Source organism: Acinetobacter sp. Res13-Abat-PEC15-P4-01 (assembly GCF_015676285.1).
Taxonomy (GTDB): domain Bacteria; phylum Pseudomonadota; class Gammaproteobacteria; order Pseudomonadales; family Moraxellaceae; genus Acinetobacter; species Acinetobacter nematophilus.
Window position 1 is genome coordinate 115,343 of record NZ_JADAIN010000046.1, and the last position, 49,606, is coordinate 164,948.

Annotated in this window: 42 protein-coding genes (1 of these 42 only partly in view); 26 read left to right on the forward strand and 16 right to left on the reverse strand. The window is 38.5% G+C overall.

Features of this window, described 5'->3' with window-relative positions; genetic code table 11:
- Positions 1–1,709, forward strand: the 3' portion of a protein-coding gene (locus IMO47_RS16500; RefSeq protein WP_196076119.1) for a TonB-dependent receptor. 481 nt of this gene lie to the left of the window's left edge; 1,709 of the gene's 2,190 nt are visible here — the last part of the coding sequence; its start codon lies beyond the left edge, outside the window; it ends in the stop codon at positions 1,707–1,709.
- Positions 1,710–1,852: 143 nt separating this feature from the next.
- On the opposite strand, the gene ruvB is transcribed toward IMO47_RS16500, so the two are convergent.
- Genes ruvB through IMO47_RS16520 form a run of 4 tightly spaced genes read right to left on the reverse strand, consistent with a single transcriptional unit; the run spans position 1,853 to position 5,502 of the window.
- A complete protein-coding gene (ruvB, locus tag IMO47_RS16505) occupies positions 1,853–2,854 on the reverse strand; it encodes a Holliday junction branch migration DNA helicase RuvB (RefSeq protein WP_196076120.1) in 1,002 nt (333 codons plus the stop codon).
- Positions 2,855–2,871: 17 nt separating this feature from the next.
- Positions 2,872–3,474, reverse strand: a complete 603-nt coding sequence (gene ruvA / locus IMO47_RS16510; RefSeq protein ID WP_196076121.1) for a Holliday junction branch migration protein RuvA — start codon at positions 3,472–3,474, stop codon at positions 2,872–2,874.
- A gap of 22 nt (positions 3,475–3,496) precedes the next feature.
- Entirely contained in the window at positions 3,497–4,162 is a 666-nt protein-coding gene (locus IMO47_RS16515; protein WP_196076122.1) for a hypothetical protein, read from the reverse strand.
- Positions 4,162–5,502 (reverse strand): deoxyguanosinetriphosphate triphosphohydrolase, encoded by a 1,341-nt coding sequence (locus IMO47_RS16520; RefSeq protein WP_196076123.1) that lies wholly within the window; start codon positions 5,500–5,502, stop codon positions 4,162–4,164. The genes IMO47_RS16515 and IMO47_RS16520 overlap by 1 nt, the downstream gene beginning before the upstream one ends.
- 209 nt (positions 5,503–5,711) lie before the next feature.
- Between IMO47_RS16520 and IMO47_RS16525 the strand changes: the two genes are divergently transcribed.
- From IMO47_RS16525 to IMO47_RS16545, 6 genes are all read left to right on the forward strand, one after another.
- On the forward strand, positions 5,712–6,797 hold the full coding sequence (locus IMO47_RS16525; RefSeq protein ID WP_196076124.1) for a hypothetical protein: 1,086 nt from the start codon (positions 5,712–5,714) through the stop codon (positions 6,795–6,797).
- On the forward strand, positions 6,794–7,531 hold the full coding sequence (locus IMO47_RS16530; protein WP_196076125.1) for a hypothetical protein: 738 nt from the start codon (positions 6,794–6,796) through the stop codon (positions 7,529–7,531). The genes IMO47_RS16525 and IMO47_RS16530 overlap by 4 nt, the downstream gene beginning before the upstream one ends.
- 185 nt (positions 7,532–7,716) lie before the next feature.
- Positions 7,717–11,550 carry a phosphoribosylformylglycinamidine synthase gene (purL, locus tag IMO47_RS16535; protein ID WP_196076145.1) on the forward strand — a complete coding sequence of 1,278 codons (3,834 nt, stop codon included), beginning with the start codon at positions 7,717–7,719 and terminating at the stop codon, positions 11,548–11,550.
- Between the two features lie 703 nt (positions 11,551–12,253).
- Entirely contained in the window at positions 12,254–12,379 is a 126-nt protein-coding gene (locus IMO47_RS19910) for a KGW motif small protein (protein ID WP_265092641.1), read from the forward strand.
- Between the two features lie 248 nt (positions 12,380–12,627).
- A complete protein-coding gene (locus IMO47_RS16540) occupies positions 12,628–13,140 on the forward strand; it encodes a hypothetical protein (RefSeq protein WP_196076126.1) in 513 nt (170 codons plus the stop codon).
- 4 nt (positions 13,141–13,144) lie between these two features.
- Positions 13,145–13,552, forward strand: a complete 408-nt coding sequence (locus IMO47_RS16545) for a hypothetical protein (RefSeq protein ID WP_196076127.1) — start codon at positions 13,145–13,147, stop codon at positions 13,550–13,552.
- Between the two features lie 20 nt (positions 13,553–13,572).
- Here IMO47_RS16545 and IMO47_RS16550 read toward each other — a convergent pair whose 3' ends face one another.
- From IMO47_RS16550 to IMO47_RS16590, 9 genes are all read right to left on the reverse strand, one after another.
- On the reverse strand, positions 13,573–15,216 hold the full coding sequence (locus tag IMO47_RS16550) for a glycosyltransferase family 39 protein (protein ID WP_196076128.1): 1,644 nt from the start codon (positions 15,214–15,216) through the stop codon (positions 13,573–13,575).
- Positions 15,217–15,221: 5 nt separating this feature from the next.
- Positions 15,222–15,617, reverse strand: a complete 396-nt coding sequence (locus IMO47_RS16555; RefSeq protein ID WP_196076129.1) for a GtrA family protein — start codon at positions 15,615–15,617, stop codon at positions 15,222–15,224.
- Between the two features lie 2 nt (positions 15,618–15,619).
- Entirely contained in the window at positions 15,620–16,597 is a 978-nt protein-coding gene (locus IMO47_RS16560) for a glycosyltransferase family 2 protein (protein WP_196076130.1), read from the reverse strand.
- The gene (locus tag IMO47_RS16565; protein WP_196076131.1) at positions 16,594–17,403 is read right to left on the reverse strand and encodes a ChbG/HpnK family deacetylase; all 810 of its coding nucleotides are present in this window, start codon (positions 17,401–17,403) and stop codon (positions 16,594–16,596) included. The genes IMO47_RS16560 and IMO47_RS16565 overlap by 4 nt, the downstream gene beginning before the upstream one ends.
- Before the next feature lie 320 nt (positions 17,404–17,723).
- Positions 17,724–19,013 carry a glutamate/aspartate:proton symporter GltP gene (gene gltP, locus IMO47_RS16570; protein ID WP_058967429.1) on the reverse strand — a complete coding sequence of 430 codons (1,290 nt, stop codon included), beginning with the start codon at positions 19,011–19,013 and terminating at the stop codon, positions 17,724–17,726.
- 270 nt (positions 19,014–19,283) lie between these two features.
- Positions 19,284–20,399 (reverse strand): ABC transporter permease, encoded by a 1,116-nt coding sequence (locus IMO47_RS16575; protein ID WP_196076132.1) that lies wholly within the window; start codon positions 20,397–20,399, stop codon positions 19,284–19,286.
- Entirely contained in the window at positions 20,392–21,525 is a 1,134-nt protein-coding gene (locus IMO47_RS16580) for an ABC transporter permease (protein ID WP_196076133.1), read from the reverse strand. Before IMO47_RS16580 ends, IMO47_RS16575 begins: the two co-directional genes overlap by 8 nt.
- Before the next feature lie 2 nt (positions 21,526–21,527).
- A complete protein-coding gene (locus IMO47_RS16585; RefSeq protein ID WP_227552276.1) occupies positions 21,528–22,760 on the reverse strand; it encodes an efflux RND transporter periplasmic adaptor subunit in 1,233 nt (410 codons plus the stop codon).
- Between the two features lie 13 nt (positions 22,761–22,773).
- The gene (locus tag IMO47_RS16590; protein ID WP_196076134.1) at positions 22,774–24,279 is read right to left on the reverse strand and encodes a TolC family protein; all 1,506 of its coding nucleotides are present in this window, start codon (positions 24,277–24,279) and stop codon (positions 22,774–22,776) included.
- A gap of 185 nt (positions 24,280–24,464) precedes the next feature.
- Here IMO47_RS16590 and IMO47_RS16595 point away from each other — a divergent pair, with 185 nt between their 5' ends.
- From IMO47_RS16595 to serC, 3 genes are all read left to right on the forward strand, one after another.
- A complete protein-coding gene (locus IMO47_RS16595; RefSeq protein ID WP_196076135.1) occupies positions 24,465–24,875 on the forward strand; it encodes an SRPBCC domain-containing protein in 411 nt (136 codons plus the stop codon).
- A 62-nt stretch (positions 24,876–24,937) separates the two neighbouring features.
- Positions 24,938–25,429 (forward strand): GNAT family N-acetyltransferase, encoded by a 492-nt coding sequence (locus IMO47_RS16600; protein ID WP_196076136.1) that lies wholly within the window; start codon positions 24,938–24,940, stop codon positions 25,427–25,429.
- Between the two features lie 145 nt (positions 25,430–25,574).
- On the forward strand, positions 25,575–26,654 hold the full coding sequence (gene serC / locus IMO47_RS16605; RefSeq protein ID WP_196076137.1) for a 3-phosphoserine/phosphohydroxythreonine transaminase: 1,080 nt from the start codon (positions 25,575–25,577) through the stop codon (positions 26,652–26,654).
- A gap of 867 nt (positions 26,655–27,521) precedes the next feature.
- Here serC and IMO47_RS16610 read toward each other — a convergent pair.
- The gene (locus IMO47_RS16610; protein ID WP_196076147.1) at positions 27,522–28,451 is read right to left on the reverse strand and encodes a hypothetical protein; all 930 of its coding nucleotides are present in this window, start codon (positions 28,449–28,451) and stop codon (positions 27,522–27,524) included.
- Between the two features lie 239 nt (positions 28,452–28,690).
- Here IMO47_RS16610 and IMO47_RS16615 point away from each other — a divergent pair, with 239 nt between their 5' ends.
- The 7 genes from IMO47_RS16615 (at position 28,691) to IMO47_RS16645 (ending at position 36,992) form a co-directional block, all read left to right on the forward strand.
- On the forward strand, positions 28,691–29,191 hold the full coding sequence (locus tag IMO47_RS16615; RefSeq protein ID WP_196076148.1) for a YaiI/YqxD family protein: 501 nt from the start codon (positions 28,691–28,693) through the stop codon (positions 29,189–29,191).
- A gap of 100 nt (positions 29,192–29,291) precedes the next feature.
- Positions 29,292–30,200 (forward strand): EamA family transporter, encoded by a 909-nt coding sequence (locus IMO47_RS16620; protein ID WP_196076138.1) that lies wholly within the window; start codon positions 29,292–29,294, stop codon positions 30,198–30,200.
- Positions 30,201–30,637: 437 nt separating this feature from the next.
- Entirely contained in the window at positions 30,638–32,029 is a 1,392-nt protein-coding gene (locus IMO47_RS16625) for an LLM class flavin-dependent oxidoreductase (protein ID WP_196076139.1), read from the forward strand.
- Between the two features lie 335 nt (positions 32,030–32,364).
- On the forward strand, positions 32,365–33,615 hold the full coding sequence (locus IMO47_RS16630) for an SfnB family sulfur acquisition oxidoreductase (protein WP_196076140.1): 1,251 nt from the start codon (positions 32,365–32,367) through the stop codon (positions 33,613–33,615).
- A gap of 32 nt (positions 33,616–33,647) precedes the next feature.
- A complete protein-coding gene (locus IMO47_RS16635) occupies positions 33,648–34,904 on the forward strand; it encodes an acyl-CoA dehydrogenase family protein (protein WP_196076141.1) in 1,257 nt (418 codons plus the stop codon).
- Between the two features lie 172 nt (positions 34,905–35,076).
- Positions 35,077–35,904, forward strand: a complete 828-nt coding sequence (locus tag IMO47_RS16640; protein WP_196076142.1) for an NAD(P)-dependent oxidoreductase — start codon at positions 35,077–35,079, stop codon at positions 35,902–35,904.
- Between the two features lie 137 nt (positions 35,905–36,041).
- Complete coding sequence (locus IMO47_RS16645; RefSeq protein WP_196076143.1) at positions 36,042–36,992, forward strand: LysR substrate-binding domain-containing protein; 951 nt, start codon at positions 36,042–36,044, stop codon at positions 36,990–36,992.
- A gap of 55 nt (positions 36,993–37,047) precedes the next feature.
- On the opposite strand, the gene IMO47_RS16650 is transcribed toward IMO47_RS16645, so the two are convergent.
- The gene (locus IMO47_RS16650; protein ID WP_196076144.1) at positions 37,048–37,668 is read right to left on the reverse strand and encodes a TetR/AcrR family transcriptional regulator; all 621 of its coding nucleotides are present in this window, start codon (positions 37,666–37,668) and stop codon (positions 37,048–37,050) included.
- A gap of 493 nt (positions 37,669–38,161) precedes the next feature.
- Here IMO47_RS16650 and IMO47_RS16655 point away from each other — a divergent pair, with 493 nt between their 5' ends.
- From IMO47_RS16655 to IMO47_RS16665, 3 genes are all read left to right on the forward strand, one after another.
- On the forward strand, positions 38,162–39,943 hold the full coding sequence (locus IMO47_RS16655) for an acyl-CoA dehydrogenase C-terminal domain-containing protein (RefSeq protein WP_196076930.1): 1,782 nt from the start codon (positions 38,162–38,164) through the stop codon (positions 39,941–39,943).
- A gap of 82 nt (positions 39,944–40,025) precedes the next feature.
- Positions 40,026–41,201 carry a thiolase family protein gene (locus tag IMO47_RS16660; RefSeq protein ID WP_196076931.1) on the forward strand — a complete coding sequence of 392 codons (1,176 nt, stop codon included), beginning with the start codon at positions 40,026–40,028 and terminating at the stop codon, positions 41,199–41,201.
- 103 nt (positions 41,202–41,304) lie between these two features.
- Entirely contained in the window at positions 41,305–42,804 is a 1,500-nt protein-coding gene (locus IMO47_RS16665) for a succinate CoA transferase (RefSeq protein WP_196076929.1), read from the forward strand.
- A 66-nt stretch (positions 42,805–42,870) separates the two neighbouring features.
- On the opposite strand, the gene cysS is transcribed toward IMO47_RS16665, so the two are convergent.
- On the reverse strand, positions 42,871–44,292 hold the full coding sequence (cysS, locus tag IMO47_RS16670) for a cysteine--tRNA ligase (RefSeq protein ID WP_196076928.1): 1,422 nt from the start codon (positions 44,290–44,292) through the stop codon (positions 42,871–42,873).
- A 196-nt stretch (positions 44,293–44,488) separates the two neighbouring features.
- Between cysS and IMO47_RS16675 the strand changes: the two genes are divergently transcribed.
- From IMO47_RS16675 to IMO47_RS16700, 6 genes are all read left to right on the forward strand, one after another.
- Positions 44,489–45,481 carry a KpsF/GutQ family sugar-phosphate isomerase gene (locus IMO47_RS16675; RefSeq protein ID WP_196076927.1) on the forward strand — a complete coding sequence of 331 codons (993 nt, stop codon included), beginning with the start codon at positions 44,489–44,491 and terminating at the stop codon, positions 45,479–45,481.
- Between the two features lie 3 nt (positions 45,482–45,484).
- Positions 45,485–46,024: an HAD-IIIA family hydrolase gene (locus IMO47_RS16680; protein ID WP_196076926.1), complete on the forward strand. Its 540-nt coding sequence runs from the start codon at positions 45,485–45,487 to the stop codon at positions 46,022–46,024.
- A 39-nt stretch (positions 46,025–46,063) separates the two neighbouring features.
- Positions 46,064–46,609 carry an LPS export ABC transporter periplasmic protein LptC gene (lptC, locus tag IMO47_RS16685; RefSeq protein ID WP_196076925.1) on the forward strand — a complete coding sequence of 182 codons (546 nt, stop codon included), beginning with the start codon at positions 46,064–46,066 and terminating at the stop codon, positions 46,607–46,609.
- Positions 46,596–47,162 (forward strand): lipopolysaccharide transport periplasmic protein LptA, encoded by a 567-nt coding sequence (lptA, locus tag IMO47_RS16690; RefSeq protein ID WP_196076924.1) that lies wholly within the window; start codon positions 46,596–46,598, stop codon positions 47,160–47,162. Before lptC ends, lptA begins: the two co-directional genes overlap by 14 nt.
- Positions 47,162–47,905, forward strand: coding sequence for an LPS export ABC transporter ATP-binding protein (lptB, locus tag IMO47_RS16695; RefSeq protein ID WP_004824561.1), 744 nt, complete (start codon positions 47,162–47,164; stop codon positions 47,903–47,905). The genes lptA and lptB overlap by 1 nt, the downstream gene beginning before the upstream one ends.
- A 574-nt stretch (positions 47,906–48,479) precedes the next feature.
- Positions 48,480–49,606 (forward strand): Ig-like domain-containing protein (locus IMO47_RS16700; protein WP_196076377.1); only part of this gene is annotated, 1,127 nt, incomplete at its 3' end.

Sequence of the window (49,606 nt, forward strand, 5' to 3'; positions counted from 1 at the left end):
GTGTTGTCAATATCATCACTAAAAAAGTATCCAATGAATGGACAGGTAGTACCACCATAGAAGCGACCTTGCAGCCCAATAGTTCTAGATTTGGTAATCAACGGGCAATAGATTCTTTTATTATGGGACCAATTATCAAAGATCTGCTCGGGATACAACTTAGGGGGCGTAAAGCAGAGCGTAATCAGTCAAATGTAGGTTATCTCGACCAGAATGATAATGCTGTTGAGCTGTCTATGGGGAACAATCCAACCAAATCCGATATTGACACGGTTGGTGCCCGTTTGACATTGACGCCCACCCAGCAACATGATCTCTCTTTAGAATATGAAAAAACAGAGCAGTGGTATGACAATAGTAAAGCGCAATTGGGAACGCTTGGTGCAAATGGTGGATATGATAGAGCGCAAGAATATAATCGAGATCGAATAGTATTTGCCCACACATGGCGTACGGATATAGGAACGTTGGACTCAAGCATCAGTAATACACAAACAGAAACCATAGGTCGTCTTATTCCATCTCGTGCTCAAGCGGGGGCTAATGTGATTAGTCCTCGACTATTGGAAAGTAAAGATACGATTTTTGATACAAAATTTGCCAGCCAATATTTTGATGGACATAACATTACTTTAGGTGGGCAATGGTGGGATGCAAGCATCAAAGACGGATTGAGGGTAAATAAAGATGTTTCCTTTCAACAAATCGGTGTATTTGCAGAAGATACTTGGGCGTTCACACCAAGTTTGGCGCTAACGACAGGTTTACGTTTTGACAATCATGATACCTTTGGTTCTTTTTGGACACCTAGAGCGTACTTGGTATGGAATGCAAATGATAATTGGACGCTCAAAGGTGGCTATAGTGAGGGATACAAAGCGCCTCGTCTAGAGCGCCTAACTCGGGGAATTTATAATGTGGGAGGACAAGGGCGAATTCCGCTTTTTGGCAATCCTGATCTGAAACCTGAAACAAGTCGTAACCTCGAGTTCGGTACTTATTTTACTAATGCTTCCAATTTTGATGCCAATATCACAGCATTTTATAGTCAGGTGAAAGACAAAATCGTGACCGGTTCGATTGAGAAAACTTGTGATGCTAAGAATACTGCGGGAAAAAAATCCTGTGAAGATTACATGGCAAGTGTGGGTACACCATGGCTAATGCAATCTGTCGATACAGGTTCTCGTGCTTGGAGCGTTAGACGTCCAATCAATGCGCAGAAAGCTGAAATCTATGGTGTCGAAACAGGTTTAAATTGGGAATTTGTACCAAATTGGAAATTGGGTTTGAACTATACATGGACTGAAACAGAAATCCAGGATAAAGCATTGGGTAATCCGCCTCTAAACGATACACCTAAACATATAGTCAATACATCATTAAAATGGCAAGCCGACGATAGAATTCAATTGTGGGCGAGAGGCGAGTATCGAAGTGAACGTGCACGTTATACATCCACTTACGATAATTTAACGGCGACTGAAAAAGGGGTATATGATGCCTTGGGTGACTATAAAGCCTATGCTTTGATGCATGTGGGATCTAATTTTAATATAAATGATAAAGTTGATATTGGCGTTGGCTTATATAATGTATTTGATAAAAACTTTGTTGATTATCAAAATGTAGGTTCTCTTTATTATAACCGATATAGAAATACCCAAGAAGGTCGTCGTGTTCAATTAAGTACTACCTTTAAATTTTAAGGATGAGCCTATATCAAGGCTTTATCCTGACAGGTTTTGATATTTGGTGGTAAAGATTTAGATTTTTCAAATATTTTTTAATTGATCAGAAGACTTTTTGAATGACGCAAAGGATCGGGAATATTTAATATTCCCGAGATGACTTACTTGGATTCGGGAGGAGTCATACCAAATTGTAAATAAGCTTGATTGGTCGCAATACGTCCACGTGCTGTACGCATGGCATAACCTTGCTGGATCAAATAAGGTTCAATGACATCTTCTAAAGTACCCGAATCTTCTGCCATTGCAGCGGCTAAAGCTTCAACACCTGCTGGGCCACCATCAAAGCGCTCAAGTAGCATCGACAAATAGCGACGATCTAGTGTGTCCAGTCCATCTTTATCGACATTCAGCATATCCAAGGCGCGTTGTGCCATTTCCTGAGTTACTTCGCCTGTTCCCTTGACTTGTGCATAATCTCGCACACGTCGCAGTAACCGGTTGGCGATACGTGGTGTACCACGAGAACGACGTGCGACTTCAATAGCTCCTTCTGAAGTCATCGGTACATCCATCAAATGTGCTGAACGAGCGACAATGTGGGTCAAATCTTCAACTGAATAGAATTCAAGACGTTGCACAATACCAAAACGGTCACGTAATGGAGAGGTGAGTAAACCTGCACGAGTTGTTGCTGCAACCAAGGTAAACGGGGGTAAATCCAGTTTAATCGAACGCGCAGCAGGACCCTCACCAATCATAATATCAAGTTGATAGTCTTCCATGGCTGGATAAAGAATTTCTTCAATCACAGGTGAAAGTCGATGAATTTCATCAATAAACAGTACATCACCTTCTTCGAGATTGGTCAGCATGGCTGCCAAATCACCGGCACGCTCTAAAACAGGACCAGATGTAGACTTGAGGTTCCCCCCCATTTCACGTGCGATGATATTGGCCAAAGTGGTTTTACCTAGACCAGGTGGACCAAAAATCAAAGTATGATCTAGTGCTTCACCACGGCCACGTGCTGCACCAATAAAGATTTCCATCTGCTCACGGACAACGGGTTGTCCGATATAGTCATCCAATGATGTTGGACGTATGGCGCGATCAAAATGATCTTCAGGTTTTTCAGTCCCACTGATTAAACGGTCTTGCATGAGTAATTTGATCTGTCTTATTTATTCATGGATTTGAGTGCGGCACGGATAATATCGCTCGCTTCAGTGTAGTCTGCTTTCACGGCATTAATCAGTTTTTGCGCTTCTAAAGGTTTATAGCCTAAAGATTGTAATGCAGCTTCAGCTTCAGCAACAGCAGAATTACCGGTAAATTGTATTTGAGGTGAAGTTGAATTACTTGCTGTTGTACCTGTAGAAAATGCTTTAAAGCGATCTCTCAGTTCAATCATCAAGCGTTCCGCTGTTTTGGTCCCTACACCGGGAACTTTGACCAATGTTTTGACATCACCATTTTCAACAGTATGCACCAGCATTTCTACGCTGAGGGTAGACAAAACACCTAAAGCCATCTTAGGTCCAACGCCATTTACCTTGAGTAAGGTACGGAAAATGGTTTTTTCTTGCGCATTTGAAAAACCATATAACAATTGAGCATCTTCACGTACAGCTAGATGTGTCCATAAAGTGACTTGTTGTCCTTTCTGCAGTTGGCAAAATGTTGAAAGCGGGGTGTCGATTTCATAGCCAACACCATTAACATTCAAAAGTACAGTGGGTGCTTCTAAGGCTAGGACTTCACCGATAAGACATCCGATCATTGCATGGGTTCACTTATTTTGTTCATGGTTGAATAGTAGATGCCATTTGCTCTAAACGCAAAATTGCTTTGAGAATTTCTTTACGATTTCGCGCAGATTTTATCCAAGCAGGCAGACGGGAAAAATAACTGGAATTTCCTGTGCTTTGTGTTCTTTCACGTAGATCCGCTTGAACAAAGGACTTGAGTACCTGTAAATGCTCAGGATTATGTATGTACAGATTGCCAAGACGGGTATGAGCGGTTAAATACAGTTTAAGTCCAAATTGTGTATGCTCAAGTCGATTTGCGTTGGCATAGTCAATATCTTGTGATTTTACGCTGAGCTGTGAGGTCTTATTACACACAGGGCAAGTTGCTTCAACATGCGTCACCGGATTTTTAAGATGACGTATCCTGTGGTTTACACTCAGTTGAGTTCCGCCACAGAAATGGCAGCGCTCAGTGACATAAACATAGTAATGACCATTAAATTCTTTATTGTACTGGCTGGCATGACTATCTAAATGGCGATTGCATTGATTACATGTAAATACAAAATGCGAAGTGCAATCACAACTGAGTGCTGTTTGATCTAACTTTTGATAACGGATTATTCCTGGAGCTTGGCAGTCAGGACAATGCACCCATTGATCGGCAAAAATAAACTGAGATTTATAAACTCCATCATCTACATAGCGTGATGTCATCAGAAAAATCCAACCTTATTACCTTGAAGTTCTTGCGCCAAGTTATACGCCTGGTGATCTGAGAACTTACTGACAATATCGAGAACCTGCATAATATTGTCATAATGATTGTCACTAAAGCGAGCACCAAAACGTTCTAATATCGACATCAAACGTCCATCTTTAAAACTTAAGGTTTTATGTGGGGTGGTTAATGGGATAAACGCATCTAAGATATGCTGTAAACTTTGATGTGCAATAATTTCCAATCCTGACTTTTGTGGATGTTCAAAGATCTTTTCACGGGCAAGATTTTTGGCACGATCTATCCCCAGTTCAATATCTTCAGAACAGTATTGCAATAGCGAGCCTTTGAGCTGTCCTGATAGAATTTGAAAATGTTGCTTTGCAAAAGCAGTCGTCACTTCTTCAACCAAACGCTTCATTACACGACCACGTAATGCAGCAATTTTTTGTTGCCAAGTGGTATAGGGCATGTTCAATTCAGCCGGTACACCAAAATCCCCCAATAAATCAAGGAAAATAGGTTCAACCTCTTCATAAGCAAGCATGTTGAGAATAATCCCATCCTCTAGATCAATTAAGGCATAGCAGATATCATCTGCTGCTTCTAATAAATAGGTCAAAGGATGGCGGCACCAACGATATTCACCCAACTGAAGCAAGCCAAGTTGATCAGCAATTTGTTTGAGGATCTCTTTCTCAGCTTGATAACAGCCGAATTTTGCACGCTTGCTTGCAGGCGTATCACCTTGAGATTCTATGGTTTGTGATAGCCAGGGATACTTGAGGTAAGCTCCTAACGTTGCGTAAGTTAGGCGCATTCCCCCATCATGAGGATGGTAGTCAATTTTAGTCAATAAACGTAGACCTTGTGCATTGCCTTCAAACTGACGGACATCTGCTTGTTGCTCAGTGCTCAAGTCCTGTAAAAAATCGGTATGCGCGGCATCATCAAACCATTCACGAATGGCATATTCACCCGCATGTCCAAAAGGTGGATTACCAATATCATGTGCTAAACATGCTGCTTGTATGATTGCACCCACATCGGCAGGAGAAATCCAGATGGGAAGTTCTTTTTGAATTTTTTCGGCTGCAAGCATACCCAATGAACGACCTATACATGAGACTTCAAGCGAGTGAGTCAGTCGCGTATGGATACCGTCATGTTGAGTCAGGGGATGGACTTGCGTTTTTCGATTCAGTTGTCTAAAACTTTGTGAAAATATGATGCGGTCATAATCTTTATGAAAAGGGCTTCGTGCCTGTTCTGTACTTTGCTTCTTACTTCCTAAACGAACAGTTGAGAGAAGTTCTAACCAACGCATTTGAGTCATTTATCATTTATCATTTTTTCGTTAAGGGTATGATGCCAAATTTATTGAGCATGTACCAGAGTCGTGCGACATAAGTTGTCTGAGTAATGATTTATTTTTGATATCATCACAATTACAGAGAGCAAATCAATTGATCTTTGGTTTAGAGTTTTCACCAATAAATGTTAGAGTTTCGCATTATAAATGATAAAGAATAGGCTTGATATTCAATGAGTTTAAAAGATCAATTTGTTAGTTTTGTGCTTATTTTATGTTTACCAATAATTGATACTCATGGTGAAGATTATCCTGTTATTGATCCTGCAAAAGAAATTTCTATTACCGAAAATGCATTAGGATTACGTTCTTTTGAAGAGCGTACAATCATTGATTATACGTTTTATCCTCATAAGCAGACTGGGCAAAATCAGGTGTTTAACGCAGATGAGATGAAGCAGATAGAGTTAGAAAATTTTGAGCTCCAGAATATAGTTAAAACTTTGTATCCATTTGATATTGTACAAATGAATGATTCACAATTTTCACATTCAAATACAAAGTTATGGACCGCTGTTGAATACAAATACTATGAAAAATGTAATTGTGATGAGGGTAAAAAACTCATAGAGAAAAATATCGTCGTTTTCCCCCATAAAGTTATTGAATTCAAAAATATAAAAAAGGAAAAGCGTTTTTTACTTCCAGTCGAAATATTTAAAATGCATGGTGCTGGGCGAGAAATACGTATTACCGATCCTAAATTGGAACTTTATCTATTTAAGCAATTAGAAACTGAAAAATATCAATTGGTTACTCGAACACCAATCAATTATGAAGGCATCGATTCTTATGAAGGCTTTGAAATTTCCCTAAGTCAATTGAGTATACCTGAAATTGCTTCAAATATTAGGTTAATTGGCGCAGATCGAAAGGGAAGTTTTTTCAGATTATATGCTATAACAAATAATGGAGCTGAGTACTCAGATTGGTACGTCTTAAGTTTGAAAGAGGATGAGTTTCTACGAAGCTATCTAGTCTCAAATGCGAGTGAAGACACAACAGAAATGTTTTATACACCTAAAGCGCACAAGTTTGATTCAAAACTTTCTTTTATACCGGTAAAAGGTCAGTCATATTATCCAATACAGATCAAATATAAAGGTAATAAATTTATTTTTTCCAACTATAAATTGGAAGATAAAGACCAGATAAACAGAGTGGAATTTGATCCAAACTTAGGGATTTATAACTATGATTCGCCGACTATGCAACGTATGTTGTCAGAGCAACGCAAAATAATGAAGGGTATTCAGTGAATAATAAATTGATATTGCTATTCATGATTTTTTTGTCAGGATGTAACCCAACTGATAAAAACTTAAGCAGCCAAAATAAACAAATCGAAACCCAGAAAAAAACGGAAGTGAGTAAATTTGAAATTGAAGAAAGCATTCCTGCAACGCCTGAACCCGTAGATCAGGCTTTAGCAACTTTTGCGTTTCAGAAAAGCTCAGATGGTCATCTCATCAATAACTGTATTTGGACAGATGATCCAGATGCGCAAGGGAAAGTGTATTGGAGCATCATACCGAGCAGTATGTTGAATGGAAAATCTAAATTTACTGCCGAGGATATTACGCCAAGCAAAGTAAAAATCGGACAGCCAATCAAGAACTGTACTGAAGGCTATCAAAATGAAAAAGCAAAATATGCCTATGCGATAGATCACAGTGGTGATTTAGTCAATACGATTGCCCTCAAATTAGACAGGATGACAGAAACGGCAGACCACCTTTATACAATTGATTTGAATAAAAACGCGCATCCTGAAAAAATCTATGTGTGCTACAACATGGAAAGTTTAGATGTATTTTTTATAGATTCTGTACCTAAAAATCCCGATTTAGGACATGTAAATGTTGAATTGTCCTATGCAATTGATGGAGAAATTGAACCAGATATTTCATGCGGAAAAGTTTTTTATCAAAAAAGTGGAATCATCGCAAAAGAAGATCCCAAAACAGGCGAGTCTACTTATCGTGCTCAATAATTCAATTGTTACGAATCATGTTTAAACACGAAAGTCAAAGTAAATCGAATGTTTAAAAGCAAGATTTCAGCATTTTTTAAGTTGGATATGACTAGCTGAAATCTTGCTTTCACAGTAGAATATGCGCTCTCTTCAAGTCACATTGAGGTAGGTTGCCAAAGCCTGCCCGTGGAGCCAAAAACAGCATGTTTATCGTTGCCGGTGCACCTGCACACTCTTCTTTTAAGCAAACACAACTATTAACACGCCTTGCGTCAATCAGTTCTGTTCAATCAATAGAAAGCCAATGGGTTTACCTTTTCGACCAAGCGCTCAACGAGCAACAACAGCAATCTGCTTTACAGCTTTTAAACGATGGTGCATCGTTTGAATTACATCAGGCAACCAGTGATGAAGTACAGATTTTAGTCACGCCACGTGTCGGTACAATTTCACCGTGGTCGTCTAAGGCAACCGATATTTTTGCCAACTGTAATACGCCTGTACACCGCTTAGAACGCGGTGTTTTGTTTACTTTAAAGGGTATTTCTGAAGTATCCGAAGAAGTGAAACAAGTTTTACATGACCGTATGACAGAAAGCGTTTTCAATAAAATTGATGATGCATCCGCTTTGTTCTCAGAAACTGCACCTAAGCCGTTGAACTCAATTGATATCTTAGGTCAAGGTAAAGACGCACTTGTTAAAGCGAACTCTGAATTTGGTTTTGCCTTGTCAGATGAAGAAATCGATTATTTAACAGCTGCATTTAATAAATTGGGTCGTAATCCGCACGACATCGAGTTGATGATGTTTGCTCAAGCAAACTCAGAACACTGCCGCCACAAAATTTTTGGTTCTGAATGGACAATCGATGGTGAAAAACAACCATTGTCATTGTTCCAAATGATTAAAAATACCTATAAAGAATCTCCGACAGATGTGTTGTCTGCATATAAAGATAATGCATCGGTGATTGTTGGTTTTGATACACAACGTTTTTATCCTAAAAAAGATGAAGCAACTGGACACTACGTCTATAAATATAAAAGCCAAGCTGCCCACATTTTAATGAAGGTTGAAACCCATAACCATCCAACTGCAATCGCACCATTTGCGGGTGCGGCAACGGGTTCAGGTGGTGAAATTCGTGATGAAGGTGCCACAGGTCGTGGCGGTAAGCCAAAAGCGGGATTGACAGGCTTTACGGTGTCCAACCTGAATATTCCGGGTTTTGAACAACCTTGGGAAGAGAATTACGGTAAACCATCGCGTATGGCTTCACCACTTCAGATTATGATTGAAGGTCCATTGGGCGGTGCAGCATTCAATAATGAATTTGGTCGTCCTGCACTTAATGGTTACTTCCGTACGTTTGAACAAAACGTAAATGGTGAAGTAAAAGGTTTCCACAAACCGATCATGATCGCAGGCGGTTACGGCAACATCCGTCCCGATCACGTTGAAAAAGATGCGATTCAACCCGGAGATCTACTGATTGTCCTGGGTGGTCCTGCGATGCTGATCGGCTTAGGCGGTGGTGCAGCATCTTCCGTAGACAGTGGTAAATTGGGTGAAAACCTAGACTTTGCTTCGGTTCAACGTGAAAACCCGGAAATGGAACGCCGCTGTCAAGAAGTGATTGATGCGTGTTGGAGAATGGAAGATTTCAACCCAATCGTATCTGTACATGATGTTGGTGCAGGCGGTATTTCCAATGCAATGCCTGAATTGGTTAACGATCATGAGTTGGGTGCAATTCTCGATCTTCGCAAGATTCCATCACTAGAACCTGGCATGTCGCCAATGGAAATCTGGTCAAATGAAGCACAAGAACGTTATGTGTTGGCAATCAAACCAGAATCATTGGAATTGTTTGAATCTATCTGTGCACGTGAACGTTGCCCATTTGCAGTATTGGGTGAGGCGACGGAAGCACGTCAATTGACCGTAAATGATCCATTGTTTGACAACAAAGCTGTGGATATGCCAATGCAAGTCATGCTTGGTGGTACACCGCGTATGAGTCGCTCATATGAAACGATTGAACGTACAGGCAATGCATTTGATGCTGCCCAAGTTGATCTGAAAGATGCAATTTTCCGTGTATTGAAAAATCCAACGGTTGCTTCTAAATCATTCCTGATTACGATTGGTGACCGCTCGATTACAGGTATGGTTGCGCGTGATCAAATGGTGGGGCGTTGGCAAGTACCTGTTGCTGATGCAGCAGTAACAACGACCAGTTTGCAGGGTTATACAGGCGAAGCAATGGCAATGGGGGAACGTCCGCCAGTGGCATTACTGAATCCTGCCGCTTCTGCACGTTTAGCAGTTGCTGAAGCAATCAGCAATATCATGTGCGCCAATATAGAGCAAATCAGTGATATTAAGTTATCAGCAAACTGGATGGCGGCGGCAGGTCAAAAAGGTGAAGATCAGGCATTATTCGAAGGTGTAAAAGCCATTGGTATGGAAATGTGTCCTGCCTTGGGTATTGCGATCCCTGTCGGTAAAGACTCGCTGTCTATGCGTACTACATGGAATGACCAAGGCGAAGATAAATCGGTTACTTCACCAATGTCGGGGGTGATCACTGCATTTGCACCGGTTTTAGATGTACGTAAAACATTGACGCCTGAATTGAAAAATGAAGATTCAGTTTTAGTACGTATTGATTTATCTAAAGGTCAGTTCCGTTTGGGTGGTTCTATTCTTGCTCAGGTGTATAAGGCAATTGGTTCAGTAACACCAGATGTCGATAGTTTTGATGATTTCAAAGCTTTCTTTGCTTTAGTGCAAGATTGGAATAATCGTGGTTTGATCAAGGCTTATCATGACATTGGCGATGGCGGTCTTTTGGCAACTGTGGCAGAAATGATGTTCGCTTCACGCTTAGGCGTGGCACTTGAAAACCAAACGAATGAAAGCTTGTTTGCAGAAGAAATCGGTGCAGTATTGCAAATTGCACAAGCAGATTGGGAAAGCTTGGTTGATGAGGTTGCCGCATCAAGCTTAAAAGATGCGATCAGTGTTGTGGGTACAGTAAACAGTTCTGATCAACTTGCTGTCAATGGTTTGCTGCTTGATCGTGCTGAATTACAGCAGGCTTGGACTGAGGTTTCTCATCAGATTCAGCGCCTGCGTGATAATGTGGAAACTGCTGACTCTGAGTTTGCATTGATTGGTGACCGTGAACATAAAGGTTTGATTGCTTTACCAACCTTTGATTTAAATGAACCTGTTGAAGCGCCTTATATTAACGAACGTCGTCCAAACATGATGATTTTGCGTGAACAGGGTGTCAACGGACATGTGGAAATGGCTGCTGCCTTTGATAAAGTTGGCTTCAATACTGTTGATGTCCACATGAGTGATTTACTTTCCGGTCGTGTTGATTTAGATGACTTCGAAGGCTTGGTTGCCTGTGGTGGCTTCTCTTATGGTGACGTTTTAGGTGCAGGTGGCGGATGGGCTAAATCTGTATTGTTCAATGCTAAGCTACGTGATCAATTTGAAAAATTCTTTAATCGTGACAATACCTTCTCTGTGGGTATTTGTAATGGTTGTCAAATGTTGGCACAACTTGCACCACTGATCCCTGGTGCAGACAATTGGCCACGTTTCCGTCGCAATACTTCAGAAGTATTTGAAGCACGTGTGGTGAATGTAAAAGTTGAAAAATCTCCATCTATTCTTTTAGAAGGCATGGACGGTTCAATTTTACCAATCGCTGTTGCGCATGGTGAAGGTCGTGCAGAAACTTCTGCTGAAAACTTTGCTGCGTTAAATGCAGATAATCAAGTGATTTTACGTTATGTCGATAGCTTGGGTAATGCGACTCAACAGTATCCACTCAATCCGAATGGTTCTCCTGAGGCGATTTCTGGCGTCACCTCAAAAGATGGTCGTGCAACGATTATGATGCCGCATCCTGAACGTAATTTCCGTGCAATTCAGCACTCTTGGAAGCCTGATGAGTGGACGGAAGATGGTGCATGGTTACGTATGTTCCGTAATGCACGTAAGTTTATTGGTTAATTAGAGCTAGACCATCATAAATTAAAAAAGCCCCTTAAGGGGCTTTTTTAATTTATGATGGTTGAAAATGTTGAATACGTACTAAAAATGAAAAAAAAGATGATTAGATGTAGCAGGAATTATTTTGGATAAGTTTAGCAATCGCTAGCAGCATTATTAAAAGTTTTGGGGTAGGCATAATGGATTAAATACATATTCAATATTTAAATCCTTCAAGTTTTGCTTTTAATTTATTGAGTCAGCGTTATGACCTAAAAGGTCAATGCTGGGAAAAGTTCATTAAAGTTATTGTAAATACCCAAAGCATTATTTTCAGTATTGAACATAAAGTTCAGTGCGATTTAGACACAGCCATGATTCACCAGACTTTGATTGTGATCAACGTTTAAAGCCTGCGACTGGATATGGAGATGATCATTATCTTCAAGTTGAATTCACAGAGCAAAAAGATCAGCTTTTTTCCGAATCGGATGGCTATTGTTTTACTCCTATTGAATAGATTCAACACACAAAGATGTTTGACTGATTTCTACACTAACATAGAAAGTTCTATCAGAAGGTATCGAATTAATATAAATGTTTGAATTGGGAAATTGTTACATTTCTAGGGTTGGTTTATTTCTTGCTTGTTATAAATTGTCTATTAAAAGACCATGTTTTATCCCAAAGCTGTGCCATCGTGTAGCAACAATGAGGTGACAAAATGATAAGAACAGTGAACTACTCAACAGCAGAAAAGGTTATCCTTCGTCAAAAAGGATGGAAATGGTTTAGTGCAGTTTTAATTCTGCAAATACTGATTATTTTGAGCGCCTATTTTATTGCTTAAACAACAGGGTTTATTTCATCCGATTGCAAAAGCCACTATATTGTGGTTTTTGCCTATAGAAAATCCATTTATAATAGATATAAAGATGGTAAAGTATATGCGACTTTTAAAGAATATGATGATTTATAAAGCCAATCTTATTTCAAAAATCATTTAAAGCTATACGGTGAATCAGCATATTATTTTAAATATCAGACAAGATTGACTTGCTGACAAAATAATGAGAGGAAATAAAATAGGATTTCAATGTGATAAGAATATTTTTTGCTATTTCTGTATGTTTGGGGACTCAAATTACTCATGCTAAAGACTTTCAGATTGCATCATTAATCGATATTAAAGCACTAAATTGTGATCAACTTTTTCAAAAGCCAGAAAGCAAAATTGCAATATTATTGCGTGATTTTAACGCAAAAGGGTCAAGGCAGATCAAACTCAACAAATCAAAACAAATCATGACGATTGGAGGGAATACATATTCGGGAATACAAGGTCACCAATATCATAGAACAGCATATCTAGAACAAGATGATTTAGCCGTAGATAGTGATGTTTTTGGCGTACGGCTGATTAAAATTGCAGTACAAAAACATCAATTGGCCAATACTCAGTCCAAAGGTTATTATTTTGTGTTTCGGGGGGAACCAACCACAGTACTCTATCATTTACGCAAGGTTGTGGGAGATGATTGGAATATTGAAAATACTTTAGATGAAACACCACAGGGGAACTCAAAATTAAGCTGTGGTTATACAAGGTAAATGAATGTCTAGATTTATATTGTTAATTCCCATAGTGATTTCACTTGGCGCGTGTTATCCGGTATATAAAACTCAAAAAACCCAACTGACTGTGAATGTTGTCAATGAACAGGGACTCGCTATTGCTGATGCAAAAGTGGTCTTAGTGACCACTGTACATCCTGCAAAAATAGAGGATCAATTTGATGAAAAGTTTAGTAATCAATTCGGAGCAGTAAACTTCGAAAAGCAAGCGCAATGGAAAGTTGAGAGCCTAATGATTCATGGTGTGCAGTTCTATGACTGGTATTTATGTGTTGCCAAAGATGGTTATATCACCCAAGAATTTATTAAGATTGGTTCTGACTCTAAAATTAAAATAACATTGCCCAAAGGAAACAATCCATCAAGATCGTTTCCTTATGTGTGTTAATTGATTATAGAAAATCGCAATTAATTTATGATAAAAATATCAAAGTTACGGCTGTGTAGAACATGATATTGATTTTGAAGAAGATCTAATTTTAAATCTCCGGATTTTGCAAAAACGACCAATTTTTGCTTAGATTTTATTGCTTGGTTAAATTGTGAAAATTCCCACAGATACTGAGCTTTATTGGCTTCAAAAAGTAGACCATCTTTAAGTTCAAGCGATGAGCTATCCGTATTTACACTTGCCCAATCTTTTACAACATAAACAGGATTCTTAAGATTCAATAAGAAGGGAACATCATAGAAATAATTATCATAAAAAACGATAGGAATATCCTTTGGAATATCTTGAACAAAACTAACCTGATTTGAGTTGGATCGAATATCAAAGAACTGTACGCTGCTACTTGCCATACTGCATAGCACCATCATACACGCAACGATAAAAGTAAAAAAATCAATTTTATGCTTTTTAAATAATAGAATTAAGATCATACAGAGAATCATCACAATTCCTGCAACTGCGAAAATTTGATTTTTCTCGGCCGCGTAAAAGCCAATATCTCGATGCATGGTAAACGGGGCAACGACTAAGCCACTTGCCAATACCAACAGTAAGGTTGGAAGTGCATAAACTTGGAACTTGCTCAATTGATTTTCTTCAATGATTCGATTTGTCATAAGTGCGAAAATCATCGTAAATGGTGCAATTGAGGGTAAAATATAACCTGCAAGTTTCGATGGCGGAATAGAAAAGAACAATAAAACAGACAACCCCCACCAGATGAGTAAACTAAAAATAGGGTGGGTTGTTTGTGCACGAATGGCGTTGCTCGAAAATTTGAAGCCATTCGCGAGTATGATGGGTAAAAAATTTACAAAAAGTATGGCAACGTAAAAGTACCAACCTTGTTTATTATTAAATTCGCCAGAGTTAAACCGACTAAATTGTTGCTCAATAAAAAAATAGTGTAAAAAGTTTGGATAATGTTGTTGAACTATGAATACCCAAGGTAAAGCAATTAGCATAAATAACAAGAGACCAAACGGATTTAAAACTGATGGAATTTTTTTCCATTGTCCTATGTAAATCATCCAAGGAAGAATAACCATTCCAGGAATCAGAACCCCAATCAATCCTTTACTTAAAAAGGCACATGCACATGCAAAATAACCTAGGAATAAAATATTTCTTTTACCACTGAGAATGAAATCTGCAAAACAGAATACGGTTAAACTAATCCAAGATGCGACTAATATGTCATGATTAATGTATTCAGCACAGCCATAAAATAATAACCCGGTTGCTAAAATAGCAGTCGAAATCTGGGCAATTCTTTCATTTATATGTTTCTTAGTAAAAACAAACAAACTGACCAACATGAGAATGCCTGCAAATGCAGGAACTACACGAGCAACCCATACATGTGAACCAAATATTTCCATTAAACTTGCAGTTAACCAGTGTAGTAAAGGGGGTTTATGCATAAATGGAATACCATTTAACCGTGGTACTGTCCAATCACCACTTACATACATCCAGCGGCTAATATCCCCATAACGTCCTTCATCTGGCACAGACATTGGGCGAATAAAAGCTGAGATAAATAACCAAAGTGATAAGCCAATCAGCAAAGTTTTAGATGAGCGAAAAATAGGTTTCATGGAGCTTATCCTGAAAATTTAAAAGCAAAAAACTTACTTAAAAAGAATGTAAAAATTGCTGTCATTACAATAGTCAAAATGATAAGAGCTGATAAATTCTCAGCAGGGAAAAAATACTGGGTCGTGAGTAGGAATGCTTCGTTAAAAATAAAACCTAAACAAGCAACAAGTAGAAATTTGGGTAATACATGCCTATGTCGAGTTTTGTGGGCATTGAAAGTAAAAATACGGTGCCCAAAGTAACTCACCCAAAATGCAATGCTGAACGCCATTAAATTGTCTAATGCAAGTGTTATCGAAGTGAGGTGTACAAGCAGCATGAATATCAAATAATGTGTAAATGCTGCAGCACCACCAACGATACAAAACTTTGAAAAGGCATACATATTTGAATTAAACATGTTTAAAAGATTTTATTTTTATTTGAAGGGGTGTAATGAATGGACTTTGTATTGGAGTATTTATTCGAAACAATATAACGTGGGCGATCTTTTGTTTCCGTATAAATTCGGCTGATATATTCACCCAGTATTCCAATAAATAATAATTGAATACCGCCCAATAAGCTGATTTCAACAATTAATGTTGCCCAACCTGGTACTTTTATACCTTCGGCTAAAGTCTCAAAAATAATATAGACGCCGTAGGAAACCGAACAAAGTGCCAACAAAGCACCAAATGCGATACATGCTCTCAATGGAAGATTGGAAAATCCTGTAAGCCCTGAAAGAGCAAGGTTAAATAAAGCCTTGAAGTTAAAGCTTGATTGACCATTTTTTCGTTCTAACTCAGAGAAGTGAATACCAATTGATTTAAAACCGACCCATGCATATAAACCTTTCATATAACGGTTTTTCTCGGGAAGTGTTTTGATTGCTTCTACGACTTTTTCATCCAATAAGCGGAAATCGCCTGCATTTTCAGGAATAACGACTTCTGAACTTAAATTGAGAATTCTATAATAAACATATGTAAATAAACGTTTTAACCCCGACTCAGTATTTCTATTACGAATTCCATAAACCATGTCATAACCATTTTTCCAAAGATTGATCATAGTAGGAATAGCATCAAGAGGATGCTGGAAATCGGCATCGATCATTAAGGTTAGATTCCCTGTTGTGTGATCTAAGCCTGCACTTAAAGCAGCTTCTTTACCAAAATTTCGTGACAGTTCTAAAATTTTAAGTGGATACCGATCCAACATGCTTTCAAGCACAGTCATGGTATTATCTTTGCTGCCATCATCAATCACGATGATTTCAAAGGAAACTTTTTGTTGTTCCAGTGTTGCTGCAAGCGCTGGAATAAATGTTTTTAAATTTTCTGCCTCATTATATGCAGGCACAACACATGAAATAAACGGTTCTAATCTACTCATAGCATTTGGCCTATTGGTTGGAATTCAATATTGAAAGTTTTACAATCCCGGAAAAATTGTTCGGAGTTGAGATATTGGTACTCATAAATACGAGCATCTTGAATTTCATCAAATTTTTTGGGTTGAGCAGAAGCTGGGTGGCACATGATCAATAATCCATTTTGTGCGGATTTTAGCCATTCATAATTCAGTACAGCATAATTTTCATTCTTAAAATCATAAATTCCAGCAAAATAAGCATTGGTTTTGAAATGATTTTTTTGACTTAGTTTTAGTGTTTTTTTAGCGCCGAGATATTCCAGTATTTTGCTTTTCCATTGATATTCTTGAACAGAGATTGTGTGATCTAGATTGCGGATCCATCCGTTAAAGTTATTTTCTTTTAATATGTCCATTAAAACTTCACGAATTACAGGAAATTGGTGGACATGTTGGTGTCCATCTACAAAATTTGGCTGAGTCCCAATCGCTTCTACAAAAAGTTCCCATTGTTGAGTAATACTTGCTCTTATTTTTTCTTTATTTAAAGTTCTTGACCATGCCCTTAGCATGAGTTGATTAAGTGGATAATAAAGGAAGTTGCTATGGTCAAAATGATGGGTAAAGTTAAGATGTAGGCCAATTTCTATTGGATGATTTATCTCAGCTTTCAGGGTCCGTAATTTATTTGCTTGTGTATGCCAAATTGGTGATTGCGTCATACATGATGTTGCTTGTAGGGCATTTTTTCTCAGAAGTACACATACGGCATGACTGATTTCATCATTCAATGCAAAATCATCAGCACAATAACAAATCATTTTCATGTGCAGTACTTCCAATTGGTTCTAGTGATTGAAAATCAAACAAAATCATATTCCCCATGTCCTTGGACATATTGGACTGCTACTATTAAAAAAATGACTTAAAATAACCTGAATTGGAACTTAAAACGTTTTAAGAAAGAAAAGCTTAATGAACTGCCATAAGCTAAGATTATGAATTTTATAGAAATATTAAAATAATTATTTATTTGCAGTTGAGGCAAGTCTATGCATTTATTTTGTAAATAAATTTACCGCTTAAATTGTGATAACAATAGAATATAAAAAAACCACCCGAAGGTGGTTTTTCTGATCTTAAAAAATTAATGTGTGGCATCAAAATTATAAGATTTTTGTTTTTCGGTATCGAATTTGCCTTCCCATTTACTGATCACAAGAACAGCAAGTGCGTTACCAATTACATTTAATACTGTACGTGCCATATCTAAGATACGGTCGATACCCGCAATAAATGCCAAACCTTCTAGAGGTATACCCACACTGCCCAGAGTTGCCAATAGAACTACAAAAGACACACCTGGAACACCTGCGATCCCTTTAGAGGTAATCATCAGTGTAAGCACTAAAACAATTTGTTGGGTGATGGTTAAATCAATACCATAAAGCTGAGCAATAAAAATTGCCGCGATACTTTGGTAAAGCGTAGAGCCATCCAGGTTAAATGAATAACCAATCGGTACAACGAAACTGGTGATTGATTTAGGCGCACCATAAGCTTCCATTTTTTCCATCATACGTGGTAAAACGGTTTCAGAGCTTGCGGTTGAGTAGGCAAGAATCAATTCATCTTTTAAGATTTTGATAATTGTCCAGATACTGAAACCACAGAATTTAGCCACAAAACCAAGCACGATAAAGATAAAGAACAGAATTGCTGCATAAACCAATACTGCCAGTTTAATAAGCGGCAGTAACGAACTGAATCCAAAGTTTGCGACAGTAGCAGCGATCAAGCCGAAAACACCAAATGGTGCAAACATCATGATCATATGCGTTACTTTAAACATGGTTTCAGAAACAGCTTTTAATACATCGATCAAAGGCTGTTTGGTTTCTTTTGATAATGATCCGAGACCAATACCAAAAATCACTGCAAAGAAGATGATTGGCAACATATGCCCATCGCTCATTGCAGCAAAGATATTCGGTGGAATAAGTGAAAGAACGGTATTCACTAAACCATGAGCTTCATGACTGACTTCCTGTGTCGTTTCTTTATATTGAGAAATATCAGAAGTTGTCAGTGTAGACATATCAATGCCTGCGCCTGGCTGGAATACATTCGCAGCAACTAAGCCCACAATGATGGCAACGGTCGTAATAATCTCAAAGTAAATAATGGTTTTTAAGCCTAATTTACCGACACTTTTACTGTCACCTGCATTGGCAATCCCTAAAATCAGCATGGAAAGCACAAGTGGAATTACAATCATTTTGATCAGATTAATGAAAATCTTACCTAATGGTTGTAGAAAGTTTGCAACGATGTCATTACGAAGTTCAGGAGAGTTGTGCAGGAATGCACCAACAAGGATACCTAAGAAGAGCGCAATAACAATTTGCCAAGCTAGGCTAATTCTCATTTTCTTCATACTGAGCCCTTAAAATTCAGATTTTGGCGAAAAGAAAACTCTATCAAAAAAATGAAAAAAAAATCCCGCTAAAGTATGTGGGTACTTTAGGGTGGGAGATTCTGAACATTCAGAGTATTTTGAAAATGGTGTATTCTGCCGCTATTTGATGCTGTAATACTAATATTTTTATTCAAAATACGTTTAATTGATTAAAAATAATTCAGTTTGATTAAATTATTCGATGTGATTGTGAAATTTTATTAATTATATGAATTATATTTTACATATTCATTCTATTTGTTTATGTATTTTGCTGAGTCGGATATAAGCCCATATCATCAAAATTCCAAACAGAAATCCAAGATAGATCAGTTTGGGAACAACAATATGAGTGGGTACGCCCATTTGGTTGAGCTGGATAAATAAATTGATGCCTTGTGTTGATGGTAAAATATGAGCAAATGCCTGCATCCAATATGGCATTGCCTGTAATGGCCAAGCAGCACCCGATAATAGAAATAAGGGAATTGATGTAAAAACAATAACATGTCCAGCGCGTTCTGAAATATCCAGATAACTTGCTAGAACCATCGCCATTGCAATCACACAGCTGATAAATATAGGTACTGCAAAGAGCATTCCCCAAAAATTTCCACCTCGTGGATAATCATTCAACCAATAGGTAAAACCAAATAAATAATAACAACCCAAACAGCCAATGGTTAAAGCGGCTAAATAAATCGCTAAAAACTCAGGCAGTGTGGCACGCCAGTGTTGTTCACGATAACCAGCAAGCAGCATACATAAACCTAAAACTATGGTTTGATGGATAATTAAAGGTGCGATTGCCGGGAAAATATAACTGCCATATCCAGATAAAGTATTAAAAAGTGGAATTTGATGAACAGGAACTGGAGGTTGAAAGTGCGAAATTTTGCCAAATTTTTCTGCGTATTCTGCAATTGTATTTTCAATTGAAGTCGCCAGGCCTAAACCAATTTGTTTGGTTTTAAGGAAATAAGCACTACTTAAATATAAACCTATGCCACCTTCTTCGCCCCGTACAACGCTATTGGACAAGTTCTCAGGCAATAATAAAATGCCATCCGCTTTCTGTTGTTGAAGCATTTGTTTGGCGTGTTCGAAATTACCTGTAATTTCTGTAACTGCAACATTGGGACTTTTCGAAACTTGAATAATAATCTCATGACTTAAAAAACTTTGCTCTTCATCTACAATAATGATGGGTAAGTTTTCTGCGGTCTGGGCTTTATAGGCAGTAGGATAAAAGAAACTATAAAAAAATACTGAAAGAACCATGGTGGTCAATATGGATGAATTTTTCGCAATATTCTTAAAAGTGGCAATATAATGTTGAGCAAGTGCTTTTAAAAAATTAATCATACTGTGCTCCTTGATTAACTTTTTTGAGTAACAAAGTCGATATTACAGCATAAAATAGGCAGTATATGGCAAGAATCGCGAATGGAATCATTGAGATAAAGACAGGGCTACCTACGACCCATTGTTCCGTTTGCAATTTTGCATAAGGTGTATAGGGAATAATATTTGCCCAAAATTGGGTGAAAATAGGTGCATTATTTAGAGGCAGGGTGACGCCTGCAAAACTCAAAGAAGAACCACCATAGACTGCAATAAAGCCAAAGGTTTTAGATAAATTTTTGGTTGCGAGAACAACTGTACTACTGATTAATGCATAGGCTGTATACAGCAAGAACTGTCCTAGCAAGATCATCGATAAACTTCCGGCAATAAACCATCCCCGAATTTCGACCAACCAAAACATCCATAACCATGTCCAGAAACAGAAGATCAATACATAGACCATATTTTTAGCCAACAATGCAGCCAAGATCGATCGTCCTTGTATCCATTGCTTGACACTTGCATATTTCAATTCTTGACCTACTGCAAATGCAACGCAACAACAGAGCAAGAGGTGCAAAATTGCAGGAATCATAAAAGGTTCTAGATAGAATTCATAACTGAGATTGGGATTAAATAATGGTGAAATTTTGACATTCGGTGTCGAAATCTCAGCATAGGGGATTTTGTTTGCATAGTAAGAGTGCTGTGCAAAGTCACCGATGGCTTCAACAGTTGAAAGTAGCATTGCAGATGAAATGCCATTTCCGATACTGAAATAAGACTGGTTAAACGCAATACTGATTTGTGCATCTTGTGCTTGTACCAATCTTTGTTCTGCGCCTGCGGGGATGTGTACATAACCCCAGATTTTAGTCTGATTCAGTAAGTATTCAACTTGATTTGGGTCGTTTGAAACGGTGTAAATCGAAAGCGTGTGATTAAGACTGAGGTATTTCTCAATATTACGGCTTAATTCACTTTGGTCCTGATCGATAATGGCAATCGGTAAATGTTCTGCTTTACCTGCATAAAACATGCTGCTGAATAAAACGATGACAAACAAAGGGGCGAGTGTAACTAAACACAAATCCCATTTATGTGTGAACAGATATCGAAGCTCTCTTTGTATGTTCGCCCACATGTTTAGTGATGCTCTTGAAGTTTAAAGACCACACTCATGCCTACCTTTAAGTCTGGCAATCTTTCAGCAGGAGTCAATTTAATTTTAAAACTACGAATATCATATCCACCTGTCTGTCGTGTGGTTTTAATGGTTGCAAATTCGCCTTCCGCATCAATGTTTTTAATATTAAATGCAACATTTTTATTTAATGCTGGAACAAATCCTTCAAGTGATTTGGCTTGATAAACCTGCGCATATTGGTCTTCCCTCACATTTAAACTTACCCATTTTTCGTCATCTTGGAGAATACTGACCACCGGTACGCCAATTGCAACCAATTCGGACGGTTTTCCGTAGGTTTTAGATACAGTACCACTTACAGGTGAATAGAGCTTGGTCTCTGCTTCTAGAGCATTTGCCTCCGCAACAGCAGCTTTCGCAATTTCAACTTGTGCATCCGCACCTGATTTTTGCTCAGCGGTACTTCCGCGCTTTGCACGTGCATATTGTTGATAGGCGGCTTCACTCATCTGCGTTGCCGATTGAGCCGCAGCATACATTTCATCACGGCGCTGACGCGAAATTACACCTTGGGCAAAGAGATTAGCGCCGCGTTGATAGGTTGATTTAGCAAGATTTTCTTGTGCCTTTACACTCTGCCAATTGGCGTAAAGGGTATCAATATTTTCTTGTTGAGAACCGCGATCAGTTGTCGATTGTAATGCCAATGCTGATTGTAGAGTGGCAAGAGCCTGCTGCTTCTTCGCTTCAATTTCTGGGCTGCTCAGCGTGACTAAAAGTTGACCTTTGTAGACTTTTTGTCCATCACTGACAAAGATACCTTCAATTCGACTGGGTACTTTGGTGCTCACATGCAGTGTTTCTGCTTCTACCCGCCCTTGAACATCTACAGTTTTAGGTTGATAGCTTTTCCATAATCCAAAAGCAATCAATCCGATCAAAAAGATGAAAATAATCAAACCAATCACAATACCTTTTTTAGATTTGGAGGGATGATTGTTGACTGTAGCAGGCTTGACAGCTTGCGCTCTTTCATCAGTTGGCTGAGATTGGACAGCGTCCTCAACCGAATTGGGCACATGATTATTCTGCTGGTTTGATGTGTCATGATGTTCAGGACGTTGATCTGAAGACTGCGTATTGGCGGTATTGTCGTGTTGACCTTCAGTATTTAACTTAGAATCCGATGCTGAATCATTAGGCGTATTCTGATGGTTATTTTCTTGTGTCATTTTAAGCTCCATCTCAACGAATATAATCGGTGTTGGTTTGATTAACGTAGTCTTTGAACTGAGAAATTGAGCCATGGCTTTGTAGGAGTGTAGCCAAGGACATTACATATTTATAAGCATTGAGTGCTTTTTCAGTTTTTAATACGCTTAATTGATTCTGTGCATCAATCACCTGACTTGCTGTACCCATGTCTTCTTTAAATGACAATTGCTGAATACGGAGATTTTCTAAGGCAGCTTGTTCATTTTGTTGCAACAGCTGATTGGATTGCTGAGCGGTACTTAATTCACTATAAGATTTGTAGATAATATTCTCAATCTCTTGTTGGGTACGTGCAGTCATCAATTCTGTCGCATAGCGCTGTAATTCGGCAGCTTGGACATTTTTATTTTTATCAACGCCTGAGAACAGGTTATAACGGGCAGCGACACCTACGATCCAGTTTTGATTGTGATCTAGGCTATATTCTCCAAAAGCGAATAGGGTAGGTTTCTTGGTTGCACTTTGGATTTTGACATTTTGGTTAGCCAATTGTGTATCCATCTGCAGCTTTCGAACCAGACTTGAAGTTTCAGGATAAGAATCAAGCAACTGCTTCAGTGACTGGCTTTGTTGGCGATTGACAAAAAGTGGAGTGGTCAGTTGGTCGATACCTGATTTATTGAGTAAATTCCCCAATTGAAACTGACTGGCTTGTAAATTTGCCACGGCATTTTGTTCAGTACGCAAGGCATTATTTCGTGCAACCTCGAATTGCATGCGTTGTCCTTTACTGACAAAACCCTGTTTTTCGAGTTTGAGGGCATTGTCATAGTGTTGCTGCATTGCTTTAAGGTTGAAACGGCTGGCATCCACAAGCTGCTGTTGTAATTGCACATTAAAATAAGCCTGTATCACTTCAAAACGTTGGATATCCTGTTGCTGTTTAGCATCTAGTTGGCTACGTTCAGCCTTCAGATTGGCAATTTGTTTGGTGCTTGAAGTAATCCCGCCTGTATAAATTGGCATCATTAAGGAAACTGTCGGGCGAACAACTTCATCTTCTAACACAACGTTTGCTGTGTCTGGAATTAAACCGATACCACTGTGAATACCTTGGGTTAATCCCTGTTTTAAAGGATCGGTGATCGTGGAAGGAATGTTCTGTTCTGACTGCCATTGGTCAACACGTTCATTCACACCTTGCGATAGGGTTTGTTCTAGATTGTTTTTCACACTGTTTAAAGGAAGATCAGTTTCTGTATGAAATTTATAAGCACGGACATTCAAGTCTATGCGGGGTAAACCCATATTTTTAACCGCTTCAGCTTGAAGTTTCGATGCTTGATTTAAGGCATTACTGGCTTGAGTTGTATACGAGTTTTCAAGTAAATATTGTTCTGCTTGACTATAGCTTAAATTTTCAGCAAAGCTCATTTGCCCGATGATCAGGCTGTAAAAAACATATCCGAAAGTTGAAAGTTTAAGTGTTTTGGATAATGCTTTTCTATTTTTAAGGTGTTGTGATTTGATCAGCATAATCTTTTGCATCTGACTAAATTTAAAAACTATTTTACATGGAAAAGGCTGGAGTAAATAATCTAAATAACCATAAGAATATGTGTAGTTTTGTAGTTTTATAAAGTATATATAGTTGGTTAAATTATAATCACTACCGGGATATTTAAATAACAATCAAATCTTAAAAAGAGATGGAGTTGAAAATGTCAAAAATCACTGTGGAATCTTTAGTTGAGGCACCAATCGATGTGGTATGGCGTATTTATAATAATCCTCAGGATATAGAGCAGTGGAATACAGCTTCGCCAGATTGGCATACGGTTAATTCGAAAAATGATTTACGTGTGGGCGGTGAGTTTTCAAACCGCATGGAAGCTAAAGATGGCAGTATGGGCTTTGATTTCGCAGGGACTTATACGGATATTATTCCACATGAAAAGATTGCTTACTCGTTTGGGGAGCGCAAAGCAGAAATCACCTTTGTTCAACAGGACCAAGCGGTATTGGTTCGTATTTGCTTTGACCCTGAAACGGTCTATCCCTTTGAACAACAGCGGGCGGGATGGCAAGCCATCTTAGATAATTTTGCACGCTATGTGGAAAATAGAATTTAAGACGTTTGATGATATTAAATGATGATCAATGAAATATTTACCCCAATGGATTGAATACTGTTTTGATGAGTTCAACACGATTGCAATTAAAACCATTTACTTGCAATGATGCAGAAGAGTGTTATGGCTGTATTACCCCTACGCTGACAAAGTATATGTCTTGGGATCCGCCTCAAGACAGAATTGCCTTTGAAAATATTTGGCGAACATGGTTAATCACCATCAAAAATGAATCAGATTGGGTTTTTGTAATTCGAAATCAATTAAATGATGAGTTTTTGGATTTGGTTGGTTTTCACCAAGCAAAGCAATCAAGACCTGAACTTGGCATCTGGATTAGAGAAGATCGCCATGGCTTTGGATATGGAAAAGAGGCTGTCACAGCAATTGCTCATTGGGCTTCTCAACATTTTAATTTTGAAGCTTTTATCTATCCTGTTGCAATTGAAAACGATGCAAGTCGTCGTATTGCAGAATCATTAAATGGAACTCCTGTTTATTGTTCGCAACAACCTAAATATAAATCGATGACTTACCTGATTCCCAAAACTTAAACAACATTCAAATTTTGTTATTGAAATCTTAGCTCTAAATATGCAATTACATTGAAATATTGACTGATAAAGCTACTGCAAGAAAAGGCGATTTGTGGTTAAATGCGCCTATTTCATTCGTTTCACTTTATAAAAGGGAAAAATCATGCGCGCGTACAATTTCTGTGCTGGTCCTGCTGCATTACCTACTGCCGTTTTAGAAAAAGCTCAAGCAGAGTTGTTGGATTGGCATGGTAAAGGCTTATCCATCATGGAAATGAGCCATCGTAGTAAAGACTATGTGGCTGTCGCAGAAAAAGCCGAATCTGATTTACGTCAATTGATGAATATTCCAGAGAACTACAAAGTATTGTTCTTGCAAGGCGGAGCATCACTTCAGTTCTCTGCAATTCCACTCAATTTATTGGGCAAAAACTCAAAAGCGGATTATATCCATACAGGGATCTGGTCTGAAAAGGCAACTCAAGAAGCACAGCGTTATGGTGATATCCATATTGTTGAGGCAGGGACAACAATTGAGGGTAAATTAGCCATCTCTGAGCAAAGCACGTGGAATTTGTCTGATGATGCAGCGTATGTTCATTATGCCGATAATGAAACGATTGGTGGAATTCAATTTGCAGATATTCCTGAAACAGACAAACCTTTGGTTTCAGATTTCTCATCAAGCATTTTATCTGCGCCACTTGATGTTTCGAAGTTTGGTTTGATTTATGCCGGTGCACAAAAAAATATTGGACCTGCAGGATTAACATTGGTCATTGTTCGCGATGATTTGTTGGATCAGGCAAAACCTGAAATTCCTAGCCTGTTGAAGTATGCGTCTCAAGCAAAAAATGATTCTATGGTCAATACGCCTGCGACGTATGCTTGGTATTTATCAGGTCTGGTATTTGAGTGGTTGCTTGAGCAGGGTGGGGTAGATGCAATGCATAAAGCCAACCTTGAAAAATCTAAATTGCTCTATGGCTATATCGATTCAAGCGATTTCTATAACAACCCAATTGCTGTTCAAAACCGTTCAATCATGAATGTACCTTTCACATTGGCTGACGATGCACTGGATAAATTATTTTTGAAAGAAGCAGAAGAGAACAATCTATTAAATCTTGCGGGTCACCGCTCAGTAGGTGGGATGCGTGCAAGTATTTATAATGCTGTACCATTGCAAGGTGTACAGGCATTAGTCAACTTTATGGATGATTTTGCCCAACGTAATGGCTGATCTGTTTGAGTGAAAAAATGCATACGCCATCTGGTCTAAGGTGGCGCTTTTCTGTAAACAAAGAAGAACAGACAGTCTTCAGGCAAATAAAAAATCCCTCCGATGAGCATCTAGAGGGATTTTTTATGTAAATCGTATCTTGCAAATTAAGTCGTTGGAAAGATGCCTAATATATGGATCAATATTGCAGCTAAAAACATACCCAGAACAAAAAAGCAACATGCTCCTTTATCCAAACGTAAGTGAAAACCACTAACTTGATTGATTAGACTAGTCGATTGTTCAGGTATAATTTTCATTACTGAGCCTAGATTTTAAATTATTGTTAAATCCTATTGGTTCGTCGTATTTTTAACATAATTGACTGGTTAAATAAAGCGCTAAATCTATTTATTATAAATTTTGAGAAATTATTATCTCTAAAAAATTATACGGAATATGAATTTAAAACATGGGTTTTGTGGGTAATTTGTGGATAACTCTGATCGTTTCAAAATTTCATCAATAAAAATCTGTATAAATACCGCTTAAAGAGAGCCAAATCTCTATACAAAGTAATGAAATTCAATGAATTAATATTTTGATCTAAATATCTGTTTTTAAATTTATTTATAAATTCATAAATCTCTACGCTGAGAAACATGAGGGTCATTTGATTATTAAAATAAATTCCCCATATTGCTTAATTTATTAACAAACAAATTAGAAGATTAATTTATTTTGAATTTAAATTGTGGATAACTCGTTGTTTTGAATTCAAAACAAGAAAAATTGAACAGATGAAATTCAGTATATTTAAAATGTTACAAAACATGTAATAAAAAAGCATGATGGATATTCATCATGCTTTTGAGATGCTGTGCTGATTTATGCAGCAGAGTAAATATTGGCTTGAATCCAAATATTGCCACGAATATATTGTCCAATTTCAAAATCTTTATATGCGGGGTCTTTGCTTGCAATGCGAACCAGAATCGCAGGTTGGTTTTCTTCAAGAATCAATGTTACATCATAAAGTGTGTAGTCTTGTTGCATAAACTGCATTTGCGTTTTTCCTACCACTTTACCTTGAAACCAAGCTTCATCTTCTTGTCCAAGTGTTTCACCATAGAGATATGCCACCATTTTTGAAAAATCAACTGTTACGGGGGCTTTATCGTCTTCCGATTTGGGTTCCCATGCATCAATCTGCTCTTGCAAGTTTTCCGGGGCAACACCATTGTTTTGTGAAAGGATATCGTTTAAAGCACGATGATGCTTGATTGAAGCAGGATCATCCACAATGATTTGTTCATGATCAGAAACTTTTTCGAGCTCGTAAGCCCACGCATTCAACTGCACTTTATATTGCTGGTCTTGCAGGTATTGATGGCTGTTGACACTGTATAAGCTATCAAAGGCATAGACCACACTGTTGGTTCCAACTTTTAAACTAAGTACCGCTTGAGTATTGGTTTTACAGGTAATGATACGATCAATAGAAGCATTTAACTGGTAAGGGCTTTCAAAACTAGGAAATGCGGTTTTAACGGCTTTAGGCTTATTATTTTCAACATCGATGACTTGGCATAATTGCACTGCAGAGCCATTTGGACCTTGAATCAACCAAGTTGACACATCCATATCGCATTCTTGTGAACAGAGACCCATTGGCATAACAGGTGCATCTAAAGCAAGACCTAACCATTTGGGCACTTCTGCTGTTGGATTCTCAGTTAAAAGATTCCAATGTTCGACATGGCTACCAAAATTTTGATCTTCGATGATAATTGTTTCGGGTCTGTTTTGATTGTTCATTTTCACGTATTGAATGCCTCTCTTATTCTATTAAATCGAGGATGATCAGTAAATTTCAAGTCACGAAATGTAAAATCACAAGAAAAACCATAAGATTAAAGCGAATTTTCGACAAGAAGCGCTTGGCTTGTATTTTTAATGAGCAAAATAACAATGTTGTGTGAAGATAAACATGACATCGCGATATTCGAAGCAAATAAAATAATAAGCATAGGACACGCCAGATGCATTTTGCTAAAATGGTGGAAAATCTTGATTCGAGATGTTTTGTGCTGCCATTTAAACTTTGGGTCGATGCAGATGCTTTGCCTAAAATTCTTCGTGAAGTGATTTTACGTGCTTCTGATCGTTATCAACTTGAAGTCACTTTTGTTGCCAATCAACCGGTTGGCATTACGCCTTCGGTTCGAATTAATTCAATTCAAGCGATGTCTGGCGCCGATCAGGCCGACCGAGAGATTGTTGAGCGCATGGGCGAGCATGATATTGTGATTACTCAAGATATTCCTTTAGCTGCCCAGGTGATTGAAAAAGGTGGTGTTGCAATCCATCCACGTGGAGAGGTGTATACCTCAGCCAATGTAAAAGCTCGGCTGCATTTACGTGATTTTATGGATACCTTGCGTGGAGCCGGTGTACAAACAGGTGGACCACCGCCAATTTCTGAACGAGATAAACGTGAATTTTCGAGTAGTCTAGACCAAACAATTCAAAAGCAGAAACGGAAAACTTCGATCTAAGCCATGTTGAGGCGTTTATTCTGAATTTTTATAATGGCTTGATCTTATCCTCTTGAACACCGTAACCATTGAATTGAACTGATCACTTACAGGACCCATTATGCCTTCCAAATCCAACCTGGTGACGACCTATATTTTACTGGTCTTCATTTGGGCAAGTACGCCTTTGGCGATTGTTTGGAGTGTGGCTGATTTACATATGATGTGGGCATTGGTATTGCGTTTTTTTATTGCATTGCCGATTGCACTCATTTTACTTTTTATTCTCAAAGTCAAACTACCGCTCAATAAAATTGCTTTACACAGTTACCTAGCCGGATCATTCAGTTTGATTGGTTCGCAGATTTTCACTTATGCCGCAACCAGTTATTTAAGTTCAGGAATTATTGCGCTGATGTTCGGTTTAGCGCCAATTATGGCAGGATTGATTGGTCGCTTTGGTTTTGGTCAACGTTTGCTTGGAATTCAATGGTTGGGTATGTTGGTGGCTGTATGCGGTTTAGCAATCATCTGCATGAGTGGCAGCGCAAGTCAGCACGTTCATCCTATTGGCATTGGATTGATGTTAATGAGTGTATTTACTTATGCCTTGTCAATTTTTTGGGTTAAAAAAGTGAATGCAGACGTGTTGCCGATGGCGCAAGCAACGGGCTCAATTTTTGTTTCAACCTTAGCCGCAAGTTGTCTTATTCCGTTTATCTGGCAACATGCTCCAACCCATATCCCGGAAACCAAATCACTATTTGCACTGATTTATACTGTGTTAATGGCATCATTGCTGGCGATGTTCTGTTACTTTAAATTGGTTCAAAATATTAAAGCAACGACATTATCGTTAACAACAGTGATGACTCCCATGATTGCCATGTTTTTGGGAGCTATGTTGAATAATGAAAAACTGACGATAACGGTATTTGTTGGTGCAGCAGTGTTGATTTGTGGTTTATTTTTATATTTCTATAAAGATTTTAAAGCCAGTAAAAGACTTGCTGAAAAAATTAAAACTTAATATTTAACCTGCGATTGACATAACTGTATTTTAATTTTGGCGTGAGGAGCAGCTCCACAAGGATCACCGTCTCGCAGTGATATGCGGTTCAGCATAAAATTGGTTAGACACCCGCCTGTTTAATCGGTCGCAAAAACAATACACGATAAAAATAGTCCTGCCTCAAACAGTTGCGGATGATGTTTTCGATGATTGTGTTTCATCAATAGTTTTATTCAACTCAGTTTATTTATTATTTCTGCCCAATAAATGACAATATCAATTGCAAGGCGATTTATTCAAGTTGTATTTTAAACAGGGCTATGTGATGAAATGATATATCTAAGCCATAAAATATGATAAAAACTTTCGTGATAATCATCGAAGATATTAAGATAAAAGAATAAAGATAAATGGCATAGGATAAAAAATATTATGAATATCGATGTTGAATAGTAATGACTAAGCAAATTAGCTTTAATGCTTTTGAAATGAATTGTATTGCGCATCAATCCCCTGGGTTATGGCGCCATCCATCAGACCGTTCTACAGAATATAAAGACATTGAATATTGGACCGATCTAGCCAAAATTTTAGAGAAGGGTTTATTTGATGGGATTTTCATTGCAGATGTGCTTGGAATTTATGATGTTTATCATCAGAGCGCTGAACATGCCTTAACAGGTGCAGTACAGGTTCCTGTAAATGATCCACTGCAAATTGTCCCCGCTATGGCAGCAGTTACGCAGCATTTGGGTTTTGGTGTCACAACCTCTATTTCATTTGAACACCCTTATCCCTTTGCCAGAAGAATCAGTACTCTGGATCATTTGACCAAGGGGAGGGTTGGGTGGAATATTGTCACTTCTTATTTGGAAAGTGGCTCTAAAAACCTCGGATTAAGTGCACAGCTCAATCACGATGACCGTTATGAAGTCGCGGATGAGTATTTAGAAGTACTGTATAAGCTTTGGGAGGGTTCATGGGAAGATGGTGCGGTTTTAAGAGATAAACATGCAGGTCGATTTGCAGATCATACAAAAGTTCATCCGATCTTACATGAAGGTAAATATTTTAAAGTACCTGGTATCCATATTTGTGAACCGTCCCCGCAACGAACGCCTGTATTGTATCAAGCCGGTGCATCCACTCGTGGGCAAAAGTTTGCCAGTCAAAATGCAGAATGCATTTTCATTGCACCGCCTTCAAAAATTGCTGCGAAAAAAATTGTTCAGAGCATACGCCAGAAATTGCGTGAGGAAGGACGTGATCCTTATAGCGTGAAAATATATACATTGTTGTCTATTGTGACGGATGAAACGGATCAAAAGGCAGATGCTAAATTTAAAGAGTATCAAAGCTACGGTAGCTATGATGGTGCGCTAACATTAGTTTCCGGTTGGTCTGGTGTGGATTTCTCACAATATCAAGCGAAAGATAGAGTGGAATATATTGAAACCAATGCCATCCAATCAATGTTGGATGCATATGTTAATGCGGATCCTGATCGTATCTGGACAATAGAAGAAATTGCGCAATGGAACAGTGTTGGTGGAAATGGTCCTGTAATTGTCGGTTCAGCTCAAACGGTTGCCGATGAATTGCAACACTGGATTGAAGAAACTGACGTTGATGGTTTTAATCTGGCTTATATTTTGGCGCATCAGACTTTTATCGATGTTGTAGATTTTATTGTCCCTGAGTTACAGCGACGCGGGGTTTATCAAACTGAATATGGTCATGGTACGTTAAGAGAAAAATTATTTGGACATGGTCCACATCTGGCAGAAAATCATCGTGGCGCAAAATACCGTCAAGGCACTAAAAATAAATTCGCACATGCCAGTTAAATGATTTCGATTTGTTTTCGAGTTTTGCTTAGGTTTGACTGAACATTGCTGTTGATGATGTAAGCCTGTGTTAGAGGTTTTATTTGATGATGAAAGGCTATTTAAAAAATTCTGTCTAATAAAATAATCGGCAATAGGCATGTCTTGGAAATAATTCATGATCAGTTAAAATAATGTCCACATTATGTGGGCATTATTTTTTGATTTTATTAACTATACATTTTAATCATAAATTAGTACTTTCTTTTTTGAATATTGAATGCATTTATTTATATAAATGAACTAAAAGAATAATGCTAGTTTAAGGTCATGCTTATTTTAAGAGAGTGACAACAATGACTGATTTAAACCAAGAAAAATTTTCTTCACAGACGGCTGTACCTTTACATTTTTTTGAACTCAACCAAGATGCACATGTGATTCAATCGGATGCAGAAGCCATTCAAGTCGCTCAAGCTTTGGCGAAAGAGTTTGCCAAAGAAGCTTCACAGCGAGACTATGAGCGTCGTCTACCTCTGGCTGAGATACAGCAATATTCACAAAGTGGTTTGTGGGGAATTAATATTCCTAAATCTTTCGGTGGCGCAGAAGTAAAATATCGAACTTTAGCTGAAGTGGTAAAAACGATTTCAAGTGTTGATCCTTCTTTAGGGCAGATCGCGCAAAACCATTGGGCATTTATCGAACATTTACGTTTGGATGCTAGCCTGGAGCAGCAAAAGTTTTTCTTTGCAGAGATATTAAAAGGGCGTCGTTTAGGAAATGCCTTTTCAGAAAAAGGCAGCAAGACAGTTGCTGATTTGGAAACGAAAATTCATCAAACAACGCAGGGCTATGAAATCAATGGACAGAAATTTTTTGCTACAGGTGCATTGTTAGCACATTGGGTACCTGTAGTCGCGGTCAATGAAGAAGGTTTACCAGTTGTGGCATTAACTCCCCGAACCACGGCTGGGCTAGAGGTGATTAATGACTGGTCTGGTTTTGGACAACGGACTACAGCAAGTGGCACAGTTGTATTGAAACAGGTAAAGGTGGATGCCCAATATATTGTACCGATATATAAAGCTTTTGAAAAACCAACAGTTGCAGGTGCAATTTCACAGTTTATTCAAGCTGCTGTCGATGCTGGCATTGCACGCGGTGCGATTGACGAAACCATTCAATATGTGAGACTGCATTCGCGTCCTTGGGTAGATTCTGGTTTGGAAAAAGCATCCGATGATCCTTATACCATCGCTAATATTGGTGAATTAAAAATTAAATTAAGAGCAGCTGAAGCGGTTTTAGATTTGGCAGGTGATGCAATTGATCTAGCCATCGCGCAACCTTCAGAAACGCATGCCAATGAAGCGACATTGTTGGTGGCTGAGGCAAAAGTATTGACCACAGAAATTGCGATTTTGGCATCCAATAAATTGTTTGAGTTATCAGGCACACGTTCAACTTTATCTGAGTTGAATTTAGACCGCCATTGGCGTAACGCACGTACCCATACTTTACATGACCCAGTACGTTGGAAATTTAATTTGGTTGGTAATTATTATTTAAATAACATTCACTTGCCACGTCATGCGTGGAGTTAAGGACAGTAACAATCAGATAATGGAGCGCCAATATGAGTCAACAAAACATTCAAACCAATATTAATGATGAGCTATCAACCGCAGCCAATTATGAGAAAGTTGCAGCTAAGTATCGTCCAATTTTCGAAAAAATTGCTGAAGGAACACGAGCGCGTGAACAGCAGCGTTCATTGCCCTATGAACAGATCAACTGGTTAAAACAAGTGGGTTTTGGGGCACTTCGGGTCCCTGTGAAGTTCGGTGGTGATGGTGTCTCTTTACCACAACTTTTTCAGTTGCTTATAGAGCTTGCCAAAGCAGATTCTAATATCGTTCAGGCACTGCGTGGGCATTTTGCCTTTGTTGAAGACCGTTTAAATGCCCATAAAGTTGCTGATCAAGCGCTGTGGTTTAAACGTTTTGTTCAAGGTGATCTCATCGGAAATGCTTGGACTGAAATTGGTCAGGTAAAAATTGGGGATGTGATCACCAGAGTAAAACAAAAAAACAATCAATTACTGGTGAATGGGAAAAAGTATTACTCAACAGGAACTATTTTTGCCGATTGGGTCGATTTATTTGCCTATGATGAAACAACGGATCAACATGTGATTGCAGCAATTTCTCGCCATGCTTCAGGCGTACAGGTATTGGATGATTGGGATGGTTTTGGGCAAAAGACTACGGGAAGCGGTACATTAAGCTTAACCGATGTTGCAATTGAACGTGATCATATATTGCCTTTTGAACAGCGCTTTAAATATCAAACAGCATTTTATCAAGTCATTCATTTGGCAACCTTGACGGGGATTGCGCAATCTGCTGTTGCAGCATTTACGCATGAAGTGCAAAAGCGTGATCGTATTTTCAGTCATGGCAATGCGGATCTTGTCCGAAATGACCCGCAAATTTTACAAGTGATAGGCAAAGCATCTGCACAGGCCTATGCCAGTGAAACCATTACCTTGCGAACGGCAGAAGCTTTACAGCAAGCATATCTTAGCCATTTTGGAGAGTCTGAAGTCAAAAACATTCAGGCGAATAATGATGCCGAACTTGAATCTGCACAAGGTCAAGTGGTGATCTCGGATTTGCTGCTGGATTTAACCAGTCAATTATTTAATTCGTTGGGTGCATCAGCCAGTAGCACATCTAAGCAGCTCGATCGCTTTTGGCGAAACGCGCGTGTGGTTGCTTCACATAATCCTTTAGTTTATAAGGAGAAAGTAATTGGAGACTGGGAAGTAAACCGTGAACCTCTGCCATTCGTTTGGCAGATTGGTGCAAGTCCAAAAGTCGGTGCAGCGTAAAAATGATAATGATTACCCACAGCTTGCTTATGCAAGCTGTTGATTTTTAAAACAGACAAAAGATAAAATAATTAATGTACTCATGAGTATATAAATTAATGGATTTACTACTACAACAACATAACAAAATTCAGTAAATTGGAGAGCTTAGAACAAATACAAAGAGGATGTCATGTCACTTCAAGGAAAAACACTTTTTATTACAGGTGCAAGCCGTGGAATTGGAAGAGAAATTGCACTGAAAGCAGCAAAAGACGGTGCAAATATTGTGATAGCGGCTAAATCAGCAGAGGAGCATCCCAAATTAGGCGGTTCGATTTTTACCGTCGCGGAAGAAGTCGAAGCAGCAGGTGGTCAGTCGTTAGCCATTCAGCTGGATGTGAGAGACCAAACTGCGGTCGCTTTAGCAATGCAACAGGCTGCAGCGCATTTTGGTGGCATTGATATTTTGATTAACAATGCAGGTGCAATTAAATTATCTGGCGTAGAGCTACTCGATCCCAATCGTTTTGATTTGATGTATCAAATTAATACCCGTGCAGTAATGGTATGCAGTCAGGCCGCATTACCCTATTTAAAAAACAGTGATAATCCGCATATTCTCAATCTCTCTCCGCCCTTGAATTTGGATGAAAAATGGTTTGCGAGTTATGCGCCTTATACGATTACTAAGTATGGTATGAGTATGTTGACTTTGGGAATGAATCAGGAATTTGCAAGTTATGGCGTGAGTGTAAATTCACTTTGGCCAAGAACAATCATTGCAACTGCCGCAATCGAATTTTCTTTAGGCGGTAAGGCGTTGTTTAGCAAAGCACGCAAACCCAATATTATGGCAGATGCTGCTTATCATATTTTAAACAGTCAACAGCGTGCATTGACAGGACGTTTGCTGATTGATGAAGATATTCTTCGAGCGTCTGGTATCACAGATTTTTCTGAATATCGCTATGTTGATTCAGAAGATGAATTAATGGTTGATTTATTTGTAAAAGAATAGAGATTGAAACAGATGCAGTGTACTGATTTTCAATCACTGATCTGATTGTTTAAAATCGGTACATTAAAACATTGGCAATTTTTATAAAAAAGCAGAAGATATACTACCGAATACACAAATGAGTGAGATGTAATTTCGTGTTTGAGTTAGATTGTAAGTTGCTCAGTATTTTTTACTATATCTATAAGTTTAAAAGTGTGTCTGTGGCAGCGGACCATTTAGCAATGAGCCAACCTACAGTAAGTAATATTCTGAACAAAATTCGTACTCACTACAATGATCCGTTGTTTTTAAGGATCGGCAATGAAATGGTGCCGACTGAGTTATCGAAACAACTTTATCCATTGGTGAGTGAGGCACTGAGTAAGGTTGAAATTATCAATAATTTCAGTGTGAACTTTGACGAAACGGCGTCACACCAGCAGTTTACTGTTGCCATGACCGATGTTTCGCATTTGGTTTTGCTTCCAAAGATTTCTCAATACCTGAAACAACATGCACCACACGTTAAATTGAATGTTCGTGCAATTACCTCTGAAACCAGCTATCAAATGGCAAATGGAGAAATTGATTTAGCCATTGGTTTTTTGCCGCAATTGGAAAATGGATTCTACCAACAAAAATTATTTGAACAGTTTTATGTGGTGATTGCTTCGAAAGATCATCCACGCTTAAGTCAGCAGAGTATGACGGTTGAGCAATATTTGAGTGAATCTCACATTGATATTGATGCAGGGGTGGGACATTACCATATTGCCAATGAGCTGTTAAATCTGGACTTAAAACGCAATGTGTTGATGCGCATCCCAAGTTATCTCGGTGTGGGACTGGTGGTACAAGATACAGACTCGATTGCTACCGTTCCGTATTATTTGAGCGAAGTATTATTATCAAGAGGGAACCTACAGATTTTCCCGGCACCCATTTCATTTCCAACTTATTCGATTAAGCAGTATTGGCATATGTCATGCCACCATAAAACTAGCCATCAGTGGCTCAGACATATGTGTTATGAAATTTTTAGTCAAGTCAATTCCATGCCATTACCCAGTCAGTTACTCAGTCCTCAAAATGAATTGGATATATAGTGTGCAGGTGATACTCGGGTTGGATACGCTATTTTCCTGACAGCAGCGCAGAACATCATTCGTTAGGGTGTTCAGCATCAGTTAATTTATCTGGTGTCATAAGCGCTTGATTAACATAAAGTTTAATCAGTCGTTCGCGAGAGCCAATCGACTTTTGATAATGGGTTGAATTTAACAGTAGCGATGCACCATAGGTCACCGTCCAAATATAAGACAGGTAATCTCGGATCGACATAATGCTGTTGAGCGATTTCAGATGCGCACCAAAGAGATCTTTAATTTCTAAAATACGTTGTTCACGGATTGAATAAAGTTCTTCAAACAAGTCTTTCAGCTTACGTTCGTTATTGGTGAGTCGTTCTTCAATAACATGCAATAGAATGGTACGATTTGAATTCAGCATGTTATACAGCATGTATTGAGAGACATAAATTTTAATGTCGTGATGGTACGCTTTGGAAATATCTAAGAGTCTTCTCTCATTTAAGATAATCAGTTCTAGATAGAGTTGGTTTTTACTTTTGAAGTGCTTGTAAATCGTGCCTTTAGCAATATCAAGTTCAGCAGCAAGCTCACTTAAAGTAATATCCTGATTATTATCAAGCAATAAGGTTTCTGCCATTGCTAAAATTTTCTCTTTACGGAGAAGAAAATTTTGTTGGCGCACTGAACTCATTCTATTAATCCAAAACCACTGATGAAGAACTAGAGTCAGAGTATATCAGCTATTCCAGTTATTCAATAAAACTATAATCATCATTTTCAAGAAAATATTTCAAAACAATCCTGATATTCCATGTCACAAAGCATTGATTTAGAAATTGGCTAAAGATAAAGAATTTACTTTTTTAAAGTCAATAAAATTGAACCTATGAGGTCAAACTATGTAAATATATTTCCATTATTTAAAGAATTGAATTATTGTTTTTTTAACTTATTTTTTGCCTCAAAAGTTTGTAGTTATTTGATTTTTTACAAACAATATAAGGCCTTACCTAAAATTTTTTTTAAATCAACTTTTTAGATTTGATCAAAATTTATCAATTTATCTGTATTTTATGTATAAAACAGGGGTGTTGATGAATGAGATATTTGATTTTTTAAAATGCAGAAAGATTTATACATGGCTTTGGTCGTAACTGAAAAGTCATGTCACAAGGAAAGCAATCATGCCCATTTACAATGCACCACTTAAAGATATGCAGTTTATTCTTCAAGATGTCTTTAAGGCTGAAACATTCTGGCAAGAAAACCAAAATCTAGCGCATCTGGATATGGCGACCGCCAATGCAATCTTGCAAGAAATGGCAAAATTTTCTAAAAATGTCATTTTGGATTTAAATCGTAGTGCAGATGAAGAAGGTGGTGCTGAATTTAACCAAGGCGAAGTCAAAACACCACGTGGTTTTAAAAAAGCTTTTCAACAGTTTGCCCAAGGCGGTTGGATTGGTTTGGGCGCCAATGAAGCATGGGGCGGTCAAGGTATGCCAAAAATGCTGACCGTTCTTGCAGATGAGATGATTTGGAGTTGCAATCCCTCATTTATGCTGTATCCATTGCTGACTGTGGGTGCCGGTATGGCAATTGATCAAGCGGCATCAGAAGAACAAAAGGCCACATACTTACCGAAATTCTATACGGGGGAATGGTCTGGAACCATGTGTCTGACAGAACCCCATGCAGGTACTGATTTAGGTATGATCAAAACAAAAGCAGTACCAAACAGCGATGGTTCATACAATATTTCAGGAACAAAAATATTTATCACCAGTGGAGAGCACGATCTCAGTGAGAATATTATACATCTTGTATTGGCCAAAACCCCGAATGCACCGGCAGGGTCTCGCGGCATTTCTTTATTTATCGTACCAAAAATTCTTATCAATCAAGATGGTTCATTGGGTAAGCGCAATACAGTGAGTGCAGGTTCCATTGAACACAAAATGGGAATTAAAGGCTCAGCAACGTGTGTCATGAATTTCGATGCTGCTCAAGGATATCTAGTAGGTAAAGAGAATGAAGGTTTAGCAGCCATGTTCATTATGATGAATTATGAACGGCTTTCTATGGGGATCCAGGGAATAGGTGCGTCAGAGTTTGCTTATCAAAATGCAGCGGAATATGCCTCAGATCGCTTACAGGGTCGTTCAGCAACGGGTCAACAATCACCAGATAAACCTGCCGATTCTATTCTCGTTCATGCGGATGTGCGCCGTATGTTGCTAAACTCACGTGCCAATAATGAAGCATCGCGTGCATTTGCCGTATATGTTGGACAACAACTTGATATTACCAAATTCTCAACAGATGTTGAATGTGTAAGAAAAGCCAACGAACGTGTTGCATTGTTAACTCCTATTGCAAAAGCCTATCTGACGGATAAGGCACTGGATTCAGCACTTGAGGCACAAATGTGTTTTGGTGGACATGGTTATATTCGTGAATGGGGAATGGAACAATGTATTCGTGATTTGCGAATTTCCCAAATTTATGAAGGAACCAATGGTATTCAAGCACTCGATCTAATTGGACGAAAAACAATTAAATCTAATGGTGCGTTTATCGCAGACTATCTGACAGAAATACGCGAATTTGCCAACACTATGCAGGATTCAATGTCAATCAAGGCTGCCACATTGGATGTCTGTGTTGAGGTCGATGAAATCACAAAAATGATTATTGAACAGGCAAAAGCGAGTCCAGATTTTCCAAGTGCAGTTGCCGTAGACTATTTACATGTGGTCGGGTTGTTGAGCTTTACTTATATGTTTGCACGAATTGCTCAAGCGGCTCAGAGTAAATCGGATACATTTTATCAAAACAAATTGGTCTTGGCACAGTATTATGTTGCTAAAGTGCTTCCAGATTTAGCGGCAAGAATACAGCGTATTCAAGCGGGTGCTGATCTGATTATGCAATTGCCTGAAGATTATTTTACAGCACAGGCTTAAAACCTGAGGTTGGCAACGGGAAACCATAAGCGAGTTCACTTCCTTATGGTTTAAAACAAGATTTAAATCAATAGATAGGGAGATAAAAATGATTGTAATTGTAGAGGCAGTACGTACAGCAATGGGTGGATTTCAAGGTGCTTTATCAGCCTGTGCCGCCCCAGATTTAGGCGCGGTCGTCATCAAAGAAGCGGTTGCCCGTGCAGGTTTGCAGCCGAATGATATTGATGAAGTGATTTATGGTTGTGTACTTCCTGCTGGGCTAAAACAAGGTCCAGCACGTCAAGCCATGCGTCAGGCGGGCTTGCCAGACTCAACCGGTGCAACCACGATCAATAAAATTTGTGGTTCAGGCATGAAAGCAGTCATGCAGGCGTGTGATGCAATCAAGGCAGGTTCGTCGAATATCGTTGTTGCGGGTGGTATGGAGTCTATGACAAATGCGCCATACTTACTGGAAAAGGCACGTTCTGGTTATCGAATGGGGCATGGTAAGGTCATTGATCATATGTTTCAGGAAGGCTTGGAAGATGCTGAAACAGGATTATCCATGGGGATTCTTGCGCAAGAAATGGCAGATCGCAAGGGCTATACTCGTGAACAGCAAGATGCTTATGCGATTGGTTCTTTAAATAAAGCGGTAGCGGCGATCAGCAACGGTTATTTTAAAGCTGAAATTGTTCCCGTTACAGTATCATCTCGCAAAGGCGAGGTTGTGGTTGAGCAGGATGAGCAACCATTGAATGCAAAAGCCGATAAAATTCCGACTTTACGTCCAGCATTTAAAAAAGACGGTACCATTACCGCCGCAAACTCAAGTTCAATTTCCGATGGTGCTTCGGCATTGGTGATCACTTCAAATGAGGAAGCCAAGCAGCGTGGTTTAAAGCCGTTGGCACAAATATCCGCATATGCGACACATTCTCAGCATCCTTCTGAATTTACGATTGCACCCGTAGGTGCAATTGAAAAAGTATTGAAGAAAACAGGCTGGAAGGCAGAAGATGTTGATTTATGGGAAATTAATGAAGCTTTTGCAATGGTTGCCATGTTGGCGATAGATGCTTTCCAACTGGATGTAAATAAAGTCAATATTCATGGCGGTGCTTGTGCATTGGGTCATCCGCTGGGCTCTTCGGGTTCACGTATTATTGTGACACTTATTCATGCTTTGAGACGTACAGGGGGTACAAAAGGTATCGCAGCCCTATGCATTGGCGGTGGCGAAGCAACAGCGATTGCCATTGAATTAGTTTAATCCTTTCTCCTTCATAAACGAATAACTCCAGATTTCCTCCATCCCTGTTCGCAGGGGTGGCGGGCGCTTTCATGCTTTATTTTTATTTTTTGAGATTTTTAAAATGATTAACGGTTTGGAACGTGTACGCTTAAATAGCTTGCACAGTAAAATAATGTCTGCTGAACAGGCTGTAACTTTAATCAAAGATGGTTCAGTGGTCGGTGTGAGTGGTTTTGGGGGCGCAGGCGAGGCTAAAGCAGTACCTTTGGCATTGGCAGATTATGCAAAACTGCACCCTTTGAAAATTACTTTAGCGTCTGGTGCAAGTTTAGGGAATCGTATAGATGGTCGCCTAACCGAGGCACATGCTTTGGCGCGCCGTTACCCGTATCAAGCTGATCCTGTTTTGCGCAAAGCGATTAATGCCGGCGAGGTCATGTATATTGATCAACATCTCTCTGAAGTTGCAGATAATATTCGCCATCATAATTTAGCAAAACCCCATGTCGCGATTATTGCAGCCACTGCGATTACAGAGGACGGACAAATCATTCCGACGGGTTCATGTGGAAATGCTGCAAATTTTGTTGAAATGGCAGATCAGGTTATTGTTGAAATTGACAGAACTATTCATCCGATACTTGAAGGAGCACACGATATTTATCTTCCCAAGAAGCGACCTTATCGCGATCCTATCCCTCTTACGCAGGTGAGTGATCGTATTGGAACATTGGGTATTCATCTTGATCCTGATAAAATTTCGGCGATTGTTTTCAATGATATTCCAGATACCTCATTTAAAATGGATCAAGCAGACGATGAAACACTTGCCATTGCACAGCACTTGATACGCTTTTTTGAAAATGAAGTAGCGCTCGGACGTTTACCTGAAAACTTAGGTCCATTGCAGTCTGGTGTTGGTTCAATTGCAAATGCTGTTTTTGCAGGTTTTGCGCATTCAAACTTTCATGATTTAGAAATGTACTCAGAAGTGTTGCAGGATTGTACATTTGAATTGATTGACTCTGGCAAAATGAAGTTTGCTTCGGGTTGTTCAATGACCTTGTCTGATGAATGCGCCAAACATGTGATGACTAATTTTAAGCACTATAAAGATAAAATTGTGTTGCGCCCACAGGAATTATCGAATCATCCTGAAATCATTCGACGTTTAGGAATTATTGCAATCAATACTGCACTAGAGTTTGATATTTATGGAAATGTAAATTCAACACATGTGGCTGGTAGCAGAATGATGAACGGTATTGGAGGATCAGGGGACTTTACTCGCCATGCGCATCTGGCTATTTTTGTGACCAAATCGATTGCCAGAGAGGGTACAATTTCTTCGGTTGTTCCTATGGTCAGCCATTGTGATCACGCAGAACACGATATTGATGTTTTAGTGACAGAACAGGGACTGGCCGATTTAAGAGGCTTGGCACCACGGGAACGTGCCCTTAAAATTATACAATGCTGTGCACATCCATCCTACCGGACTGAATTAATGGATTATTTTGAGCGGGCATGTGTATTGGGTGGACAAACACCACATCTTTTAGCTGAGGCTTTGTCTTGGCATGCACAGTTTGAAGAAACAGGCACGATGAAATCTGCTTAAAAAATCAAAACAAAAAAACCTGATCACTGATCAGGTTTTTTATAGAAGAAATGATACCTTGCTGAATTAATCAGCACGACGCCAAATTGTACCTTGACGCGTATCTTCAAGTACCACTCCTTGAGCGAGTAAAGACTGGCGAATTTCATCAGCACGCGCAAAGTCCTTATTTTTCTTGGCATCTACACGCTGTTGGATCAAATCTTCAATGTCAGCTTCAGTTAAACCTAATGCGTCTTGTCCAATATCTGACTTCAAAAACTCGTCGACATTGTACTGAACTAAACCGAGAATGTTGGTTAGATGGCGTAAAGTAGAATAATAAAGCGTTGCTTGCTCTGCATTTTCTTCTTTGACAGCACGATTCAGTTCTTTAATGATTTCAAACAGTACAGCAATTGCTTCTGATGTATTGAAATCATCGCGCATCGCGACATTAAAGCGTTCTACCAAGGTTTCATCAAGTAAATCTGTAGATAGATCACCATAAACCTGCTGATATGCTTTAAATGCATGATAGAAGCGTGACAGGGTTGTTTTTGCTTCTTTTAATGCAAAGTCTGAAAAGTTTACAGGACTGCGATAGTGTGAAGAAACAATGAAATAGCGAATCACTTCTGGATGGAATTTCTCCATCACATCACGAATCGTAAAGAAGTTGCCTAGTGATTTAGACATTTTCTCACCATCTACATTGATAAAACCCACATGCATCCAGTAATTTACATATTGTTCATCGGTAGCAGCTTCTGATTGGGCAATTTCATTTTCATGATGTGGAAATAAAAGATCTGAACCACCGCCATGAATGTCGAAGTGATTGCCCAAGCAGCAAGTCGACATTGCGGAACATTCAATGTGCCAACCCGGACGTCCATTGCCCCATGGTGAAGTCCAAGAAGGTTCATTGGCTTTGGCATGTTTCCAAAGCACAAAATCAAAAGGATGCTTTTTCTCAACGCCTACATCGACACGCTCAGAAGCACCAGCTTGCATATCATCAAGTTTGCGTCCGGAGAGGCGACCGTACTTGGTAAATTTTTCCACTTCAAAATATACATCGCCATTTGCAGCTGGATAAGCAGCACCTTTATTGACTAAATGACCAATCATATTTTGCATCTGGTCAATATAGTCGGTGGCACGAGGTGCTTCATCGGGGTGTAGGCATCCCAGATTTTCTGCATCTTCATTCATGGCTTGAATAAAGCGATCCGTAAGTGCTGTAATGCTTTCACCGTTCTCATTGGCACGTGCAATGATTTTGTCATCAATATCCGTAATGTTTCGAACATATTTTACATTCCAGCCCTGACTGCGTAGAAAACGAATGATGTAGTCAAAAGCAACCATCACTCGAGCATGTCCAATATGACAGTAATCATAAACTGTCATACCGCACACATACATGTCGATATGTCCTTCTTTACGGGGAACAAATTCAACTTTTTTACGTTGCTCAGAGTTGTAAAGAACAAATGGTTGCATAGGTTTTCTAAATGTTTCAACAAAAGGGTGATTTATCTTAACCTAAGCTCCATATTTCATAAAGATTTATACGTTAATTTTCTAAGAAAATGAAATTTATACATTTAGGAAAGCAGGCTATTGTATTGCTATGCTAAAATAGCAAAAATATTCCGTTTGATATTCAAAACTCTTTTAGAGTTAAGGTAAGTCCATTTTGAATTCTGAAAATAAATCAAATCCTGTTGATTTTCAAAAGGTTGCACTTGAAACCTTGCGCATTGAAGAACATGCACTAAAGATTTTAGCGGCTCAAATCGATGCGCGATTTACGCGTGCCTGCGAAATCATTTTGCAATGCCAAGGTCGTCTGGTGATAACAGGAATGGGAAAATCTGGTCATATCGGACGGAAAATGGCAGCAACCTTTGCTTCTACAGGAACCCCTTCATTTTTTATGCATCCTGGTGAAGCAGGGCATGGTGATTTGGGGATGTTGGTCAAAGGAGATGTGCTTATTGCAATTTCAAACTCGGGAAAGAGTGACGAAATTATGATGCTGATGCCTTTGATTAAATATTTAGGTGTTCCATTAATCACCATTAGCGGTGATGATAAAGGTCCGATGCCACAAAATGCCGATGTGGCTCTAACACTGGGAAATATTAAAGAAGCTTGTCCATTGGGTTTAGCTCCGACTTCAAGTACAACTGCGACATTGGCACTAGGTGATGCTTTGGCAGTTGCCTTGTTAGATGCACGCGGATTCACTGCCGATGATTTTGCGATGTCTCATCCGGCTGGAGCACTGGGTAAGCGTCTGTTATTGCATGTAAAACATTTAATGCATACAGGCAATGATTTACCCAAAGTATTACCCAATACGCCAATGAATAAAGTATTGTATGAAATTTCAAATAAACGTTTGGGTTTAACCACGATTGTCGATGAAAATGATACTTTACTGGGTATTTTTACAGATGGTGACTTGCGTCGTTTAATTGATAAACAACAAGGTTTTGATGTGAATTTGGCTGTGTCTGAGGTCATGATAAAAAACCCATCAACAATTTCTAAAGAAGCACGTGCTGTGGAAGCTTTAGAAAAAATGAATGAAAAGAAAATCAGTCAATTTGTGGTTGTCGATGAGATGCATAAAGTGATCGGTGTCATTAGCATGCATGATTTGATTCAAGCTGGAGTAAATTAATCAATGGCTTCCTATGTTTTATTAGAACAAGCGCGTCATATTGAAGCATTGGTTTTAGATGTAGATGGAATTTTAAGTGACGGTTTCGTGACATTGACCAATTCTGGAGACGAAATCAAATCATTTGATATCCGTGATGGGTTGGGTATGAAACTGGTCCAAAAATCTGGGATCAAAGTCATTATCATTACTGGGCGTAAAAGTCATATCGTTGAAAAGCGTATGTCTGACCTTGGTGTCGATCTGATTTTTCAAGGGCGTGAAGATAAAGGGGTTGCACTGAAAGAAGCGTGTGCAAAACTCAATTTAGAACCTGAAGATTGCTTGTATATGGGGGATGATTGGCCAGATCTTTCAGCATTTGCACTGGCTGGAATGAAAGTCACAGTACCTAATGGTCACGTTGAAGTTCGCCGTCGAGCAGACTTAGTCACACAGGCAATGGGCGGGCGTGGAGCGGTACGAGAAGTTTGCGATATGTTGCTGATGGCTAAAGGCACTTACCAAGAACTACTTGAAAAATATACAGCTATACCGCTTTAATAGCTTAAATTCAGATTGATCAAATGTTGAATATAATTTATGGATACTAAGGTTCTATATGTGACTGCTGTTGTCATTGCGGCAATGAGTGGTGGCTATTACTATTACAGCGGAAAGGGCAAAAAGTTGGATGGAAGTTCAGCACAAAGCATGACCTATTCTGCTGAAGGTATTCAGTTGGTTCAAACCGATGAAAAGGGCAATCTTTATGTTCGTGCTCAAGTTGATCATCTAGAACAGGATTTACAAAGAAAAACGTCTAAACTCAGCAATCTCAATGCTTCAATGTTTAATCAAAATCAAGTTGACTCAACTTTTTTTGCCAAAGAAGCAAGGGGATTTAATGACAATGAAAAGGTTGTTTTATCGGGACAAGTTAAAGCAACTAAGCTTGGTGAACGTGGGATGATGGAATTTCAAACGGATGAATTAACCGGGTATCCTAAAATTCGTCAGTTTGAAACGACTCACCAAGTCACTGTCAATGCACCTGATGCACAATTTATTAGTCAGGGTTTAAAAGCTGATTTAAACCAAGGTCAATATGAATTTGCAAATATTCGAGGAAAGTATGTACCTAATTAAGATCTTTTCACTGAAACAATCTTTCCTGAGAAAAGCGATCTGTACGATCAGTATGTTGAGCTTATCAGTAACGGCATTTGCATTACCATCAGACCGCAATCAACCCATTTCGCTTGTTGCGGATAAAGCCACTTATAGTGAAGCGACAGGTGTGACGACCTACACAGGTAACGTCATTATTGAACAAGGTACGATGAAGCTTCAAGCTTCTTCAATTGTTGCTCAATTGAATAAAAGTAAACAAATCAGCACCATTACTGCTACAGGTGGTCCAGCTAAATTTCAACAACAGGTAGACAGTGCAAAAGGTGTGGCACGTGGTGAAGCGCAGAAAATTGTTTACAATGCTGAAACAGGTATCATCAATCTGATAGGTAATGCTTATTTATATCAAGATGGTGCAAGTATTCGAAGCAGTACTTTAAAATACAGTATGAATAAAGGGGACGTTGAAGCTTCAGGTTCATCAAATACAACAGGTTCATCAAAAGGGCGCGTGCAAATTATTATCCCACCAAACAGCGCCAAGTCTTTCCCTGGAGCACGTGATTAATGACAGCTTCGAATCAAAGCCAAACACTGTGTATTAAACACTTAGCTAAAGTTTACAGTAAACGCTGGGTGGTAAAAGATGTTTCTTTTAGCATGCAGAGTGGACAAATTGTGGGATTACTGGGTCCAAACGGTGCAGGTAAAACAACAAGTTTCTATATGGTTGTGGGTTTGGTTCGTATGGATAAAGGAGAAATTCATTTAGATAATGAAGATATCTCCGACTTAGCCATGCACCAACGTGCACGTAAAGGAATTGGTTATTTGCCACAGGAAGCTTCTATTTTCAGAAAGCTCACAATCGCTGATAACATCATGGCAATTCTTGAGACTAGAAAAGATCTGAATAAACAGCAACGACAACAACGTCTTAAAGAGTTGCTTGAAGATTTTAAAATTACCCACATTAAAGATTCATTGGGTATGAGTGTCTCGGGAGGTGAACGTCGCCGTGCTGAGATCGCAAGAGCTTTGGCAGCAGATCCCAAGTTTATGTTACTGGATGAACCTTTTGCAGGCGTAGATCCAATCTCCGTGGGTGATATCAAAGATATTATTCGGCAATTAAAGGACCGTGGTATTGGAGTTTTAATTACTGATCACAACGTCCGTGAAACATTGGCAATTTGTGAGCATGCCTACATTGTGAGTGAGGGAGCAGTCATTGCAGAAGGCACTCCTGAAGAAGTATTGGCCAATGAAACAGTACGTCAAGTTTATTTGGGTGATGATTTTACTGTTTAATAATTTTTATTAAAAAATGGAGTTTAAAACTCCATTTTTTTTTGTTCAATAAAAATATTTAAATTAAATATTCAATAAATTGTGAGTTTATTAAATATTTAGAATATAATTTTTTTGTGATGCTCTTCGCATTAATGATTTTTTTTACATTTTTTGTATAAAAATTAATCTATGAATAATTCTTAAGTTTCAATAATACCCGTAAATTTTAAATGGAAATAACTTGATTATAAAAATGATGATTAATCAGTATATGCCATAGCTGTTATTTAAAAAAACATAGGATTATGAATAAAAAATTAATAAATTTATAAAAATGATGAACATCACTTGGAATGATGAATATAAAGCGATAATTAAATTTAATTGGGTACAGCTAGTCTAAAACAGTTCAATCAAAATAAATAAATGATAAGCGCATCACGAAATGCTTTTAAATACATTAGTTAATATAGACAACTGATATTTTTTATAATGTTATACGTTTTTATTATTAAAACTATACACTTGTGAATTTTGTCTCACTTATTTATCTTTTTTGCATAAGAGTGAATTATAAGACGGAAGAACTATTATGAAAAACATCACAATTTATGAAAAAGGAACGGCTAAAATTCTTACTCAAGATTTAGTGAATAAACATCACACTGTTTATAAAGTGAATCTAGATAGTGCTGAAATAGCCAAAATCGTTAAAGTTAATAATAATCTGGAGGTTTATTTACAAAATGGAGAAAAAGTTGTTATTGAAGACTTTTTCATTGGAGAAAAACCAAAAGAATTTACTATAGAAACTTCAGATGGAAAACATTATTTACTTGAATTTCTTGAATTTGATGCAAATGGCACAGTGACTAAAATTGATTATCTGGGTATCAATGATTTTCATGAATATTTATTAGGTGAACATAGCGCTGTACCAGCTTGGGCTTGGGTTGCAGGTGCAGCGGGGATTATTGGTATAGCCGCAGCTGCAGGAAGCAGCGATGGAAGTTCAAATCATTCAGGAAATGGTGATAAGACTGGTCCTAAAATAACACATCAGATTTTAGATAATGAAAAAATTAAAATAACAGCAGATGAAGCCAGTAAAATTACAATTGTTGATGCGAATGGTAAAATAATTGGTTCAGGACAATTAAATCAGGCAGGTTCACTCGATATTACTTTAACAAGACCATTGGTTGATAATGAGAAAATAACAATAACTGCAACTGATAATGCTGGAAATAAAACAACTGAAACTATAAATGTTGGAGATGTTACCAAACCTACCGTTGAAGTAAATATTGTCGATAACGACACTATTCATATTGTTTCAAATGAACCAGGTAGCAAAGTTATTATTAAGAATGACGCTGGTCAAATACTTGGTCAGGGGGTAATTGGACAAAATGGTCAATCAACAGTTGATTTAACTTCACCATTAACTGATGGTAGTAAAATTATTGTTGATGTAATTGATGCTTCCGGTAACCAGACAGAAAAAGTAATTACAGTGGGAGATGTAACACCACCAATGATTACCAGTAGAGTTCTGGATGCCACACATATTGAAGTAATATCAAATGAAGCTGGTCAAGTCACCATCAAAGACAGTAGTGGTAATGTGATTGGTAGTGGAACAATCACAGGAAATAACACCATTGATAATATCCAGCTTACACGTCCGTTGACTGACGGGGAGACAGTGAAAGTCAC

Excerpts from the sequence above, each read along its gene's own strand:
- ruvB (WP_196076120.1), bottom strand. The coding sequence starts at position 2,854 with ATGCAAGACCGTTTAATCAGTGGGACTGAAAAACCTGAAGATCATTTT.
- ruvA (WP_196076121.1), bottom strand. The coding sequence starts at position 3,474 with ATGATCGGATGTCTTATCGGTGAAGTCCTAGCCTTAGAAGCACCCACT.
- IMO47_RS16515 (WP_196076122.1), bottom strand. The coding sequence starts at position 4,162 with ATGACATCACGCTATGTAGATGATGGAGTTTATAAATCTCAGTTTATT.
- IMO47_RS16520 (WP_196076123.1), bottom strand. The coding sequence starts at position 5,502 with ATGACTCAAATGCGTTGGTTAGAACTTCTCTCAACTGTTCGTTTAGGA.
- IMO47_RS16525 (WP_196076124.1), top strand. The coding sequence starts at position 5,712 with ATGAGTTTAAAAGATCAATTTGTTAGTTTTGTGCTTATTTTATGTTTA.
- purL (WP_196076145.1), top strand. The coding sequence starts at position 7,717 with ATGTTTATCGTTGCCGGTGCACCTGCACACTCTTCTTTTAAGCAAACA.
- IMO47_RS19910 (WP_265092641.1), top strand. The coding sequence starts at position 12,254 with ATGATAAGAACAGTGAACTACTCAACAGCAGAAAAGGTTATCCTTCGT.
- IMO47_RS16545 (WP_196076127.1), top strand. The coding sequence starts at position 13,145 with ATGTCTAGATTTATATTGTTAATTCCCATAGTGATTTCACTTGGCGCG.
- IMO47_RS16550 (WP_196076128.1), bottom strand. The coding sequence starts at position 15,216 with ATGAAACCTATTTTTCGCTCATCTAAAACTTTGCTGATTGGCTTATCA.
- IMO47_RS16555 (WP_196076129.1), bottom strand. The coding sequence starts at position 15,617 with ATGTTTAATTCAAATATGTATGCCTTTTCAAAGTTTTGTATCGTTGGT.
- IMO47_RS16560 (WP_196076130.1), bottom strand. The coding sequence starts at position 16,597 with ATGAGTAGATTAGAACCGTTTATTTCATGTGTTGTGCCTGCATATAAT.
- IMO47_RS16565 (WP_196076131.1), bottom strand. The coding sequence starts at position 17,403 with ATGAAAATGATTTGTTATTGTGCTGATGATTTTGCATTGAATGATGAA.
- gltP (WP_058967429.1), bottom strand. The coding sequence starts at position 19,013 with ATGAAGAAAATGAGAATTAGCCTAGCTTGGCAAATTGTTATTGCGCTC.
- IMO47_RS16575 (WP_196076132.1), bottom strand. The coding sequence starts at position 20,399 with ATGATTAATTTTTTAAAAGCACTTGCTCAACATTATATTGCCACTTTT.
- IMO47_RS16580 (WP_196076133.1), bottom strand. The coding sequence starts at position 21,525 with ATGTGGGCGAACATACAAAGAGAGCTTCGATATCTGTTCACACATAAA.
- IMO47_RS16585 (WP_227552276.1), bottom strand. The coding sequence starts at position 22,760 with ATGACACAAGAAAATAACCATCAGAATACGCCTAATGATTCAGCATCG.
- IMO47_RS16590 (WP_196076134.1), bottom strand. The coding sequence starts at position 24,279 with ATGCTGATCAAATCACAACACCTTAAAAATAGAAAAGCATTATCCAAA.
- IMO47_RS16595 (WP_196076135.1), top strand. The coding sequence starts at position 24,465 with ATGTCAAAAATCACTGTGGAATCTTTAGTTGAGGCACCAATCGATGTG.
- serC (WP_196076137.1), top strand. The coding sequence starts at position 25,575 with ATGCGCGCGTACAATTTCTGTGCTGGTCCTGCTGCATTACCTACTGCC.
- IMO47_RS16610 (WP_196076147.1), bottom strand. The coding sequence starts at position 28,451 with ATGAACAATCAAAACAGACCCGAAACAATTATCATCGAAGATCAAAAT.
- IMO47_RS16615 (WP_196076148.1), top strand. The coding sequence starts at position 28,691 with ATGGTGGAAAATCTTGATTCGAGATGTTTTGTGCTGCCATTTAAACTT.
- IMO47_RS16620 (WP_196076138.1), top strand. The coding sequence starts at position 29,292 with ATGCCTTCCAAATCCAACCTGGTGACGACCTATATTTTACTGGTCTTC.
- IMO47_RS16625 (WP_196076139.1), top strand. The coding sequence starts at position 30,638 with ATGACTAAGCAAATTAGCTTTAATGCTTTTGAAATGAATTGTATTGCG.
- IMO47_RS16630 (WP_196076140.1), top strand. The coding sequence starts at position 32,365 with ATGACTGATTTAAACCAAGAAAAATTTTCTTCACAGACGGCTGTACCT.
- IMO47_RS16635 (WP_196076141.1), top strand. The coding sequence starts at position 33,648 with ATGAGTCAACAAAACATTCAAACCAATATTAATGATGAGCTATCAACC.
- IMO47_RS16640 (WP_196076142.1), top strand. The coding sequence starts at position 35,077 with ATGTCACTTCAAGGAAAAACACTTTTTATTACAGGTGCAAGCCGTGGA.
- IMO47_RS16650 (WP_196076144.1), bottom strand. The coding sequence starts at position 37,668 with ATGAGTTCAGTGCGCCAACAAAATTTTCTTCTCCGTAAAGAGAAAATT.
- IMO47_RS16655 (WP_196076930.1), top strand. The coding sequence starts at position 38,162 with ATGCCCATTTACAATGCACCACTTAAAGATATGCAGTTTATTCTTCAA.
- IMO47_RS16665 (WP_196076929.1), top strand. The coding sequence starts at position 41,305 with ATGATTAACGGTTTGGAACGTGTACGCTTAAATAGCTTGCACAGTAAA.
- cysS (WP_196076928.1), bottom strand. The coding sequence starts at position 44,292 with ATGCAACCATTTGTTCTTTACAACTCTGAGCAACGTAAAAAAGTTGAA.
- IMO47_RS16680 (WP_196076926.1), top strand. The coding sequence starts at position 45,485 with ATGGCTTCCTATGTTTTATTAGAACAAGCGCGTCATATTGAAGCATTG.
- lptC (WP_196076925.1), top strand. The coding sequence starts at position 46,064 with ATGGATACTAAGGTTCTATATGTGACTGCTGTTGTCATTGCGGCAATG.
- lptA (WP_196076924.1), top strand. The coding sequence starts at position 46,596 with ATGTACCTAATTAAGATCTTTTCACTGAAACAATCTTTCCTGAGAAAA.
- lptB (WP_004824561.1), top strand. The coding sequence starts at position 47,162 with ATGACAGCTTCGAATCAAAGCCAAACACTGTGTATTAAACACTTAGCT.